Genomic DNA, 48,367 nt, shown 5'->3' with positions numbered 1-48,367 from the left:
CTTCACGACGCAGGCGGCGGCTCGCACCTTTCCCCTCGTCACTACGTGCTACTGCATTAACTACAAAGTTAGACATTTTTCATACCTTTAAATAAACAAACTGCAAAACCTTGCGACCAGGTTTTGCAGATTTTGTGCCCTTGTGGGCTATTCGCTCTACCGAGGTAGAGCACGTTATCAGTGGATGTTCTTAACGGAACATCGCGCTGATAGATTCTTCGTTGCATACTCGGCGAACAGCTTCAGCCAGTAGAGGCGCCAGAGTTAGCTGGCGAATCTTAGAGCATGCTTGTGCTGATTCAGACAGTGGGATGGTGTCAGTTACAACAAACTCATCCAGATCTGAATTAGTAATATTCGTAATTGCCGGGCCTGAAAGTACTGCGTGAGTTGCATACGCAACAACACGTTCAGCGCCTTGAGCTTTCAGTGCCTTAGCGGCTTTACATAGTGTGCCTGCTGTGTCGCACATATCGTCGACCAGGACACAAGTGCGACCTTCAACATCGCCGATGATGTTCATAACATCAGATTCGTTAGCGCGTTCGCGACGCTTATCGATAATCGCCAGATCGCAATCCAGCTGTTTCGCAACAGCACGAGCACGAACTACACCGCCAACATCAGGGGAAACGATCATGGTATTTTCGTATTCCTGATCAGCGATATCGTCCAGAAGTACTGGGGAACCATAAACGTTGTCTACAGGTACAGAGAAGAATCCCTGGATCTGGTCAGCGTGCAGGTCAACTGTCAGTACGCGGTCGATACCGATTGCAGTCATCATGTCTGCAACTACTTTTGCAGTGATAGGTACACGGGCTGAACGTGGGCGACGATCCTGACGTGCGTAACCGAAGTAAGGTACAACGGCTGTAATACGTGAAGCGGAAGCGCGACGAAGCGCATCTGCTAGTACAATCAGTTCCATCAGATTGTCGTTAGTTGGCGCGCAGGTAGACTGGATTATAAAAACGTCTTTACCACGAACGTTTTCCTGAATCTCAACGCTTACTTCACCATCGCTAAAACGACCAACATTTGCTTTACCCATAGGGATATCCAGGCGATCAACTACTTTACGCGCTAGATCAGGGTTAGCATTGCCAGTGAAGACCATCATCTTGGACACGGCGTGCACCTTTTCGATTGTAATTTGTTCGGAATCTGTAGATCGGGAACCGTTCATAGGCATTTGGCTGGGGTAGGAGGATTCGAACCTCCGCATACTGGAATCAGAATCCAGTGCCTTACCGCTTGGCGATACCCCAACATTATTCCTCTTGGAGGACCGGCCTCCCGTTGAAAGAGGCGCAGATTATCTAGGATTGATCAGGCAAAGTCAAACCTGTAAGGTGGTATGAGTGCTTATAATTTCACCAAATTATCGTGGTATCCAGCTGCTGAGTACGAGTGTGACTTTAAGTCCGTCACGGCTCATACGCATTTTCTTGGGCAGAGCTGGCAGATGGTTATTATAGCTAAGGTATTGTATATCCCAGCCGCTCTGATTGAGTTGTTTCAGGCGGTTATTATTGAGTGAGTGTTGATACGCTTTCTCAGGCGCTGGTAATCCTCTTATCCACCAGTAGATGTCGCTGATAGGTAGTTGCCAGCCGAGCCTTTCTTGCATAATGAATTCGGGGCTCGCACCATGGAATTTACCTTCCCCTGCAATATCAATTGTTACGTCGCCGGGTTTGCCAAAAATAGATGCGCCCCCATGCCCCCATGGGCCACGAATATCTATCTGGTATTCCTGTTCCTCCTGGAACCATTTCAAGCTGGCAGACTGACTATCTTGCTCCGTTATGATTCCGATCTTGCCACTGATCTCCCACTCAGTGAAACGGGCCAATTGGTCCTGTCTCTCTTGCCAGGAAAGGGTGTCTACAGGCTCTGGAATTTGGGTCGGCGTTAGGCTACAGCCGACCATGAATGAACCGAATAGGAAAAGTACTATGAGTCGGGAAACAGATTTAGTTAGCATCGATCAACTGTGCAGCTTCTTCAAGAAAAGGATTGTCCGGGCTTTCAGCGCGGCTCTTGTTTAATAGATCCAGTGCTCTGTCTTTCTGTCCGAGCGCCCAGTAGGTCTGAATCAGGTGGCTAGAAACCTCAGGATCTGAATACAGGGCATGGGCTTTCTCAAGATAGGGTAGCGCTTCGTTATAGCGTTCTAGTTTGAAAAGAGCCCAGCCCATAGAATCAAGAATCGCAGGGTCTTCCGGTTCACTATTTAACGCAGCTTGAATGAGCTCCAGGGCTTCCTCATATCTGCTTGTATGTAGAAGAAGCGTGTAACCTAAAGCATTTTGAGCTGTTGAATTATCAGGCTCCAGCTCTAAAACTCGTCGCAGGTCTTGTTCAGCTAAAGGAAAGTCAGTGGACTCAACCATCATTGCGCGTGTGTATAACAGGGTCGTGTTATCGGTAAAAAGCCCCAGCGCATCTTCTAATAATGTCAGTGCTTCTTCTTTGTAGTTATGCAGATTGAGCCACTCTGCCTCTAAGGTAAACAGCTGCGGAGCCTGATCAGGAAGTGAGCTTCGGGCTTCACTCAGAATGCTCTCAACTTTCTCCCGTTCCGCGCTGTCGTTTAATAAGCCGATAGCACGGGATAATGATTGAAGAACATTGTTGCCATTTGATACGGCCGAATAATGCTTGATTGCCGTTTCTTTATCGCCTTTTGCCTGAGCTATATGGCCCAGATAAAAGTTCGGAGAAGTATCTTCAGGCTTCAGCTCAAGAAGATGGTTAAAGGCTTTAAGGGCGCTCTCAGGTGCTTCATTTTCAAGCATTAGGAGTGCCAGATAATAGGTTAGTTGATGGTCTTTCAGATTGTTTTGAACCAGCGCTTCGGCTTGAGTAACCCCTTTCTTCGTTTGTTTAGTCTGGAAAAGTAGCTGGGTATACAAAATGTGAAGCTGGCGATTTTCCGGCTGCTGTTCGAATGCCGCTTCGATTAGCTGTAAAGCGCCCTTAATGTCTTCATCTTCACGTAAGAGCTCCGCCTTTTGGATCAGCGCTTCAGGGTTGTCTGGATCGATAGATAGAGCCCGGTTGAATGCGGATAGGGCTGATTGGGTAGCTCCTTCCGCTTTGTGCAGAAGCGCAAGGGTCAGTTCAAGGTCGGCCCTGGGTGTTTCTTCCGTACGGAATGCCTTGAGCATTGTTACATAGCTTGAAAGCACATCTTTATTGATACGGTTTGCCTGTCCGCGAATAAGAGCGAGGGTTCTAAGGGCATCAAACTCGAGGGCTTTTTTAACGAGAGGGAGCGCCTCCTGATAGAGCCCCTGATGGAGAAGCATATTCGCTTCTATCTGATAGGGTTCAGGGTTTTCGCTATCTATCTCTCTCCAGATACGAGCCGTTTCGATGATTTTATCGGTATCTCGCAAATATTGAGCAATTCTGGTCGCCCGCTCGGCGACGCCTGCGTCTTGGGTCTTCTTAGCTTGAGTGACATAGTTATCCAGGGCGACAGGGAAAAGACGATTCTGGCCGGCAATTTCAGCGAGCAAAAGATCGTAGAGAGATTCCTGATTAAACTCTCCGGCAACATATTCAGGGGAGGCGAGTTTTGGGGGTGACGGCTGTGTAGGTACAGATTTACAGCCTTGAAGCCCAAGTAGCACAACAACAGGTATTAATAACAATCTATTCATGAAAACTGTACTTTTGCCTCTGACATCCCTGAACTCATTTGCTCACTATAGTTGAACAGGTAGTGGCTTGTCAGCCACGGAAAAGGTTTTTGCCTAGTTATAAAGACCTGATTTAGCGCAGAAGTTCCCTTATTTGGTATATGGAGTTTTAACCTTTAGCCCAAAGCGTTGTATCATAGCGCGCTTATTTCTATTGGCTTTGGCCAATTTTGAGATCAGTTTAGGTAACGGCGTAGGTTTCTTGGCGGCGAAAATGGCATTACTTGCATTAGGCATCAATCACAAAACTGCTTCAGTTGAGGTTCGCGAACGTGTGGCGTTTGCGCCTGAATTATTGGCAGAAGCGATGCTGGCAGCTCGGGAGACCGCTGGCTTACAAGAGATCGCTATTCTGTCTACCTGTAATCGGACCGAGGTGTATTGCTCATCAGAGTTACAGGGGTCAAGGGCCTTACTGGAATGGCTTGGTGGCTACCACGGCCTTGATCCGGATGAGCTGCAGCAAAGCTCCTACGCTTTCTGGGACGAAGATGCTGCTAAGCACATGATGCGCGTGGCCAGTGGTCTTGATTCGCTGGTGTTGGGCGAACCTCAGATTCTTGGGCAGCTAAAATCAGCTTACAGCTTGTCTCAGGATAATGGCCTGGTTGGTGCTGAGCTGGGTCGGCTGTTTCAGCAGACCTTTTCAGTCGCCAAGCAGGTTAGAACAGATACTGCAATCGGTGAAAACCCAGTGTCAGTTGCCTATGCCGCTGTTAGTCTTGCTCAGCACATCTTTTCAGATATGAGCCGCAGTAAAGCTTTGTTAATCGGTGCTGGAGAAACTATCGAGCTGGTAGCCCGTCACTTAGGCAACGCGGGGGTTAAAGATATCACCGTTGCGAACCGAACGCTTAGCCGAGCTTTATCCCTGGCGGAGGAGTTTTCGGGTAAGGCTATACTGCTGGGTGACATTCCAGAAGCACTGGCGGATGCTGATATTGTTATTGCATCCACAGCGAGCCAGTTGCCTATTCTGGGTAAAGGCGCAGTTGAAACTGCGTTAAAAAAACGTAAGCATCGTCCGATTTTTATGGTTGATATCGCCGTGCCACGTGATATTGAGGCGCAGGTTGCCGAGCTGGATGATGTATACCTTTATACCGTCGATGACCTTAAAGAGGTAATCGAAGAAAATCAGCGTAGTCGTGAAAATGCTGCGCGCCAGGCTGAATCTATTATCGAAAATGGCGCGCATGAATTTATGCGTCAATTGAGGACGTTGGATGCTGTAGATCTCCTAACGGTCTTCAGGGGTAAAGCTGAAGCACTTCGCGATCAGGAGTTGGAAAAAGCGTTTAAACAGCTCAATGCCGGGAAGCCGGCTGAGGAAGTGCTCAATATGCTTGCCAAAAGCCTTACCAATAAAATGCTGCATCACCCAACCATTCAGATGCGTAAAGCAAGCGCAGAGGGTCGAACTGATATGCTGGATCTTGTTCAGGAGCTACATCAGTTGGGTGACTATTCAAAGAACGACGGAAAATAATGAAAGAATCTATCTTAAGTAAGCTGGAAAAGCTTAGCGATCGCTATGAAGAGCTGGCAGCATTGCTATCGGATCCAGAAGTCATTTCTGATCAGGAGAAGTTTCGTGAGTATTCGATGGAGTACTCAGAGCTTGAGCCTGTAGTTAAAGCCTTTGAAGCCTATACTCAGGCGCAGGAAGATCTGGAAGAAGCCGAAATGATGATGGCTGACAGTGATCCGGATATGCGCGAAATGGCTAAAGAAGAGTACCCGGAAGTTAAGGCGCGGATCGAGTCGTTAGAAGGTGAATTGCAGATTCTGCTATTACCAAAAGACCCTAATGATTCACGTAATGTCTTTCTGGAAGTCCGCGCGGGAACCGGCGGTGATGAAGCGGCTATTTTTGCGGGCGACCTGTTTCGTATGTATTCCCGCTATGCAGAAGTTCAGGGCTGGCGTGTTGAAGTGGTGAGTGCGAATGAAGGTGAGCATGGTGGCTACAAGGAAATAATCTCTCGTATCGTTGGTACTAATGTTTATTCGCAGCTGAAATTTGAATCAGGTGCCCACCGTGTACAGCGAGTCCCAGAGACGGAATCTCAGGGTCGTATCCATACATCAGCCTGCACTGTCGCTATTATGGCAGAGATGGATGAATCAGCAGAGATCGAAATAAACAAAGCGGATCTGCGAATCGATACGTTCCGTGCATCAGGTGCGGGCGGCCAGCACGTAAACAAGACAGATTCGGCGATTCGAATTACGCACATTCCTACCGGGGTTGTGGTTGAGTGTCAGGAAGAGCGCTCCCAGCATAAAAATCGCGCTAAAGCGATGTCCTTGCTAGCTTCGCGTTTGCAAGCAGCCGAAGAGGAACGCCAGGCGGCTGAACTGGCGAGTACACGTAAGAGCTTGGTGGGGAGTGGTGATCGCTCAGAGCGTATTCGTACCTACAATTATCCGCAAGGGCGAGTAACTGACCATCGAATCAATCTCACCCTGTATAAATTACAAGAAGTGATTAGTGGCGAGCTTCAGCATGTCGTTGAGCCATTAATGAACGAATATCAGGCAGAGCAACTAGGGGCTCTGTCCGAAGAAAGTTAAAGGGCCAATAGGGCCCTTTTTCATATCTGAAGAATTATTATGCAGATCAAACAGGCTTTACAGCTAAGTGAAAAATTAGCTGCGATCAGTGACTCTCCCCAACTGGATATGCAGTATTTGTTGTGCCATGTTCTGGATAAACCGGAAAGTTACCTCTTCACCTGGCCTGAACGAGAATTACAGCCTGGAGAGCAGGAAAGTCTGGAGCAGTTGCTGCAGAGGCGCCTAAAAGGTGAACCGGTCGCGCATATCATAGGGAAAAGAGGTTTCTGGAGCTTCGAGCTGGAAGTTTCCCCGCACACATTGATACCTCGTCCGGATACTGAAGTATTGGTCGAAAAGGCTTTAGAGCTATGTTCGCTGCCAGCGGCGAGGGTTGTTGATCTGGGCACGGGAACGGGTGCAGTTGCATTGGCACTAGCGAAAGAAAACCCGGGTTGGGAAGTGTTTGCTTCGGACTACGTTAAAGAGGCGGCGGAGCTTGCAGAGCGAAATCGCCAGCGTTTGCATATAACGAATATGCAGGTCCTTCAGGGAAGCTGGTATGAGCCTCATTCCGGGCGCTTTGACATGATTGTATCGAATCCCCCCTATATTGATCCTGAGGATCCTCATCTTGATCAGGGGGATGTCCGCTTTGAGCCGCTAAGTGCTTTAACCGCCGAAAACCAGGGGATGGCTGATATTGAACTCATTGCCAAGCAGGGGCGAAATTTCCTGAATAAAAATGGTGTTCTGGCTTTTGAACATGGCTTTGATCAGGGGCCGATCTGTCGTAATCTTTTACAAACATTAGGTTATCTGGAAGTTGGAACGCAGCGCGATTATGGTCAGAATGAAAGGGTTACCTACGGTGTATGGCCGCACGATGGCTATGCTGAGGAGAGTTGAATGCTGAGTGATGAACAGTTACTGAGGTATAGTCGTCAGATCATGCTGCCCGACGTGGATATCAATGGTCAGGAGATCTGGCTGAATTCCACTGTGTTAATAATCGGTTTGGGCGGTTTGGGTAGCCCTGTTGCAATGTACTTGGCTGCAGCGGGAGTGGGCGAGCTTATTCTGGTTGATGATGATGAGGTGGAGCTCTCTAATCTTCAGCGTCAGATTGCCCATAATACTAAGCGTATTGGCGCCCCAAAAGTTGATTCGGCTAGAAATACCATCGCCAGTCTGAACCCAGACACCCGGGTTAAGGCGCTTTACGAACGACTGGATGATGACGCCCTTGATCGACTGATTGCAACGGTCGACCTGGTTGTGGATTGTACCGATAATTTTACAACTCGCTTTGCCATCAATCGGGCTTGTTTCAACAATAAAAAGCCGCTTGTCTCGGGCGCTGCTATCAGAATGGAAGGGCAGGTCGCTGTATATGATCCGCTTAAGCCAGAATCGCCATGTTATCAATGCCTTTATAAAGAGGGGAGTGATGAGGCGCTGACTTGCTCAGAATCAGGTGTCTTGTCTCCTTTGGTTGGGATTATCGGTTCAGTTCAAGCGCTGGAAGCTTTAAAAGTATTGGCCTCTGTGGGCGAAAGTCTTGCAGGGCGATTGCTGCTTCTGGATGCAAAAACAATGGATTGGAGAAGTTTGAAGCTTCGCCGTGATCCTGAGTGCTCAGTCTGTGCCCATCTGCATAAGGAGGAGAGTGAGCATGACAAATGAACGATTGGCAGTTGAAATCCTTGAGAGCAGTCATGTTATTGCCATGGTCGGTGCGAGTAATAAACCTGAACGAGCAAGTTATCGAGTGATGGCTTTTCTACAGCTATGCGGGTATCACGTCATTCCTGTTAACCCGGCCCTGGCGGGTGAGGTATTACATGGCCAGGTTGTTAAAGGTTCGTTATCTGATATTGATCAGCCGGTAGATCTGGTTGATATTTTCCGTAATTCAGCGGCGGCTGGGGAAGCAGTCGATCAGGCCATTGCAATCGGTGCGAAAGCGGTATGGATGCAGCTGGGCGTTATTAATCCCGAAGCGGCGGACCGGGCCTCGGAGGCTGGGCTTAAGGTCGTTATGGATCGTTGCCCAAAGATCGATATCCCTGAGCAGGGAGTTAAAACCCCAGCGGCTTAATTGCGCTTGGCTATCACCATAAAGAACGGTGTTTCCAGTTCGAACTGCTGTACGCTGCAGTTTTTGAAACCCTGATCATGCAATATCTTCAGATACTGTTCTGCTGAACGGAAAGAACGGTTGAAGAGTAGCATTGGGAGTAATCCGTAAGGGACAGTTTTTTTTAAATTGAGTGGGCCCCTTTCGCAGATAATAATTTGTCCCTCTGGGGCGAGTGTTTCGGCCGCTCTGCTTATGAATCTTTCGCATGCGGGTATCGGCCAGTCATGCAGAATGGACTTGAAAGTGACCAGGTCTTGTTGCATTGGCAATGGGTCGGTCAATGCATCAGCAGCGAAAAAACGGATCCGGTTGGCTTCAGGTTCATCGCAAAGGTGCTGTTTGCCTACCTCGCAGACCACAGGCAGGTCCACCACGGTGGATCGGAGTTCCGGGTTGGCTTTGCATAGTTGTAGGGCAAATTCACCACTGTTGCCCCCTATATCCAAATGTTTCTGAGAGCCTTTCAAGTCGACTTGTTTTGCAATGACCCTGCCTTCATAGCGGGTGAGGCTAGTGGTGAAACGCATCCAGTTTCTCGTCGCCTGAATATTATCTTCTGTCACCTCAAAGCAGCGATCGTAAGCAAATAGCTCAAATACTTTAGCTTGTTGGATAAAGGCTGGCAGGTCTTTTAAGAATAGTTCGTAGTGCTGAAGAAGGTCGGGAGCTAGTAAATTGGCAAACTCAAGTTTTGCCAGAAGCAGGTCTTTATAAGGCAGGCATTTTTTGAATTCTTCGCTGAGTTTCCAGTAGCCTTCCTCTTTCGTTGTTACCCCAGCTGCCTGCAATTGCTCTAGGAGCATCGGGCAGGCTTCGTATTCTGGGTAGGCCTTATTTAGCATGGTCTCTGAATGAGGCTTGTAGCCAACTGCATCGATTAGGTCGATCTTCAGTGCGGTATATAGTGCTTGTGCTGTAACAAAGTCGGCAACGTACTGTTCAACGCGTAGGTAGTCGGTCGCGTTGTTATGAAGTGCGGAAGAGGAATCTGAACACAATGCTTTAGAGTGCATCTGTTTGCCTGCTTAAGTGGAAATTTGTTGTTTAATGTAATGGGCGGCTGTATCGAAGACCTCATTGGCGGGTAGGCTGCCATCAATGCATAAATCAGCGCTGCCGGATAGTCGCTGTTTTTGGACCAACAGCGTTTCTCTGACATCTTGAATGTAAATATGCAAATAGTTATCGAGCCAGCCCAACTGCTCATGGTAAGCCTGAGGGCTTTCGCCGAAATCAGCAATGAATGCTTTGATATTTCTAGCCAGAGCGACATCTAACGGGGTATCGACCCAAATGAGGTAATCGATAAACTGGCCGCTGGTAGAATGATGACGTCCTAAGGGGGTTTCAATTAACAGAGGCGTTTCAGTGTTAAGAGATTTCTGTTGAGCAATGGCTTCAGCAAAGCCGGGTACCTGTAATTGGTTATAATCCCCGCCTTGTTTCATCCAACTGATCATCTCTTCCATGGATTGCTCTGTGGCCTTTTGGTAATCATCATATTGCAATGTGTCGCAATTGAGAGCAGCGGCTAAAGACTCCAGAAGCAGGGTTTTACCGCTCCCTGGAGCGCCAGCAATCGCAATTACAGGGCGTGCATTAAGCGGCTTGTTCATAAAAACATCTCCCGGATCTTTAAATCATTCCAGCAGCGCTGTGCGTAAGCGATAACCTCCTCAGAATAACCTTGTTCCGCAAGCATTGAGGGTTGGTTTGCACCGGAATTAATAATGAAATGGATCAGCGGCAGATCTTCACTTATGAGTGCGAGGTGAACAATCTCGTCGTTTAGTTCCGCACCATTTTGTAGCAGTAATGAAAGATGCAACATCAAAGTGCTGTCCTGCTTTAGCTGAAAGCATTTAAGAAGTAGGTCGGAGTCAATAGTTTGGGGAATTGCTTTCAATAAAACCGTTAACAATGGCAGGCTTTGTTCCTGGAGCAGGGTGAGCTCAGCTAAGTGGTATTCGGGCTGGCTTAACGACTTTTTGTCAGGGTTGGCCCCTTTATCGATTACCGATTGCAGAGCCTTAGGGTTTTGCTCAAGAATGCAGCACTCTGCCAGAGAAGGGGTATTATCTGAAACCGGCAGGTCGATTTTGTCAGCGTCGATTTTTTGCAAGGACTTCGCAAATTTCTCCAGATCATTGGCGAGTAAAGCTTTGTAGGCTTTGGCATGTTGGTCGCTTTTGAATATATTCAGCACTATTTTGCCCTTTAGAAAAAATCTGATTGCTACTGACACGACGCTGTCAGTAGCCCTAGTTTAGCATCACTGTTGTCAGATTAATGAATAGTGAAAGGAGACGAATCATGACAACGACAGTGGTCGAAATGGTAACCTATCAGGTGAAATCGGAAACAAATCTTTCTCATTTGTCCGAGAGCCATGTAGCGGTAAATCAGTTTATCAGCCAGCAGCCAGGGTTTCTTTATCGTTCAGTGAGTAAAGATGTAAACGATCTTTGGCATGATATTGTTTATTGGCAGGATATGGATAGTGCTAAGGCAGCGGGTGAGGCTTTCATGGCGTCGAAGGAAGGCCAGTATCTTTGCAGTCTGGTTGATATGGACAGTTGTCATATGAAGCATATGCAGGTTGAAGCTGAAGCAATGATTTGTGAGACGGGCGCGTAAATTGATATGAGAAAAGCGGAGCGCCTTTTTCAATTGTTAACTCTGCTACGTGGCAGAAGGACTGTGCTGACAGCCCGGGCGATGGCTGAGGTGCTTGAAGTATCGGAGCGCACAGTCTACCGAGATATACAGGCGCTTTCGCTTTCTGGGGTTCCTATAGAGGGGGAGGCAGGCGTGGGCTATCGTTTGCGTCCTGACTTTGATCTTCCCCCCTTAATGTTTGATCTGGACGAGCTTGAAGCATTATTGCTTGGCGTGCGTTTGGTTCAGGGCTGCAGTGATGAGCAATTAGGTTCTGCTGCATCCCGGGTTTTAGATAAAGTGCGTGCGGCATTACCCCGGCACTTGCATGGGAGATTTCTAGAGAAACAAGAGAGTCTCATCGTGCCTGGTATGCATCGGCAGTGGGCAACACAGTTTAGCGATCAGATCCGTTCGGCGATTAAGGAACATCGTGTTGTAAACATTCGGTATCAGCGTGAGGATAAACAGTTATCCCAGCGAGAAGTATGGCCCTTAGGTTTGATTTATTGGGGGACCATCTGGACTCTGATTGGATGGTGTGAGCTTCGAAGTGACTATCGTATGTTTCGCCTGGATCGTATTAAAGCATTGGAGTCGACATGCCGCTGCTTTCAGACCACTGATGAGATTAATCTGCAGACATATATGAGCCGTGCCCGTCACGACGTTAGATAACGGCCAGCACTTTCATAAGGTAAATGCCTGAAGAAAGGCTCACGACTGATCCAAGTGTCGTCATCAATATGATGTTGGCAGCGAGTTCCGCGTTTCCTCCCATTCCTTTTGCCATCACAAAGCTTGCTGCTGCGGTAGGGCAGCCAAACAACACCATCAGCATTGTCAGATCCTGACCTCTGAAACCATATAGCCAGGCCATCATAGTCAGAGCGACAGGCAGGATTACCAGTTTGCTAAGGGTTGCCCAGGTGGCTTGAGCCGAGGTGTTTCTTAAACTCTGTAAATTTAGAGAGCCTCCGATAGCCAGCAGCGCAAGTGGTAGAGTCAGGTTGGCAAAGTATCGTCCGGTTTTTTGTGCCACCTCGGGTAGCTGGAAGCCAAAGTAGGAGAAGGGTAGGGCCAAGCATACTGCAATAATGAGTGGGTTCTTAAGCACTTCCATAGCGGTGCTAGTGAGACTTGAGGAGCCGCTTCGCTGAGCTGGAATGCTCAGCGCAAGGATTGATAATACGTTAAACAGAGGTATGACCAGCGCCAGGAGCAGGGATGCTTGTGCCAGCCCCGAATCTGAGAACAGGTTGTAGCTCACGGCTAAGCCGATGATGCCATAGTTACTTCGAAAAGCCCCCTGAATGAATACCCCCAGATCCTCGGGCTTTCTTATCCAGCGCTTTGCAATGACCCACAAGGCAATAAAGCTGAGGAGGGTACCGAAAAGCACAAAGCCTAGCTGTTCAGGATTAAAAACGGCATGGAAGTCGGTTCTGGAAATGGACATAAAAACCAGTGCCGGCAGGGTGATTACAAACACGAGCCTGGATGCCGTATTGATGAAGTTCTCATCTATGACGCGGACTCTTTTGAGTAAATAGCCGAGAAAAACGATAAAGAAGATGGGGGCGACAATATTCGCGGTGAAACTCAATGAGTTTAGATACAGATCCACAAAGGCAAGCCAATCAGAACAAAGATTGAGAGTCTAACATAATATAGGCTTAAGCCGTCTTTACATGCTGCTTTGGATAGTCAAAAAGTACTTCAGTGGCGCAGCCTTCTGCAAGTTCCTCCCATTGAGTGATGCTCAGGTGCATACTCAGAACTGCCGCAGTTGGGAACTTTGCTGTGAATGATTGAGTCAGGTGATAAGCGAGCATCTCAAGTCCTGGGTTATGACCGACGAGCATCACATGTGTTATTTCTTCGGGAAGATTCTGCAGTATAAGTTGCAAGGTTTCGGAGCAGGCTTCATAGAGTTCAGGAATAACCTGTAACTGGTCGTTATCTAATTCAAGGCGAGCCACGACTGCTTTGGCGGTTGTGATCGCCCGCTTTGCACCGCTGCTAAGAACCAGGTCAGGTTTAAGTTCAAAATGACGCACTCGATCTGCCATATGCGGAAGATCTCGTTTACCACGTTTGTTTAGTGGGCGGTCAAAGTCAGCCAGTTCGGGATCTTTCCAACTGGATTTTGCATGGCGGATCAAAGTGAGCTTTTTCATAGTGAGCTGCCTGCCATGAATATTGTTAGGCTGTGTTGGAATTAGTATTGGGGTTAATGTTAATAATTGCGAATCTTTGTGACAAAAAGAATACATCCTTGTAACGGAGGTTTAATCACGTGGCAGCAAGGTAGTTTCTGCCTATTACAATTCCGTTTTGAACGACCGGGACAAAATATTGCTGCTCTGAAATTATTTGAGCTGATTTTTTCTCTTCGAGGATGACGTTAACATCGATGAGTTCCAGCATTTTTTTAAATTGCTCCAGAGTCATTCCGCTATGAACCAGATCCATTGCGTCGTATTGCATGTCGTACATGGAAAATCCTAATTTTTTTTGAGTGTGTGAATGAAAAAAACATCCAGAGAACAGGTAGAAGGTGCGGTTAGCTCCCAGCCCGGGGGATGCAATTTAAAAGGCAGTAGCGGGATATCCAGTAGATGATGGAAGCGCCCCATACACCTTTACCTGTTCTCTTCTGCGAGCGGCAAAACAACGCTGCACAATAACACCGCACAGGCGATATTTGCGTTGCTGTAGCTACTGGCAGGTGGATGAAAAGTAGGTTTTCCTTAACCTACTGAGGTTGTTACCAGTCTCGACTGAGGTTCTGATAATTCGGGGTTTTGCAGAACTTTTCGCATAAGGTTGCGCATCTGCTGCATCGGGCGACTGCCAGGATGATCAAGTCTCATAGGGCCTTTGCGGAATAAGCGCTCATCCATAGGTGTCAGGTTGTCATCGATCAGAGGCGTAAACTCCATCTGGTCTAAGATATCTTTCTGAAGATCAACGCCTGGCGCTATCTCGGTTAGCTTGAGGCCCTGTGGCGTTAGCCGGAAAACTGCGCGCTCTGTAATAAAGGTAACGCGTTGCTGTTGGCGCATCGCGTAGCTGCCATTAAAGGTAATTTGTTGGACTGCGGTTTTGAATTTCTTTAGTGGGCCGTTTTCAATGATACGTAAACCTGTATCGGATACTTCTAATTGCTGTTTGCCAGAAGTAAAGGTGCCTAGAAAGTAAACATCTTGGGTATTTTGCGTGATATTGATGAAGCCGCCGGCACCGGCTAGCTTAGGGCCGAACTTGCTGACATTAACATGACCTTCAGGGCATGTTTCTGCAAGGCCCAGAAAGGCTTGGTCTAAGCCCCCTCCGTCGTAGAAGTCGAACTGCGCAGGTTGGTCAATGACGGCTTCGGCATTACTGATAGCTCCAAAGCTAAGTCCGCTAGCAGGCTGGCCTCCAATGCCACCGGGTTCAACTGTTAGCGTGAAATCATCAATTTTTCCCTCTTCAGCTGCGACCGCTGCAATGGTTTCTGGCATACCTATGCCCAGATTTACTACCGCATTTTTCTTGAGTTTCATGAGCGCTCGTCGGGCGATGATCTTCCTTGCATCCAGTGGTTTGTTGTCGGGGCTGTCTGCTGCGGTTTTGATTTCACCGGTGTATGCAGGATTGTAGTTTTCAGCAAACGTCTGTGGGTGGTCTTCTTCCGGGGCGACGATCACGTGATCAACCAAAATACCGGGAATTCTGATTCGATCTGGCGTTAAAGTGTGTTGTTCGGTTATGCGTGAAACCTGAACAAGCACTGTGCCTCCGCTGTTTTTGACTGCTTGGGCGATTGCCAGGGCATCAAGAGGGAGGGCTTCACGCTCCATTGAAATGTTACCTTTCCTGTCGGCAGTCGTGCCGCGTAAGATCGCAACATTTAGTTTTGGGTGTTTATATAGAAGAGACTCTTCACCATTAATATTAATCAGTTGAACCAGGTCTTCCTCTGATCGGGTATTGATTTTACCGCCGTCCTGTCGAGGATCGACAAAGGTATGCAAACCCACGCGTGATAATGTACCTGGGCGTTTTGCGGCAATATCGCGGAACATATGGCAGATAACGCCTTGAGGTAGGTTGTAGCCCTCGATTTTTCCTTCGATCGCCATCTTCCCAAGAATGGGTGCAAGCCCCCAGTGGCCGCCGATCACACGTTTAACCATGCCTGTGTGGCCAAAATGGTTTAGCCCGCGGGTTTGCGCATCGCCTTGCCCTGCTGCATAGAATAAGCTGAGGTTATTTGGCTTATTTGAGTCCAGAAAGCGTTGTTCAATGGCTTTGGCGAGGTGCTCAGCGAAACCAATGCCGATGAAGCCGCCGGTCACAAGCGTGTCATTGGATTGAATGAGGGTGGCAGCCTGTTCAGCGGTAATTTCTTTATTCTGGGACATAATCATGGCCTGTTGTTCTTATTTTGATTTGTATAAGAAAAGCAAACCAGATGCCACAAATGCTTAATTCTTTATTTATCAGTATGTTATGAGTTTTTGTGTAGGCAGTTGAATGGCTGGGTGTTTTCTTTTTCAGACATGTGTCTGTGTATGTGTCTATTTTTCAATACGGTCTACCAATCTCGTTACCGATTGAGTCGCTGGTAGAGACTTGCTCTGGATATGCCTAGTTTTTTGGCCGCCGCAGTTTTGTTTCCGTTGCATTGTTCAATGGCCTGCTCGATAAGTTCTAGCTCTGTTTGTTGGCGTTGAGACTTGAGTGAGCAGTCTTGTGTGGTTGGCTCTGCGAGGTCATCAAATGCACCAAGGTCCTCCGGTTCAATATAATCTCCTTCGGCCATAACGCAGCCTCGTTCTAGCCGGTTTCTTAGTTCTCTTATATTGCCTGGCCAACTATAGTTTTCGAGCCATTCGAGTGCGCTTTGAGACAGACTAAGTTCAGGAAGCTGGGCTTGGTGTTGTATCTGTCGTAACAGATGTGTTGAAAGCGCTGGGATATCTTCTGAACGCTTGCGCAGTGGTGGCAGGTTGATGGGGAGAACGTTAAGTCGGTAATAAAGGTCTTCTCTGAATTCGCCGTTTTCAACTTGCTGTTTAAGGTCTTTAGCTGTCGCGGCAATAACACGGACGTCAACTTTGATGAGCTGATTTGAGCCCAAAGCTTCAACTTCGCGCTCTTGAAGGACACGAAGTAATTTTGCCTGCATAGCGAGAGGCATCTCTGCGATTTCGTCAAGAAACAGGGTGCCACCATCGGCCAATTGGATCTTACCAATGCGTCCTTTGTTATTCGCTCCGGTATAAGCACCAGGGGCAGTACCAAAAAGTTCCGCTTCTGCAAGGGATTCAGGTAGTGCACCCATATTTATGCCAACAAACGGTCCATCTCGTCGAGGGGACGCTGTATGTATGCCTTGAGCAAGCAACTCTTTACCTGTACCTGTTTCTCCTAGCAGAAGTAAAGTTGTATCCAGTTGTGCTGCTCTGAGTGCCTGGCGCTTTAATTGTTGGGTGGAGTAAGCCTCCCCAATCATATCATCCAGGGCGTAGCGGCTTGGTCGAAGTATCTGTTCGTCTTCAAACTTACGTTGCAGGCGGGCAAACTTATCAAAAAGAGGTTGTAAGCTATCCAGGTCGTCATAAAAAATAAAACCTATAGCGCCTAGAATTTCATCTTGTGGGCTTTTTATGGGCAGGCGGGTAACAACACACCAGCGATTATTGATCTGCATAAGATCAACAAATGAAGGCTTTCCGCTCTTCACAACCCGGGGTAAGCGTGTGGTAGGTAGGAACTCTTCTACAGCATGGCCAACGGGATCGGTATCAGCGGGAAGCTCAATGAGTTGCCGATAAGCATCGCTCATCCATAAAATCTTGCCGGACTCATCTACTGCGATTGAGCCTTGGCAAAGGCTCGAGAGTAAGTCCAGCAGGCTCTGGTTTTTATCTTTTTCAATAAGTTGGCGAAGTGATTCCATCTTTAAAGCGTAGACCTTGGCTTGGGTAAAGATAAACTACGCTCTGATGGACTTGCTGCCAAGCTATTTTACAGATCGGTTAATCCTTACGCAGCATTCCGCTTATTGCGTTTATGATGTCTGGCGACTGAGCCCTTGATCACCATCTCCCATGTATCTGCTGTGCTCATTAACATGGCACCGCAGTTTCCGCATTTGCAGATCTGAGAGTTGCCCAGATCACTCACTGTCGTAAGCTGTGGGTGTTCCTTGCCCGTCTGGATAAGTTCAAAGCAATGTACGCAATCGGTATTCACAATCAATCTCCTTCCCTGAGTCAGGTTATGAGAGGCTACTTTCGGTTAAATATCGGACAGTAAAGAATTAACTTTAATAAAAATTAATAAAAAACAGGTGTTTTTTTAAATAATTTACTGTGCTTTGCCAAGCAGTTCCCATAACCTTTTGATTTTAAATGTTTTGTTGGTTTACTCTGCAGGGGCGTCCATTATGCTCCCGCCTGAGCCGTTTTTCGCAAGCTCACCAATCTCTTTGTCGATAAAGAATAGCCCTTTGCCATCTTCCCCGATAATTTTAATTTTGTCTAAAATGCCGTTGAAGAGTTTTTCCTCTTCATGTTGCTCCGCGACATACCACTGTAGAAAGCTAAAGGTTGAGTAATCCTGGTTACTGAATGCAGTGTGAGCTAAATCATTAATTTTTTTCGTAATAAAGCACTCATGTTCGTAGACTTTTTCGAACAGGTCACGGATAGACTCAAATTCCGCATCCGGTGCTTCAATGCTACCAATAGTAGCCATTGCGCCTGTTTCATTCACGTAAGTGAAAAGGCGTTTCATGTGCGACATCTCTTCGTCGGCATGCTTGTAAAGGAACTCGGCACAGCCTTCGTAGCCTTTGGATTCTGCCCATGCACCCATTTGTAGATACAGGTTTGAGGAGAAGAACTCCAAATTGATCTGTTCATTTAGTCTTTCAAGCATTGCTGAACTAAGCATTGAGTCATCCTTATTGATGTAGAAACTTTTTAAATGCTGGCGGGCTTGCATAGCCTTTTCTTACTTTCTGCGGATCGGGCGCATTTGAGACACAGATATTTACTAGAACGGACCTCTTTCGAGAGCTCTTTGAAATGATCTTCAATATCTGATCTCTTAAATTTGCAAAGCGATTTGGTTTTGCTCATGGCTCGCCATGTCTGAACTATACTTTTATGTTAATGATAATCAATCTTGAACGTCTTGTAATCTATATGAACGATTTATTGCGTCCGGTAGTGGCGGTTGGTTTTCTTATGAATAGAATTTCAGCTGCTTTAGTTATGCTCTGACGGATATTGTTAGTAATTGTGGGGAGTGATGTTATTGTTGTATTCAAGGTGTTGCTCCATGCTTTAGTGTTAAATATCCCCTGAGAAAAATAACAATTGGGTCCTTATGCTGATACGTGCTTTCTCTGCCAGGCTTTTTATCGCCTTGCTTTTTTCTGCTTCTGTTATTGCAACAGCTAATTCTGATCGCCTAGATACACCTGCTATAAGTCAGGTTTCTCCTGAAAGGATGCTTCTGATCTCTATCGATAGAGCGGGATCAAGATTGGTAACTGTCGGTGAACATGGGTTGATTATCTTCTCTGATGACGGTGGGCTTAGCTGGAATCAGGCCGATGTGCCGGTTAGTTCGATGTTAACCTCGGTGCACTTTTTTGATAATCAAAAAGGCTGGGCAGTCGGTCATGATGCAGTGATTCTTAAAACTGATGATGCGGGCAAAAGCTGGGTTAAGGTTACAGACGGAAATGCGTTGAATAAGATTCGAATGAATGCCATTGAAAACGCTTTGACTGAACTGGCAGCAAAAGAACCGGATAATCTTGATGCTCTTGAGGAGCTGGAATATAAATTTGACGATGCCGCTGTCGCGCTAGAAGAGGGGGCAGGAACCCCGTTACTTGATATTCATTTTCTTAATGGGCAGATAGGGTTTGCAATTGGAGCTTATGGTCAGCTCTATCGCTCAGATGATCAGGGGCTAACTTGGCAGTATATCGGGCATCAATTACCTAACCCGGATAGCTTGCACTTTAACGCTTTCTTTAAAGCAAAAAATGGTGATCTTTATCTACTGGGTGAGGCTGGGCTTCTGTTAAAAAGTTCCGATCAGGGTAGTCGTTGGCTCGAGGAAGATGTGCCATACGATGGTTCATTCTTTTCAGCAGTGGAGTCAGATGCAATCTACCTGATGGGTCTACGCGGTAATGTCTTTAAAAAGATGGCGGATGGAAGCTGGGAAAATCAGGCCTTTAATTCAACTTCGACCATCAATGATGCGGTGGTTGTCCAAGGCAAAGCGATTTTAGTGGGGCAAGGAGGCGCACTGATTCGTCAGGATAGAAACCAGTTTGTAGCGATGGGCGCTCAGGGGCTGCGTACATTTACTTCGGTTGCGCACCATGGAGGAAATCTGATTGTTGTGGGTGAGTCAGGTGTGAAGCGTATTGAGCTTGAGGGTGGTCGCTAATGAAAAAGATATCATCAATCCTGTTGTGGCCAATTCTAAGCAGCGAAAAATTTGCTGAAGGTGTGCTCTTTGGTTATCGCCGTATTGTGCTGCTTGCTTTCTTAGCTGCAACGGCTTTTTTAGCTTGGCAGGCTACACAGATCAGGCCAGACGCCAGCTTTGTTAAGATGATTCCTTCTGATCATCCCTATGTGGCGAACTATATAAAGTATAAAGATGACCTGGCGGGGTTAGGTAACAGTATCCGTGTCGTGGTGGCGGCTAAAGAGGGTGATATCTTTAGTGCAGAGTTTCAGGAGACGCTGAAGAAAGTTACCGATGAGCTTTTTTATATTCCCGGCGTTGATCGTTCCGCGCTTAAGTCCATCTGGACGCCTAATGTCCGCTGGACTGAGGTGACAGAAGAGGGCTTTGTTGGCGGCCCTGTGATACCCGCGAAGTATGATGGCTCGGAGGCCAGTCTAGAGCAGGTACGAATCAATATCCTGCGTTCAGGGCAGGTGGGAATCCTGGTCGGTAATGATTTTCGCTCTGCAATGGTTCAGGTCCCGCTGTTTGATAAGCATCCGGAGACCGGTGAGAAGCTGAATTACCAAGAGTTCTCTCAGCAGTTGGAGTCATTGGTACGCGACAAGTATTCAAATGATCGGATTGATATCCACATTACCGGGTTTGCCAAAATAGTCGGTGATCTGATTGAAGGGGCATCGGAAGTTGCACTGTTCTTTGCCGTGGCTTTTGTTGTGACGATGGTGCTGCTCTATATGTACTCAGGCAGTGTCATGGGTACGCTTGTGCCGTTGATGTGCTCCTTTATTGCCGTTATATGGCAATTGGGTCTGCTGAACCTGTTGGGGTATGGTCTTGATCCATACTCGATGCTGGTGCCATTCCTGGTATTCGCTATAGCCGTGAGTCATGGGGTTCAGATTGTTAATACCATCACGCTGGAATCCGCGACAACAGGGGCGGATAAAGTTGATGCGGCAAGGCATGCTTTCAAAACTATCTATATTCCTGGCCTGACTGCTTTGATATCAGATGGTATCGGATTTATTACGCTGATGGTGATCGAGATCCAGGTAATTCAGGATCTGGCTGTTGCAGCATCGGTAGGTGTGGCGGTCATTGTTCTGACAAACTTGATGATTCTTCCTTTATTAATGAGCTATGTAGGTGTTGGTCGCAATGCTATTGCGAAGGCGAAGCGCAGTATTGAGAAAACCAATTCACACTGGCATCTGTTTAGTTTCTTTTCCAAGCCATTCGGCGCTACGGTGGCAGTGACTACTGCATTAGGTTTGTTAGTTATCGGATTGTACGGAAGTCAGGGGTTGCAGATAGGTGACCTGGACAAAGGTGCGCCAGAGCTTCGTGCGGACTCTCGCTACAATCTGGACAATAATTTTGTTACTGAAAACTACTCTACCTCAAGCGATGTATTTGTTGTGATGGTGACCACGCCAGAGGAATATTGCAGTCGTTTTGAAACGCTCTCGCTGGTGGACCGTTTTCAGTTCTATTTGCAGAACGTACCGGGTGTGCAGTCCAGTATATCGTTGGTGGATGTTTCTGAACGTGTTACGGCGGGTTTGAATGAGGGTAACTTAAAGTGGCGTTCAGTCCTGCGTAATCAATATGTGATTAATGCTTCACTCTCCTATGTGCCAGCGGGTCTTATGAATAGCAGCTGTTCGCTATTACCGGTTATCATTTTCCTGGATGACCACAAAGCGGAAACGCTTAAGGCAGTAACAGCATCAGTTGAAGCGTTTGCGGCTGAAAATGTTTCTGATGAGATTCAGTTGCATATGGCTGCGGGTAAAGCCGGTTTTGAGGCCGCTACCAATGAAGTGATTGAGACTGCTCAATATGAGATGTTGATCTGGGTGTACACTGTAGTGAGTTTGCTTTGTTTGCTGACCTTCCGTTCAATCCGTACCGTTATCTGTATCATTGCGCCTTTAGCGCTAACTTCTATTCTCTGTCAGGCTCTAATGGCCCAGTTTGGAATTGGTGTTAAGGTAGCGACATTGCCCGTTATTGCATTGGGTGTGGGGATTGGTGTTGATTATGGCATCTATATCTATTCCAAGATGCAGACCTATTTGCAGCAGGGGCATTCGCTGTCGGTGGCCTATCTCGAAACTTTGCAGAGTACCGGTAAGTCGGTGGCCTTTACGGGGCTAACCTTGGCAATTGGTGTTGTGCTGTGGGCTCTTTCACCGATTAAATTCCAGGCGGATATGGGAATCCTGCTGACCTTTATGTTTATCTGGAATATGTTGGGGGCATTGATTTTACTGCCGGCGATTGCATGCTTGCTTCATCCGGAGAACCGGGAAGTGGAAAAGAAAGTTAAAGCATAATGATTAGATGGCAGGAGGTTCCCCTCCTGCCTTTTTATATGGGTGTTATTTAAAAGCGCCGAAAGCCTTCTTCATCTTGTCAGCTTTATCCTGCTGCTGTTTCTCTTTGACGATCTGTTCTTTACGTATTTGGGCGAGAGCTTCTGTTTGCTGATCTAGCTTCTGGATGTTTTCAATTGCTTTGCGGGCATCATGAATATCATTTTCTTCGAAATTTGCTGAAGCTAAATCTGTTATTAAAGTAGAGTGCTGCTTTTGTATCTCCTCGACCTTATCCCATTCTTCCTCTCTAGCCAGTTCTAGCATCTGCTCAGATTGCTGAATAGCCGTCGCTAATCTTTCTTTAACACTCTTCATAGGGGCCTCGAAAAAATTTTCTAATGTCCAGTGTGATTGTGCCGATAACAAAATGCAACGAGAGGTTAATGCCTTGGATAAGAAAGTTTCGGAAAAATATCATTTTTTTTCTAAAGGGTTTTTATCTCTGGTCGATAACTAACTCAAGCTTGGTTCTCCCACCCCTTCAACCGGGAGTTCCGAATAGCCAAAAAATTCTATTACGGCCGGTCAGACTCGGCTGATTGTGAGGAGAAAATCTCATGGCAATGGTAATTAACTCAAACATTATGTCGCTGAACGCTCAGCGTAACCTGATGATCTCTCAGGGCGATCAAAACCAGGCTATGGAGCGTCTGACCAGCGGTAAGCGTATCAACTCTGCAGCAGACGATGCGGCGGGTCTTGCGATCTCTAACCGTATGACTTCTCAGGTTCGTGGTCTTGACCAGGCGATCCGAAATGCAAACGATGGTATCTCTCTGATTCAGACGGCTGAAGGTGCATTGGATGAAACAACTAACATCCTGCAGCGTATGCGTGAGCTGTCTATTCAGTCTGCCAACGGTACTTACGATGAAGGTAACCGTGGCACTCTGAACGCTGAGGTTCAACAGTTGGTTGCTGAGATCGACCGTATCTCTGAGACAACTAAATTCAACGGCCTGAATATTCTGGACGGTACGCTGGGTAACGTTGATCTTCAGGCGGGTGCTGACGCGAACGAAACTATTGCCCTTGAGATTGGTGCACTGGACTCACGTTCTATCGGTGGTTCTGGCGGTACTATCATCGGTGAAGCTGTTACTGCTATTGGTGTGTTGGAAACAATCACTGGTGCAACTGGTACAGGTGCGCTAACTATTAACGATCAGGCAATCAGCTCGCTGACTGGTGAAGCGATTCTTCAAGATCAGCTAGACAGCATCAATGCAGACATTAATGACTACGGTGCTGAAGTATCTACATTGGTTGAGTGGGAATCAGCAGGTGTTGGTGATGGTGTTCTGGTTGCGGGTACTGATGAAGTAACTATTACTGTTACTAACAACTTTGAAGATGCTACATCTTTCGTTATCACTGATACTCAGAACATGGATGATCTTGTTAGTAAGATCAATGATGTTGCAGGCGGTACAGTACAAGCTTCTGTTAACCAGGATGGAAAACTGATTCTGCGTGCTGAAAACGCAGGTTCTATCGCTGTAGCAGATACAGCGGGTCGTGTAGACGAAGCGTTTGGTCTGTCTGCAGGTACTACTACAGATACTCAGTTCTTCTCTTTGGTAGTTAATGACACAAGTGCTGATCAGTCTGGTGTTAAAATTGAGCAGGCAGGTACAGGCGCATCAGCTGCATATGATATTGCTGACAACATCGGTATTGATCTGAGCGATGATAACGGTAACTTATTATCTCAATCTCTTTCTGGCACAGCAGACCTGAGTGGTACTACTGTTCAGGCTGGTGACTTGATCATCAACGGTGTTGAAATCGGTGAAATTACTGGTGGTACAACTGAAGCGCTGACTGTTGACGCTGCTGTTGAAGCGATCAATAAAATGTCTGATCAGACTGGTGTTGTTGCATTCGAAAGTGATACTTCTGGTGCCGGTGGTGTAAGCGGTATCGGTCTTCGTTCCGCAAGTGGTGACGAAATTGCCATCGAGTATGCAAGTGATCTGAACTCTACTCAGGAAACTGCAATTCTTAACCTGACAGGTCTTCAGGAGAGAAATGCTTCTGAAGGTGCGGGTAGTGTCGCGTCAATCGACATCTCTACTGCTGCGGGTGCGCAGAAAGCTATCGGTATCATTGACTCCGCTCTGGAAGAAATCAACGCTACTCGAGGTGATCTGGGTGCGATCAATAACCGTCTGGACTTCACAATCAATAACCTGTCAAACGTATCTGAGAACGTAGCGGCTGCCCGTTCACGAATCGAAGATGCTGACTTTGCTGCTGAATCTGCTGCACTGTCACGAGCACAGGTACTCCAGCAGGCGGGTACTGCAATGCTGGCACAGGCTAACGCTGCGCCACAGCAGGTACTGTCACTGCTTCAGTAAGATAGCGACTATACTTACTGAAAGAGTTCAAGTCCCCCTGAGCTAGACAGCGAAGGGGGATTACTCAAAGGTTAACTAAGAGGATATGAGTTATGGCTATTGAATCAATGAGCGCCGCAAATGCAGCTGCTAATGTTGTTCAGCCGTCTCAGCAGCCTCAGCAAGCGGATAAAGTTCAGCGTCAGCCTGTGGAGCCTCAAAATAATGAGCGTTACCAGCAGCAGGCGAAACAGACGCAGGAAGTATCTGCTGAGAAGCTGGAAGCTGCAATTGATCGCCTCAATGAGATGATGAAAAGCGGCCAGCGCTCTCTGAATTTTTCTGTAGATTCATCTTCGGAAAAAGTAGTAGTTCAGGTTCGCGATTTAAGTACCGACCAAGTCATTCGACAGATTCCAAATGAAGAAGCTCTTCGCTTTGCTGAATCACTGGATCGTATGATGGGCTTGATCTTCAACGAGGAAGCCTGAGACACTACAGGCTTCTTCCACTCACCTAAAATCCAGAGGCAATGGCAATGAGTGATAGTATCATTAGATCACTGGGTGCCGGTTCTGGTATCGACACCACCAGTCTAGTTTCCCAGTTAGTTGAAATTGAAAAAGCTCCTCAGGAGCAGCGTCTTAATACACGTCAAGAGACGCTGGAAGCTCAAATATCTGCATACGGTACGTTAAAAAGCAGTCTTTCCGAGTTTCAAAATGCCATGGCGTCCCTTGCGAGCAATGATACATTCAATGCTCGTTCAGTGGCTTTCCCTGATTCGACGGTGATAACACCGAATTCAGTAGATCCAGGTGCACAAACAGGTACTTATCAGATAGAAGTAGTTGATGTGGCACAAGCTCAATCCCTTGCTACAGGTTCCTATGCGGATAAAGATGCTGCTCTAGGTGAAACTGGTACGTTGACAGTAAGCTTTGGTACCTGGACTTATGATGAAGATGCTGCCCCAGGAGCGGATGCTGATGCGATAAATGAGCCATACTCCTTTGTCTCTAATGATGAGCGGGCTGCGTTAAATATCAGTGTCGAAGCCAGTGATTCCCTGGATGATATTGCAGATAAGATCAATGCTGCTGATGCAGATGTTCAAGCGTCGGTGTTATTGGTTGATGGTCAGTATCAGTTGCTACTGACCGCTCCGTCAGGAAAAAATAATGCGCTACGAATCTCAAGTGATGATGCAACAAAAGGTGATGCTACGGGTTTAAGTGTTTTCGAATTTAACGAAAATGAGCACTCTCAGGTCACAGAGACACAGCAGGGCAAAGATGCGGAACTGAAGGTCAATGGATTAACGGTCCTTCGTGAAACAAACGAAATAAATGATGTTATTCAGGGATTCAATTTTTCGCTGAATAAGGCAGACCCTGGTAATAGCCTCACCTTTACAGTTAGTGCAGACAAAAGCGGGGCTCAGCAGGCAGCCCGAGATCTTGTGGAAGCCTACAACCTATTCTATCAAACGTCGCAGAATCTGGTTGGCACTAGTACTGATGAAAACAATCAGACTGTTAAAGGCGATCTTTCAACAGATGGTACCGCTAAAACCCTAATCAATAGAATTCGTACGGCGGTGACTGCTGAGGTAACCGGTTTAAGTGGTGGTTTTACTGCACTCACCAATATTGGTATCAGGACTGAGTTAGATGGCACGCTTTCTATCAATGAAGATGATTTTTCAAATGCGTTTAATAATAACTATGATTTGATAGAGAACTTATTCGCACAAAATACGCAATCTAGCAGTAATCAGGTCACCGTTGGTGTAGGTAGCTATGCAAATGAAACCGTACCTGGTAGCTATGATGTTGTTGTAACCACCAATCCAGAGAAGGCAACTGTTTCAGCTAATGCTGAGACTCTGGATTTCAGTTCGCCCCCTGTCACTTTAGGGGCCGATTATGCTTTTAAGGTTACGGTCGATGGAACGAAATCCGAAGATATCGTTCTTAATGGTAGTTACTCTTCTGAAGAGGAGGTGCGTGCTGATTTGCAAGCTATGATTAATGGCGATACCAATCTTAAAGCGGCAAATGTAACCGTTGATGTTGCTTATACTGCTGGGCAGTTTGTTTTTACATCGCGAAGTTATGGCGCATCCTCAGAGGTTAAATTCGAGTCAGCTGACTTTGCGAACCCAGCAAAAGCGGCAGAGCTTGGTTTGGCTGCGCTTTCAGATATTGGCGTTAATGCAGAAGGTACTATTGCTGGGAAAGCAGCGTTTGGTTCAGGGAATGTTTTGCTTCCTCCAATTGGATCCGACTCATACGGATTGAACTTTACAGTTGGTGAAAATGCAGTTGCTGCAGGAACCGTTTCCACAACCTTTACACGTGGTATCGCTGGAGAGCTGACCGTATTGATCGATAGCCTGCTATCCAGTAGTGGCACAATAGAAAACCGTGAAGAGAATATTAATTCTGCACTAGAGGATGTAACAGAAGATCGCGCTGAGCTTGATAGGAGAATGGAGAAGGTTGAGGCAAGGCTCTATTCCCAGTTTCTGGCTATGGAAAGAATTATCAATAGTTTTCAGAGTACAGGTAATCAACTTGATGGTATTCTGGATCGTCTACCATTCACTGCGCAGTCTAGCTAAAGGTTATAGATGGGTTTTCAGGAAAAGTTTGAGCAAAATAAAGTAGTTGACGCCATCTTCACGAAGAATATGCAGTTCTTCGAACTTCTGTCACCAGATGTCTATGCTGAGTTCAAGAGTTATGAACCTCAGAATTTAACTCTTGCGTTTGATGAAAGTGAGCATATAAACATCATCAACCGTAAGACAGGCCGTTTTGTTTATCCGGAACGCCCTGAACAATACGCGGATAAGCAAGTAGATAAGTTTCTACGTGATACTAAAGCCAGTGTGATTCGGTTTTACAACCCGCATGTAGTTGATACCCAATATTTACATCATGAAATGATGGATAGCCTGGTTGAGCTCCGCGGTGATGCGTCAATGCCAGAATTTTTTGCGCAGGATGAACAGCTGATCCAGCAGCTTTTCATTGTGGGAATTGGTTCAGGGCTGCATATAAAAGCACTACTTGAACAGAAAGCCCTCAACAATGTCGTCATCATTGAAAACAATAAAGACTCATTCTACCTATCTATGTATTTCGTGGATTGGGAAAGTATTTTCAGAGCGGTAAAGGGTCAGTTAAAGATCATTATTGGGGATACAGAGAAAGAGATACTCGACAACCTACATCAGTATACCTACGAGGTAGGTAACTATGTATTTACTAAAATGTTTGTTTACCGACATTACGTAAACAGTACACTAGATACACTTCTCGAAAACTTTTTCAAAAAACTGCTGGCTCCGAGTGCTGCCGCGGGGTTTTATGATGATGAAAAAGTAGGTTTGGCACATACCGTAGAGAACTGTCAGAGAAATATACCGCCCTCAACTGTTGGATTGTTACAACGTAAAATTCATTGTCAGTTACCAGCAGTCGTCATTGGTAATGGCCCCTCTTTGGACGGGAGCGAACACTTTTTAAGGGCTAACAAGGATAAGATGATTCTTATTTCTTGTGGTTCAAGCTTAAGTGCTCTCGAGGGAATGGGAATTAAGCCTGACATTCATGTTGAGCAGGAGCGCCCATATGATACTTACCGCTGGTTGATTAAATCGACCACAGAAAGCTTCCGTCAAGGGATCTATTTCTACGGTTTAAATACGGTACATCCGGATTGTTTCAGTTTATTTGATGCGGATAAAACCGGTCAGTGTCTCAAGCCAAATGATTTAGGTTCTATTTATCTTTCAAGGTCCATTAAGAAGGGCCACACACTGTCTTTCGCTGACGGGTCTAACCCAACCGTAACTAATTTCGGCCTTTCCCTATGTGTGCTTCTGGGGATGAAGAATGTCTTCCTTGCTGGTGTTGATCTTGGTATGAAAGAGATCGATAAACACCATTCTGAGAAGAGTTACTATGCCAAAGCGAAGGATGAGTCACCAAACATCTTTAAATTCATTGAGGCGACCGATGATAAGTTTAAGATTAAAGGTCGGGATGGTAAGGAACTTTATACAAATGCTGCCTTTAACAGTTCTAAACTAAACATTGAAAGGCTTATTGATAAGTATGGTCTTAATGTTAAAAACCTTAGTGATGGTGCCGAAATTCGTGGTGCAGCCTTTGAAAGTAATGACTATATAGTTAAGGAAGTTGCTGGCAAGGACAAGATTAAAACTCTGCAGGCACTGCATGAAATGGTGTTTAGTTCTGAGGGAGTCCTACCTGAAAGCAAGGACAAGGTTAAAAGCAAGGTTATTATAGAAGCAGAGGGACTATTTTCTCAGTTGAGGGAAATCCTGAAATTGACTGTGGAAAATGAAGAGCAGCTGGTTAACAGGTTATCCGAGATAAGAAATTCATTCTGGCAAACAAAGCTAGATGGTTATACCGCGATGTTGTTTAAAGGCTCTATTGAAACAATGTTGTCAGCTGTTTACTCGGTTGTGCTTTACGGTGGAGTAGAAAATTATTCTGAGAATTTTGCTAAAAGCTGTCAAATTGTAAATCGTTTCCTTGATCAGGTAGAGGAAGATATGAAGCATAACCTCTACAACCTTGATACATATTGCAATTTGTAGAATTTTCCGAATTGTCGCACGTTAAATAGTTATATAACTCGCTGAAAATAAAAAACTATTTCTAGCTGTTATAATTACCTTAGTATACGTACTATTGCGCTATGTTAACGGCTGGAAAGAATCGGGTGAAATCCACTATGCTAAAAAATTCAAGTATATTGATAACCGGTGGAACAGGTTCGTTTGGACATAAATTTGTACAAATGACGCTTGAAAAATACGATCCCGAAAGGCTAGTTATCTATTCCCGAGATGAGATGAAGCAATGGGAGATGGCAAAGCTGTATGAGGGCGATGAAAGAGTTCGCTTTTTCATTGGTGATGTTCGAGATAAATCCCGTTTGGTCAGGGCGCTTTCTGGAATAGATTATGTCGTTCATGCAGCGGCGACTAAGATTGTTCCTACGGCTGAGTACAACCCCTTTGAATGTGTTAAAACAAATATCAATGGCGCGATGAACGTCATTGATGCTTGTTTGGACAAGGGGATTAAATCTGTTGTCGCGTTATCGACCGATAAGGCCAGCAGCCCGGCTAACCTCTACGGTGCAACCAAACTTACTTCTGACAAGCTTTTTATTGCTGGCAATTCATATGCGGGTAAAAGCGAAACTAAGTTTTCCGTTGTTCGTTACGGCAATGTCATGTGTTCTCGTGGTTCGGTCATACCCTTTTTCCATAGCTTGAAAGCTGAAGGGCGATTGCCAATTACTGATGACCGTATGACTCGTTTTATGATCTCTCTTGAACAGGGGGTGGGGCTCGTATGGCAAGCTTTTGAAGATATGGTCGGTGGTGAAATATACGTTCGAAAGTGCCCCTCAATGACAATCACGGATATTGCGCAGGCGGTTTGCCCTAATGCTGAGCATTATACAATTGGTATACGCCCCGGGGAAAAGTTGCATGAGCAGATGATAGGCTCTGAAGACGCTTTGCATACTTTTGAGTATCAGGATTATTTCAAAATACTTCCAGCGATTTATGGTTGGTGTGATGATCCTAAGCGAATTAAAGACGGCGTGAAAGTTGCTGAAAATTTCACATACTCGTCTGACAATAATGATGTTTGGATGAGTCAAGATCAATTGAAAAAATGGCTGTCAGAGAATGGCTATTGAACTTGAGCTATTGCTATAAGATGGGTAGGGCTGTTGACCGACTAATATTGGGGGCAGCTCAGTTTGGGCTCAGTTACGGTATCACAAACCCAAGTTCTGATCAGGTTCCTTTCGAAGAAACTGAAAATATCATCCGTTTTTGCAAAGCGAATGATATTGTCCAACTGGATACAGCAGCTGTCTATGGAGACAGTGAAACGGTTCTAGGTAAACTCCAGTTGAGTGAGATGCTGGTTGATACCAAACTACCCCCTAACAATCAATTTACTCGCTGCTGCTCTCTTCGCGATGCTGTAAATGCTTCCTTGGAAAGGCTTAACCTCTGCTCGTTAAATACGCTTTATTTCCATTCTTCTTCTGACCTCTTAGCGAGTGATGTGTCCGTCCTTGAAGATGACCTGGAAGGGCTTAAGTCTGAGGGCATTATTCGTAGGTTCGGGGTTTCAATTTATGACCCCGAGGAGCTTGGCCCCATTCTGGATGTCATTAAGCCCGATGTTATTCAAGTTCCTTATAATCTTTTCGACAACAGGATAGTCAGCAGCGGATGGGCAAAGCAATTGAGTGTTTTAGGGATCGACATTAATGCTCGGTCCGCTTTCTTACAAGGCGTTTTGCTAGACAATGAAGAGCAATATCATCGGTACGCCCCATCCTGGCAACCCTATCTGAAGTTATATCATGATTGGTGTGCTGAGCTGGATCTGTCAAAATTACAGATTGCTTTAGGCTATTTTTTTTCATGCCCCTATCTATCTAAAGTAATAATAGGTGTGCATTCATTAGATCATTTGCAGCAAATAGCGGGTGCTATTGAAACGGTCTCATCTATAGAGCTAGATTTCCCAGACTTTAACGCCCCCAGAAACTTATTTGACCCTCGAACATGGACAAAAAAATGAAAGTGCTGATGATTGTACAGGCTCGCCTTGGATCATCGCGATTAGCTGGAAAGGTCCTTAAAGAGGTTGTTGGCCAGCCTTTACTTAAAATTATGCTATCGCGCTTGAGCAAGAGTAAATGTGCGGATCAGATTGTAGTGGCTACTGGGGAGGAGCATGAAAATGCCTCCCTTATTGAGGCCGTTAAAAGTTGGGGGTACTCAATTTACGCGGGTAGCCAACATGATGTGCTAAAGCGCTTTTATGATTGCGCCGAGCAATATAATCCTGAATATGTTGTGCGCTTAACGGGTGATTGCCCTCTGATTGATGTCACTTTGGTGGATGAGGTTATTGAGTCTATTCTGAACAGTGATTTTGAATATGTTTGTAACAACTATCCCGCCACATATCCGGATGGTCTTGACGCAGAGGTTTTTACTTTTGACGCGCTGAAAAATGCCTATCTAAATGCGGTTGATTCCTATGATCGAGAGCATGTGACACCTTACCTGCGTAAACCGGGCTTTTTTAAAACTCATACTTTAAGTGCAGATAAAAATCACTCAGATAAACGTTGGACTCTTGACCAAATAGAAGACCTAGAGGTGATAAAGTTTGTTTTTGAGGCTTTGGCACCTGACGTGCATTTTGGTTGGAAAGAGGTGCTTGAATTACAGTGCGAACAGCCAGCTAAATTTGAAGCTAATTGTGAAATTCAGAGAAATGAAGGGTCTACAATGAGTTCTGGTACAAAATTATGGCGCAGAGCTAAGCAGCTTATTCCAGGTGGCAACATGTTGCTTTCAAAGCGCCCCGAGATGTTTTTGCCTGATGGATGGCCAACTTATTTTTCAGAAGCCTCGGGTATCGTTGTTAAAGATCTGGATGGGAATAGTTTTACCGATATGGCGCTTATGGGGGTTGGAACCAATACGCTTGGTTACGGCCATCCAAAAGTAGATGAGGCTGTGCAGAGAACCGTAAGACAAGGAAATATGTCCAGCTTGAATTGTCCAGAAGAGGTCATGCTGGCGGAAAGAATGGTTGCTCTACATCCTTGGGCTGATATGGTGCGATTCTCAAGAGCTGGTGGAGAAGCTAACTCGATTGCGATTCGCATTGCGCGGGCTGCTACAGGCCGGGATAAGATCGCTGTTTGTGGTTATCATGGCTGGCATGACTGGTACCTGTCAGTTAACTTAAGCTCCGATGATTCCCTGGATCAGCATCTACTCCCTGGATTGGACCCGAAAGGGGTTCCTAAAGATCTGGAGGGCTCCGTTATTACCTTTATGCCCAATGATATTGAACGTTTGCGTGGCATTATCGAAGGTGATGAAATCGCAGTCGTAAAAATGGAAGTAAAAAGAAATATTGAGCCTGAGGATGGTTACCTTCAGGCTGTTAGGGAATTGTGCGATAAGCATGGGGTCGTGCTTATTTTTGATGAGTGCACATCGGGCTTCAGAGAAACCTTTGGTGGTTTGCATTTGAAGTATGGGGTCAACCCGGATATGGCTGTGTTTGGTAAAGCGCTGGGCAATGGATATCCAATTACCGCAGTGATTGGTACCCGTGATGTTATGGATGCTGCTCAAAGTACCTTTATCAGCAGCACCTTTTGGACTGAGCGAATTGGCCCTAGTGCTGCTTTAGCAACCTTGGAGGTGATGGAACAGGAGCAATCTTGGCTTCAGATCACCGATTATGGTTGTAAGGTTCGTGATGCTTGGAAGCATTTGGCTGAGCGTTATAAACTGGATATAGAGTGCTTCGGTCTACCTGCATTAGGCGGTTTTTCATTGAAAGGTGAGCAGGCAGTCGTATTAAAAACCCTGATATCCCAAGAGTTATTAAAGCAGGGAATTCTGGCATCAAATGCACTTTATCCCTCGATAGCGCACACTGAGGATCATCTTCTCAGCTACTTAAAACATCTGGAAGCTGTTTTTTCGACATTCTCATCATGTATCAAGCAAGGGGATGATCCTATGGGTCTTCTGGATGGGGCTTTATGTCATAGTACTTTCAAGCGTCTTAATTAAGGACGACCATTATGAATGTTCTTGTATTGGGCGGGAGTGGGCTACTGGGTAGTGCATTAATGCAGAGCTTCAAAAAATTGAAATGGAACTGTTATACGGCAGGCAGATCCGAAACGCATGATCTTCAGTTGAAGGGGGTGTTTGTCCAAGAGCTGACTGAGTTTCTTAGTAAAAAACAGATTTCTCATGTTGTTAATTTAGTAGCGCTGACCAATGTAGATGCCTGTGAAGAAGATCCATATAAGGCCTACCAGATAAATACAGAGTTTGTCGATCAATGTATTTCTGCTGTCCAGGGCATTCTACCTAAGACAATAAAGTTTATTCACATATCAACGGATCAAGTGTATTCAGGAATCGGACCTCACCTAGAAGGGAATGCTTACCCGATCAATGTTTATGGCCTGACAAAATTACTGGCTGACAAGTCGGTTCTGCGCGCTGAAGGGTTGGTATTAAGGGTTAACTTTTTTGGTAAAAGTTTGATAGATGGAAGGTCTAGTTTTTCTGATTGGGTGATACAGGCTCTACGGGAAAAGAAACAGATCCCGGTCTTTGAAGATGTTTATATCAATGCGTTATCCATAGCTAGTTTATGTGAAGAAATTCAATGCAGGTTGGTGGATTTTAAGCCGGGTATATATAACTTGGGTACGTCAGATGGTTTTTCTAAAGCCGAATTGGCGTTTGCAATAGCGCGAAAATTTGGTTTTGATGAAGGGTATCTTAGCGAAGTAACAGTGGAGTCGGTTGCCTTGAAAGCAAGGCGCCCAAATGACATGCGAATGGATGTTAGCCACTACCAAAATAGTTTTAATACCAATCTGCCTTCGCTGGAGCAAGAATTGGACAGGATTATAGATGAATATCAGTAATACACACTCACCTTTGATCGTTAATTCACATTCTATTTCAGAGTCAGACCCTACCTATTTTATTGCCGATATTGCCGCAAATCATGATGGTGATCTTGAAAAGGCTAAAGAATTGATATGGCTTTCAGCAGAAGCGGGAGCCGATGCAGCTAAGTTTCAGCATTTTAAAGCCGATACCATCGTCAGCGACTTTGGTTTTAAGTCATTGGGAGGGCAGCAATCGCACCAGTCCACCTGGGAGAAATCTGTTTATGAGGTTTATGCTGATGCTGAAGTCGATTTAAACTGGACTGAAGAACTGGTTAATACCTGTAAGCAAGCTGAGATTGATTTCTTTACCAGCCCTTATGATTTCGACTTAGCTGATTATATTGATCAATTTGTTCCCGCACATAAGATAGGTTCGGGTGATATTACCTGGCATGCGATGCTTGAGCATATTGCTAAGAAAAATAAACCTTACTTTCTTGCCACGGGCGCGTCTGAACTGGCAGATGTTGTTGCCGCTGTGGAGGCTTGTCTTAAGATTAATCCAAAGCTAGTTTTGATGCAGTGTAATACCAACTACACGGCTAGTTTGGAAAACTTTGCTTACATTAATCTGAATGTCTTAAAAACCTACCGGACTCTGTTTCCAGAGTTAGTATTAGGGTTAAGTGATCATACTCCCGGTCATTCCACTGTTTTGGGGGCGGTTGCTTTAGGTGCTCGAGTTATAGAGAAACATTTTACAGATGACAATCAGAGAAATGGACCTGATCACAAATTTTCAATGAATCCGGTTACCTGGAAAGAGATGGTTGATCGCACAAGGGAGTTGGAAGCGGCGTTAGGCTCCCCCATAAAAAAAGTGGAAGCTAATGAAGCTGAGACAGTTGTTTTACAGCGAAGGTCTGTTCGTTTAACCAGAGACATGAAAGCAGGTGAAGTATTAGTCGAAGCCGATTTAGAATGTCTACGGCCCGCGCCAGTAGACGCTTTCTTGCCCTATCAGTTGCAGGATGTTATTGGGTTATCGTTAAAGCAGGATATGGTTAAAGGTGAGCACCTGAGGCCAGATCTTGTTGGTAAGCTATAAATGAAAACGGCTGTTGTGATTCCCGCGTTCAACGAAGAACAGACCATTTCCTCCGTTGTATCAGAGGTGTTAGCTTTTGCTTTGTTGGCTATTGTTGTGGATGACGGTTCCAGTGATAAAACAGCAGAAAAGGCAGAGCAGGCAGGTGCTACAGTGCTTTCTGCTCAGCATAATCTCGGCTACGATGGGGCAATTAATCGGGGATTTGAGTACGCAGCTGAGATGGGATTCGATTGTGTTATAACTATGGATGGTGATGGTCAGCACCCTGGGGATGTATTGCCAGAATTTTTAAAGCAAATGCAGGTGGCAGATTGTGTGGTTGGGTTTCGTTCGGAAACACAGCGCTGGTCAGAAAGGTTTTTTGCCTCAGTCACGAGTACGTTGTGGGGTATTAGAGATCCTTTGTGCGGAATGAAGGCTTATAATATCGATATCTGGCGCGAAAATGGTGCTTTTGATACCTATAAATCTTGTGGTACTGAGTTGTTGATCAGGGCTATTCGTACAAAACGTACCGTTAAGCAATACCCTGTCCCCATAGTGCCGCGTGAAGACGAATCACGATTTGGCGGTAGTCTGAAAGCAGATGTTTATATCCTGAAAGCCATGCTCAAAGGGCTTTTTAAACGATTTTGACCTTGTTTCTACACGAAGGTCTATCTCCTGATATGTATTTCCTCTTATGTTTAGGGCCTTTAGGCCGAAATATAAGCTATAGATTTTATCCGTTTACTAAGGAGTATTCATGACAAGCGTTGCGGTCATGGGAATGGGTTATGTTGGATTAACGTTAAGTGTTGCCCTTGCGAAGAAAGGCTTTAATGTTATTGGAGTCGAAAAAAACCTTGATGTGTTGACACAGTTAAAAGAGGGAATTCCGCACTTTACCGAGAAAGGTTTAGCACCTCTTCTCAGGCATTATGTCAAAGCTGGTAAGATTCGATTAAGTCAGAATCTGGTGGGTGTTGGTAAGGTCGATACATATATTATCTCGGTCGGTACACCATTACATAAGAGTAGTAAAAGGCCTAATACGGACTATATCGGTCAAGTTTTGGAAGAAGTGGGCGGGCATGTTCAGCAAGGTGCCTTAATTGCCCTCAGGTCAACAGTTGCTGTAGGCACCAGTCGCAAGATCGCCATTCCAGAAATTGAGAAGAGCTCTGGTTTGCAAGTGGGAGACGGTTTTTCTTTTGCTTTTGTGCCAGAGCGCACTATCGAGGGGAATGCGATACAGGAATTGGAAAAGAATCCACAGGTAATTGGTGGCTTTGATGAGGCTTCGATTCAGAAAGCTTCTCAGATGTTTGCAAAACTCACGCCTACGATTCTTTCTGTTTCCAGTCTTGAAGCTGCTGAGATGGTTAAATTGATGGATAATTCCTATCGTGATTTACGCTTCTCATATGCGAACCAAGTAGCGCAAATTTGTGAGTCTATGGGGTTGGACGCTAATGAATTAATTGATTGTGCCAATACTCATTATCCTAGAAACTCTATTCCGGTTCCCAGCCCAGGTGTCGGCGGTGCTTGTCTCTCGAAGGATCCATATATACTTGCGGATGCGGCAAAGAAGGCAGGAGCAGATGCAAGTCTGTTACTGGAGGGCCGACGTATCAATGAAGAGATTGTTGCGGATATTGTTAATCGGGTAGCCGCGCGACTTGATGTGATTAAAAAGCCAATGGATCAGGTGACCATAGGCATAGCCGGTTTGGCATTCAAAGGCCAGCCTGAGACATCGGATCTTCGAGAATCAACTTCTATATGGTTACTGGAGCAGTTTTCTGCCAATTATCCAGAGGCGCTTATCAAGGTCTATGACCCGGTTATTTCGGATACTGAACTGGAAACTCTGGGTTTTGAGGTCTCTTCCTCACTTGAGCAGTTAGCGTCTGGCGCTGATGTATTAATGTTGATGAACAATCATGCATCATACACTGAGATCGATCCTTATATGATTACTTCGAAAATGCGCCAACCCTGCCTGTTTTATGACGCGTGGCGAATGCTTGAGAAGAACATGTTTGATGAGTTAGATAATGTGGAATACTTGGGGGTGGGTGTATGAGTAAAGTACTCATAACCGGTGGAACAGGTTTTATCGGCCTCCATCTATCGCGAAAGATCGCCGAAGAGGGGCATGAGTTATATATTGTCGATAATTTTGCCAGAGAGTATTCAGGAGATGCTGAACTGAAGGAAGTTATCGAGAGAGAAAATGTTACCTTAGTCAGGGGGGATATCACTGACCCCGGGTTGTTTGTGGAGCTTGATAATGATTTTGATCAGGTGTATCACCTCGCCGCCATCAATGGCACAGGTAATTTTTACGAGATTCCTGATCAGGTTCTAAGGGTAGGCGTTTTAGGTACACTCAACCTATTGGAATGGCTAAAAACCAATCCACAAGCAAAAATTGTTTTCTCTTCGAGTTCGGAAGCCTATGCGGGCACTTTATCGTTGCTCGGAAATGATTTTCCTGTTCCGACCCCTGAGAATGTTCCGCTGGTGATTGATGATGTAGCCAACCCTCGTTGGAGTTACGCCGCAGGCAAAATGGTCAGTGAGGTCGCACTTAACTGTTATGCACAGGCTCACGGGCTTACAAACTTTTCTATTATCCGTTACCACAATGTTTATGGTCCAAGAATGGGATTCAAACACGTTGTCCCCCAGATGATAGAAAGAATCGTAAAAAAAGAGTTTCCTTTTAAGGTTTTTGGCGCGGATGAGTCCAGAGCTTTTTGTTATGTTGATGACGCTGTCAAGGCAACCCAGCTGGTGATGGAGTCCGCTAAAACATGTGGAGAAATTTATCACATAGGGAAACAAGAAGAGATTAGCATAGAGGCATTAGCTAAAAAATTGCTTTTAATTACCGGCTCTCCTACTGACACCCTCGCTGAAGCTTCCTTCCAGGGCAGTGTTAAACGAAGGTGCCCTGATGTAACGAAGCTTGAGGAGCTTGGTTATGAGGCCTCAGTAAGCTTGGACGAAGGTCTGAGGGCCTGTTACGACTGGTATAAAAATAAGTTTTAAGGCGTACTGATGAATAAATCTGAAATCCGAAACCAGATATTTGCGCTTGTCGAAGCGTATTTCTCTGCCGATATGCAACAAGAAACCTTCATTCCGGGTCAAAGTCGTATTGGTGTGGGTTACCCAGTGTTTGACCACAAAGAGATCAATAATGCGATTGGTTCATTGTTGGATGTGTGGCTCTCAATGGGACCAAAGGTTCGTCAGTTTGAAGCCGATTATGCTGAATATATTGGAACCGATTATGGCATTGCAGTTAACTCTGGCTCCTCTGCCAACTTGCTGGCGATCAATGCATTATTACAGGCCGGTTATGTCAAGCCAGGAGCTGAAGTTATCGTCCCGGCAGCCACTTTTACTACGGTTATCTCACCGCTTCTGCAAAATGGGCTTAAGCCCGTTTTTGTTGATATAGACGGTGATACTCACAACATATCAGTAGATGCGATCGCTGAAGCGATTAATGATAATACAGGGCTAATAATGCCGGTTCATTCTCTGGGTCTGGCAGCAGATATGCCTGCTATCAATAGACTGGCTCAGAAGCATGGCCTCCCGATTTTGGAAGACTGTTGTGAAGCTCATGCAGCGGCCATTGAAGGTCAGCGTGTAGGCTCCTTCGGACTTATCTCCACTTATAGTTTTTTCGTGGCTCATAACATGACCACGGGTGAGGGTGGAATGGTGATGACGTCGGATAGCCGATTAGAAAAGATTCTGCGTTCTACGCGAGAGTTTGGTCGTTTGACTGAATATGATTCATCTCAAGACCGATTCTATTACAGTGATGGCTTTCTGAATGAATATGACGAACGCTATGTCTTTGAGAAAGTCGGCTATAACGTACGAATGACTGACATATGCGCAGCTTTGGGAATTGAGCAGCTAAAGAAATTAGATGCACTGACACAAGATCGTATTAATAATGCCGAGTTTTATACCGAACAATTGAAAGAGTTTTCGTCGTTTTTACAACTGCCTTACGTGCCCGAGAGCTATCTGCACTCGTTTTATGGTTATCCTATTATTGTGCGTGACGATGCACCTTTTAAGCGTCAGGAGTTAGTACGTTTCCTGGAAAGCAGGAATATAGAAACAAGGGCATTTATGGGAGGGAACCTTGCGCTTCAGCCGGCCTATCGTGATGACCCAGCTATCAGAATAGCGGGAGACCTGAAACATACTGAGCTAATGACAAGAAGTGGCTTTTTTATCGGTTGTCATAGCATGATTAAGGCTGAGCAACGTGATTACATAATCGATGCTTTCAGATCATTCGTTAGCTCGGTAGCGTAAAAATGCGTTTTCAGGGTAAGCGTGTATTGGTGACAGGAGGTGGTGGCTTTATTGGTAAGCATCTCTGTGCAGCCCTGATGCAGGAAGGCGCAGAGGTGAAAGCTCTGCGCTCGAGTGAATGTGATCTATTATGTTATGAGCAAATTGAAGTAAGTTTGCAAAGCGAGTCATTTGACCTGATTTTCCATCTGGCTGCAGATGTGGGAGGGATAGGTTATATGCAGGCTCATGGAGCCGAGGTATTTGAAAATAACCTATTGATGAATACTCAACTGTTACATGCGGCTCGACGTAATGGGGTAGGCAAGCTTGTTAATATTGCTAGTATCAATTGTTATCCAGCCGAAGCTGAAGCGCCTTATTTGGAGTCTTCGCTGTTTGACGGCCAGCCGGCGCTTCCTGTGCTGGGATATGCTTATGCTAAACGAGCCATGCTTGTCCATTCTGAATTAGCCCGGCAGCAGTTTGGCTTCAACAGCATTAATCTTATTCTCGACAGCGTCTATGGGCCGGGGGAGAGTTTTTCCCTGGATACTGCTAGAGTTCTTCCTGCGAATGTGGCGCGATTTGTCGATGCAGCTCATTCAGGGGTGGAAGAAGTTACTTGTTGGGGGACAGGGGAACCTGTAAGGGATTTTCTACATGTTGATGATGCTGTCTCCGCAATAATACAAAGCGCCTCCTCAATAGAATCAAGCGCTCCTGTCAATATAGGTTCCGGAAATCCACTCAGTTTACGTAAGTTGATTGTCAAAATAGCGGACCAAGCAGGTTACCGAGGCAGTATTAACTGGGATCACAATAAACCAGACGGTCAGGCCGTCCGCTATATGACGGTGGATAGGCTTAAAAGTTATATTGATTGGCGTCCGCGGATCGATCTTGATGACGGGATAAAAGCGATGATTCATCACTACCGCCATAAAGTTCTTAGTCGCTAATTGCCAAAATCTTCAGCAGAACACAGCGGTAGTTTGTCGTAATTCTTTTTAAAAAGAACGAGTTTGCGGGCGTAATAGCTTATCGGGTTATCGTAAAATGGGTTCAACTGATCTGAAGTAATCTCTATGATTTCTCCTGGGGTTTGATTTGATTCATACCAGCGTTTTTCAAGTATCGGTTCCATAATCCCAGAGCAGCTAACTGCTTCAGCGAAATCCTGTTTATAGGTGAAAAATCGTGGGTCGTGATTGTATGAAGTTCGATAATCCTCTGCCGCGACAAAGTCCATGATGAGTAGATATTTTTTGCTACAGCGAAGAAGTTCACCTATCGCTTGAAGGTACTCATTTCGGCCAACCCAGTGTAACACTGACCATGCAGTTACCAGATCGAACTGTTCAGTCTCAAATGGAAGTGCGTGGGCACTGGCTTGAGTAAAACTTAGTTGAGCGTTGTGTTGGTGCTTCTTTTTAAGAAGTGATACCGCATCCTCTGATAATTCGACACCGACACCATTAGCACCCAGTTGTTTTGATAGGTGGTCTAGATTCGCTCCATTACCACAGCCAACATCAAGCACGCTATCGGCTTCCAAGTTTTCTAGAATCTGGTATTCATTCAAAACACTTAAACCATGTGGCAAGTCCAGATAGGATGAAGTGTAACGTGTTGATTCATTTGAAAATTCAGCTGTTTGATTCTTGCTCATAGGTTACCTGCTACTGCGCAAAGCGCATTTGGCCCAGCCGATGTATCGGCTTGATGTAATGTAAATAAGAAAAGGTAAAGTGGTGAATCGCTGCAGCCCTTTTATTTTGATAAATGGCTTGATGAGTTCCTCTCTGAAGGGGTAAAGAAGGCTCTGAATTTTCCGCCCTATCGACCAATCGGGGCCGTTCTTAGTGTAAATTTCAAAGTCGCTCCGGCCATAATTCTTCCATCGAGCGCTGATTTCGCTGAGGGATGAAGGGTTGCTTTCATAAATAACAGAATCTGATATGGCGAATTTGGCGTTATAAACTACTCGCCACCGGTCACATAATTCAGAGTCATCTGACCAGGAGCATGCGGGGTCGAATGGGTGGCTTTTCAGCTTTGTTGCGGGGAATAGACTCGGTGTTCCTATATAGTTCCTGACACCCGGGAAAAAACGGGTTTTTTTATACTCATTTAGTGAACGACTCAGATAGCCTTTCGGTTGTAGATGGGTGACCGCAGATACACCGTTCACGGCAGTTTCGCTCATGTAATCGAGCATAGACTGAACGCTACCTGGCGGCATGATATTGTCACAACCGCAATTTAGGATGAACCTGCCTGACGCAACTTCTATACCGAGGTTTCTAGCCGCTCCCAAGCCTTGGCGTTGATCTTGCAGAATACAGTCTACATAAGGTTTGGCCAATTCTTGAGTACCGTCTTCAGAGTCAGCATCGACCAAAATAATCTCATAGACGCCGTTTTCTCGGAGGCTTTTCAGGCAGGAAACGATCGAGTCAGCCGCATTCCAGCTACACACAACTGCTGATACTGAATTACTCGTTTGTGAGTCATCTTGATATTGGGGTGAATTCATCGGTTTAAATCTTGTGTGAGGTTTATTCGATATATCGGCCAAAACCGATATTAGTTAACTTCTACCGTAACGGTCATCAAAGCGGATGATGTCATCTTCACCAAGATAAGGGCCTGCTTGTACTTCAATTAACTCGAGAGGAATTAAACCCGGATTTTCAAGGGCATGAATGGTGCCGATGGGAATATAAGTGGATTCATTTTCGGCAAGAAGAAAACTTTGTTCGCCTTTAGTCACTTGTGCTGCGCCACTGACAATAATCCAGTGCTCGGAGCGATGGTGGTGCATTTGAGTAGACAGCTTAGCACCGGGTTTTACGGTGATATGTTTGACCTGATACCGATCCTGCTTAAATATTGAATAATAATGGCCCCAAGGACGGTGAACTAAAGGGTGGCTAATATGCTCATGCCGATTGTTTGTTTGTAGTTGGGTAACAATATCCTTGATCCTTTCAGATGCGGATTTAGGTGCAACCAGAACGGAGTCCTGTGATTCAATCACAATTAAATCATTGACACCGATTGTAGTTACCAAACGGTTTTCGGCTCTGATATAGCTGTTTTGTGTATCAGTCGTAAGTACGTCGCCTAAGATAACATTATTATCGGAGTCTTTATCAGACGAATCCCAGAGCGTTTTCCAAGAGCCTACGTCGCTCCAGCCAACGTCAATCGGTATTACACTGCTGAGCTTGGTGTGCTCCATGATGGCATAGTCGATTGAATTGGATGGGCAATTTATAAACTCACTTGCACCGACACGAACAAAATCAAGGTCATGAGCTTTCTTTTGGTATGCTTGTTCGCATGCTTTATGAATGTCACCAGCATATTTTTGCAGTTCAGAGAGGTATGTGCTGGCTTTAAACATAAACATGCCTGTGTTCCAGAGATAACCACCCGTATTGAGGAATTCGGTGGCTCTCTTCAGATCAGGTTTTTCTTCAAAGGCTACGACTTCAAAACCCTCATCCTCGGCAGCTCCGCTCTTTATATATCCGTAGCCGGTTTCCGGTCGTGAAGGAATAGTGCCAAATGTTACTAATTTCCCTTTCTTAGCCAGTGTTATCGCTTTGCTCACGGCTTTTTCGAAACCGCAAATATCATTTATTTCATGATCTGCAGACAAGACAAGTAATATAGGCTCACCGTCTGCAGATCCAACATTGCTTTGAGCATGATGTGCCGCTAATGCAACGGTGGGGGCTGTATTTTTACCCTCAGGTTCAAGAATGATATCAGTCCCGGAGGCCATCTCTAGTTTTCTGATTTGTTCCGCTGCAAGAAAGCGATGCTCTTCATTACAAACCAGTATTGACTTATTCCACTTCAGGCCCGAAATGCGCTGATATGTTGTCTGGAGCATGCTGTAATCGGGTGAAAGTAAATTCAGGAATTGTTTTGGCTTCTGTTTTCTCGAAAGAGGCCATAAGCGTGTGCCTGCACCGCCTGCCATGATGACGGGAATAATCATATCTATACCTGAGTTTGGATCTCGGCGGATCATTTAGAGGATCGTTATTATTTCCTTATTTTAACGGCATGACTATTTTTTTCTTAAAGGATGTATCTATTAGGCCGATCTATTGTTTATTATATTTCTAGTAATTAAACGTAAAGAAGCAGGTTATTTATGAGCGTTAATCTTAATGCTTTGAAGCAGTACCAAAGTGTAGATCTTAGAGCAACAGTTGAGACGGCAAGTCCACATAAACTGATCTCAATGCTTTTGGACGGCGCGCTTGGAGCTTTAGCCAAAGCAAAGGGCTCTATCGAAAGGGAAAGCATTGAGGAAAGGACGCAGCACTTAAACAAAGCCTCTGAAATTGTAGTGGGGCTGCGTGGTAGTTTGGATTTGGAGCAAGGTGGGGAGGTTGCGACCAACTTGGATGCTCTTTATGACTATATGTTGCGAGCTATTATGCAGGCTAACCGTGATAGTGATGCAGAAAAAGTTCAGGAAGTGATGAACTTGATGCTAGAAATCAAACAGGGCTGGTCGGAGATGCCTAACGATATTCAGATTGGCGAAAAGTAAGTACTTTTCGTTAGCTTGAAAAGCCGCCTAGAGCGGCTTTTTTTGTGCTTGTTTATAGGGGTGTCAAAAAAACAGCATATTTTTTGTTTGCCTGATTTTGTGTCGAAATATTGACAATTTGGTTTATGGGGGTAACTATTACCCATAGAATTATTGTTAATGGTTGGAATGCTTGGCATGTCTTCTTTGTTGGTAATCGACGATGATCTTAGTCGGCAGGACTTCTTAAAGTCTGCGCTGTCTTTTTTTGATCAGAATTATCAGTTTTTCGGTTTGGTTGACTGGCTCCAGTCAACGGATGAAGTGCGTGATCCCTCTGAGGCAAAACTGGTACTGCTTGGCCAGAGTGAATTGCCAATATCGCTGGAAAAGCTCCTGCGAGACTTGCAGGTTAAAATGCCTCACTGCGCGGTTGTTACCTTGGGTAAATGGGATGAGCTATCCGAATTGCCCGATGATCTGGGGGCCAGTTGTATTGGTGAGCTTCCTACGCCCTTCGACTATCAGCAGCTCCTGGATATGTTGCACAAAGCTCAGTTGTTTAATCAGCAACGCCTAGCGGGTGAGCAGTCTGGTGTCGATGGGCTCTTTTCGAGCCTCGTCGGTGCGAGTAAGCCGATGGCTAAAGTTCGCAGGGCGATGGCGCAAGTAGCAAGCCGCGATGTTAATGTTCTGATTACTGGCGAATCGGGTACAGGTAAAGAGGTGGTTGCTCGAAATCTTCACGAGCACTCTATCCGCAAAGATGGGCCGTTTGTGCCCATTAATTGCGGAGCTATTCCCGCTGACCTTTTGGAAAGTGAACTTTTTGGGCATGAAAAGGGCGCGTTTACAGGCGCTGTATCCAGCCGGCCAGGTCGTTTTGAAATGGCTGAAGGGGGTACACTGTTTCTTGATGAAATAGGTGATATGCCTCTACCTATGCAAGTTAAATTGCTGCGAGTTCTGCAAGAGCGAAAGTTTGAAAGAATAGGCGGAACTAAAACGCTTGAGGCGGACATCCGAGTTATTGCAGCGACCCATAAAGATCTGGAATCGATGATTGAAACGGGTGAGTTTCGTGAGGATCTTTATTATCGCTTAAACGTTTTTCCTATTGAGATGCCTCCACTGCGGGAGCGCGTTGAAGATCTTTCTGCACTGATGGATGAGCTGTTAGGCCGTCTTGCCGTTCAGGGTTTTGAAAGGGTTCGTTTGCAGCCTAGTGCTATCCAATCTTTACTTGCTCACCCCTGGCCAGGGAATGTTCGTGAATTATCTAACCTGATAGAACGCTTAGCGATTATGTATCCGAACGGGGTTGTTGGCGTTTCAGAATTACCTCCCCGTTTTCAACATGTGGAAGAGCCTAATCCGGAACGTTATCAGGAAAGCGTTGTCGAGGAAGACGAGGGTGTTTCTGTCATGCCACATGCAGGTCTCGCTCAAGTCGCGCTTGATCTTTTGCCCGATGACGGGATTGACCTTAAATCTCATTTAGAAACGATTGAAAAAGCGCTGATTGAGCAGGCGCTAAGTCGGTGTGAAGGCGTTGTCGCAAGGGCAGCGGATATTCTGCAGATCCGCCGAACTACTTTGGTTGAAAAAATGCGTAAATACGGGATACAAAGAAAATAATGGCAAGTGAAAAGGAATATCTCGAGCGTATTGCTCAACTTGAGAGTGAGCTGGCATTCCAGAAACAGCAGTTAGCACAGATCAGTACTAGCGATGGGAAAAACGCTCAAGAGGCCACCGTCAGCGATCGCTATCGGCATCTGTTAGCCGTATTGCCGGCAGGGGTTGTTTTGATCGATGGCAAAGGTTTGGTGGCTGAAGCCAATCCTGCAGCGCGAAACCTTCTGGGCGAACCTCTTATTGGAGAGCCCTGGCATCGGATTATCAGTCGTAGCTTTGCGCCACAGCGTGATGATGGGCATGAAGTCTCTCTAAAAGATGGGCGCAAAGTGAGTCTGATGACCCGGGCTATGGAAAATGAGCCTGGGCAGTTGTTGTTGCTCACCGATCAGACTGAAACCCGATTGCTACAAGGCCGGCTATCGCATTATCAGCGTCTTTCCGAAATGGGGCGCATGATGGCCTCGCTTGCTCATCAAATCAGAACGCCATTATCAGCAGCGCTTTTATATGTTGACCATCTGACTCGGTCCGATTTACAGCCAGAGCAGCGTCTGAAATTTGCTACAAAGGCCAAATCAAGGCTAACCAATCTTGAGCAGCAGGTGCGGGATATGCTGATCTTTGCCCGCGGCGAGATGCGTTTAGATGATCAGATAAGTGTTAAAGATCTTGTGGCTGAGTTTGAAGATCTTCTGGATCTGCCCTTAGTGAATCATGATGCCGACTGCGACTGCCAGAATGAGGTGCCAGAGCTTCAACTGCATTGTAATAAAGAGGCGCTGCTGGGGGTCTGCATGAACCTAGTCGAAAATGCGTTGCAGGCTTGTGGTAAAGGAGCAGAGCTTATTGCCAGGTTCTATCAAGTTGATAACCGTCTGCGTATTGATATCGTAGATAGAGGTCCGGGGATGAATGCTGATTCATTGAATCGAGCCCTGGAGCCTTTTTATACCACTAAATCCCATGGTACGGGTTTAGGTCTGGCTGTGGCTCAGGTGGTAGCGCATGCGCATCATGGCAGTTTTATGCTGGATTCAAAAGAGGGGCAGGGTACTGTGGCTAGCCTTGTTTTGCCAATAAGCGACGTTGAATAAGAGTAGCGGATAGATTATGTCGAATCGTATTTTGATCGTTGAGGATGACAATGAGTTGCGTGAGGCTCTTTGCGATACGCTTGAGTTGGCTGGTTTTGACTATATAGAAGCTGAGGATGCTGAAAAAGCGTTAGCGCTGTTGACTGAGCATCAGGTCGATATGGTCGTCACTGATGTGAATATGCCGGGGATGGATGGGCATGAGCTTTTAAGTCAGATTCGGCAGAGTTATCCCGGATTGCCGGTTATGTTGATTACCGCTTTCGGGCAGGTCAGTAAAGCCGTTGAAGCGATTAAAGCGGGCGCTGTAGATTATCTGATGAAGCCTTTTGATTCAGATGCGCTGATCTCATCGGTAAGACGTTTCGCGGTTGGGCAAGCGGTGACAGAAGAGCAGGAGCAGCCGATAGCTGAAGAGGGGAGTAGTAAGCAATTACTTCAGTTGGCCCGACGTGTTGCCGCTTCCGATTCAACTGTCTTAATTTCAGGTGAATCTGGAACAGGTAAAGAGGTTTTGGCTCAGTATATTCACTGCAATTCGCCTCGTGCCAAAGAGCCTTTTATTGCGATTAACTGTGCTGCTATTCCTGAAAATATGCTCGAAGCTACGCTGTTTGGTCACGAGAAGGGTGCGTTCACAGGCGCCTATAACAGTTCACCGGGTAAGTTTGAGCAGGCCAACGGCGGAACGATTCTCCTGGATGAAATATCTGAAATGGATCTTGGGCTTCAGGCGAAGCTTTTAAGGGTCTTGCAGGAGCAAGAAGTTGAGCGTATCGGTGGTCGAAAGGTCATCAAGCTTGATGTGCGGGTGTTGGCGACAACGAACCGTAAGCTGGAGTCCTACGTTCAGGAAGGCAAATTCCGTGAGGATCTTTATTATCGGCTAAATGTCTTTCCGTTGCAGTGGAAGCCATTAAGGGAACGTCCCGCGGATATTGTGCCTCTGGCAGAGCGACTGTTCCTCAAGTATTGCCAGAAAATGCATAGAACACCTGTGAGTTTGTCTGAGCAGGTTAAATCAGATCTGCAAAGGTACTCGTGGCCGGGCAACGTGAGGGAGTTGGATAATGTCGTTCAGCGAGCTTTGATCCTTCAGACCGGACCTGAAATTGGTGTGTCTGATTTGATGCTTAATCCGGATGAATTAAGCGAAGCCAAAGTTGAAGATGTGGCTGTCGAAGATGATGATCTGGCGGGGCAATTGGGCGAAGGGATGCGTCAGCACGAGTTCCAATTGATCATCGATGCGCTTAAAGCGACCCATGGCAGTCGAAAAGATGCGGCTGAAAACTTAGGAATCAGTCCCAGAACCTTGCGCTACAAATTGGCCAAAATGAGGGAAATGGGATTGGATCTGGACAAGTTACTAGGTCGATAGTCTATAGCTACTCCCGCTTTTAGGGGTTTGAATAGCCTGCTAGAGACTAAGGTCTTAGCCCGGATATACCAATGTCTAATTCAGAGGTTGGTTGCCCCTTCTGTATAAATCTAAGTCCTGATTTAAAAGACTCGAACGTGCCTGATAATAACAAGAGCAAGTGGGCGCGACTGAGGAAGAAAAGAATATAACAATCAAGCTAAGGGCATCACGATGAGTGAAAAGGTATATCCAGTAAGTCCGGAGATCGCGGCTAACGCGCACATCGATAACGAAAAATATCTGGCGATGTATGAGCAGTCTGTAAACGATCCAGAGGCATTCTGGGGTGAAGCAGGTAAGCGCATCGATTGGTTTAAACCGTACACAAAAGTTAAAAACACTTCTTTTGATCCGCACAATGTAGACATCCGTTGGTATGAAGATGGTACGT

The 48,367-nt window shown here is 45.8% G+C and carries 45 protein-coding genes and 1 tRNA gene; 28 read left to right on the top strand and 18 right to left on the bottom strand.

What is annotated here, in order from left to right; all coding sequences use genetic code 11:
* Positions 1–190 precede the first annotated feature (190 nt).
* The 4 genes from MED92_RS08460 to MED92_RS08445 form a co-directional block, all read right to left on the bottom strand.
* Positions 191–1,132 (bottom strand): ribose-phosphate pyrophosphokinase, encoded by a 942-nt coding sequence (locus MED92_RS08460; protein ID WP_050764184.1) that lies wholly within the window; start codon positions 1,130–1,132, stop codon positions 191–193.
* Between the two features lie 64 nt (positions 1,133–1,196).
* Positions 1,197–1,271, bottom strand: a tRNA-Gln gene (locus MED92_RS08455).
* A 113-nt stretch (positions 1,272–1,384) separates the two neighbouring features.
* On the bottom strand, positions 1,385–1,990 hold the full coding sequence (gene lolB / locus MED92_RS08450) for a lipoprotein insertase outer membrane protein LolB (protein WP_007021114.1): 606 nt from the start codon (positions 1,988–1,990) through the stop codon (positions 1,385–1,387).
* Complete coding sequence (locus tag MED92_RS08445; protein WP_007021113.1) at positions 1,980–3,674, bottom strand: tetratricopeptide repeat protein; 1,695 nt, start codon at positions 3,672–3,674, stop codon at positions 1,980–1,982. The genes lolB and MED92_RS08445 overlap by 11 nt, the downstream gene beginning before the upstream one ends.
* A gap of 253 nt (positions 3,675–3,927) precedes the next feature.
* Between MED92_RS08445 and hemA the strand changes: the two genes are divergently transcribed.
* The 5 genes from hemA to MED92_RS08420 are packed head-to-tail and all read left to right on the top strand — an operon-like array spanning position 3,928 to position 8,373.
* Positions 3,928–5,202, top strand: coding sequence for a glutamyl-tRNA reductase (gene hemA, locus MED92_RS08440; RefSeq protein ID WP_040662459.1), 1,275 nt, complete (start codon positions 3,928–3,930; stop codon positions 5,200–5,202).
* Positions 5,202–6,290, top strand: a complete 1,089-nt coding sequence (prfA, locus tag MED92_RS08435) for a peptide chain release factor 1 (RefSeq protein WP_007021111.1) — start codon at positions 5,202–5,204, stop codon at positions 6,288–6,290. Before hemA ends, prfA begins: the two co-directional genes overlap by 1 nt.
* A gap of 39 nt (positions 6,291–6,329) precedes the next feature.
* Positions 6,330–7,181 carry a peptide chain release factor N(5)-glutamine methyltransferase gene (gene prmC, locus MED92_RS08430; protein ID WP_007021110.1) on the top strand — a complete coding sequence of 284 codons (852 nt, stop codon included), beginning with the start codon at positions 6,330–6,332 and terminating at the stop codon, positions 7,179–7,181.
* Positions 7,182–7,958: a HesA/MoeB/ThiF family protein gene (locus MED92_RS08425; protein WP_007021109.1), complete on the top strand. Its 777-nt coding sequence runs from the start codon at positions 7,182–7,184 to the stop codon at positions 7,956–7,958.
* The gene (locus tag MED92_RS08420; RefSeq protein WP_007021108.1) at positions 7,948–8,373 is read left to right on the top strand and encodes a CoA-binding protein; all 426 of its coding nucleotides are present in this window, start codon (positions 7,948–7,950) and stop codon (positions 8,371–8,373) included. The genes MED92_RS08425 and MED92_RS08420 overlap by 11 nt, the downstream gene beginning before the upstream one ends.
* On the opposite strand, the gene MED92_RS08415 is transcribed toward MED92_RS08420, so the two are convergent.
* The 3 genes from MED92_RS08415 to MED92_RS08405 are packed head-to-tail and all read right to left on the bottom strand — an operon-like array spanning position 8,370 to position 10,621.
* Positions 8,370–9,428: a methyltransferase gene (locus MED92_RS08415; protein ID WP_007021107.1), complete on the bottom strand. Its 1,059-nt coding sequence runs from the start codon at positions 9,426–9,428 to the stop codon at positions 8,370–8,372. The two genes, MED92_RS08420 and MED92_RS08415, sit on opposite strands and share 4 nt — an antisense overlap.
* Before the next feature lie 12 nt (positions 9,429–9,440).
* Positions 9,441–10,031 (bottom strand): nucleoside/nucleotide kinase family protein, encoded by a 591-nt coding sequence (locus MED92_RS08410; protein WP_007021106.1) that lies wholly within the window; start codon positions 10,029–10,031, stop codon positions 9,441–9,443.
* Complete coding sequence (locus MED92_RS08405) at positions 10,028–10,621, bottom strand: hypothetical protein (protein ID WP_007021105.1); 594 nt, start codon at positions 10,619–10,621, stop codon at positions 10,028–10,030. The genes MED92_RS08410 and MED92_RS08405 overlap by 4 nt, the downstream gene beginning before the upstream one ends.
* Before the next feature lie 107 nt (positions 10,622–10,728).
* Here MED92_RS08405 and MED92_RS08400 point away from each other — a divergent pair, with 107 nt between their 5' ends.
* Together MED92_RS08400 and MED92_RS08395 are read left to right on the top strand one after the other, a co-directional pair.
* A complete protein-coding gene (locus MED92_RS08400; RefSeq protein ID WP_007021104.1) occupies positions 10,729–11,052 on the top strand; it encodes a hypothetical protein in 324 nt (107 codons plus the stop codon).
* A gap of 6 nt (positions 11,053–11,058) precedes the next feature.
* A complete protein-coding gene (locus MED92_RS08395) occupies positions 11,059–11,751 on the top strand; it encodes a helix-turn-helix transcriptional regulator (RefSeq protein ID WP_007021103.1) in 693 nt (230 codons plus the stop codon).
* Here MED92_RS08395 and MED92_RS08390 read toward each other — a convergent pair.
* The 7 genes from MED92_RS08390 to ftnA all read right to left on the bottom strand — a co-directional run bounded on the left by MED92_RS08390 (position 11,744) and on the right by ftnA (position 18,024).
* The gene (locus MED92_RS08390) at positions 11,744–12,700 is read right to left on the bottom strand and encodes an AEC family transporter (protein ID WP_040661685.1); all 957 of its coding nucleotides are present in this window, start codon (positions 12,698–12,700) and stop codon (positions 11,744–11,746) included. The genes MED92_RS08395 and MED92_RS08390 overlap by 8 nt on opposite strands.
* 49 nt (positions 12,701–12,749) lie before the next feature.
* A complete protein-coding gene (locus MED92_RS08385) occupies positions 12,750–13,253 on the bottom strand; it encodes a SixA phosphatase family protein (protein WP_007021101.1) in 504 nt (167 codons plus the stop codon).
* A gap of 115 nt (positions 13,254–13,368) precedes the next feature.
* Positions 13,369–13,572 carry a hypothetical protein gene (locus MED92_RS08380; protein WP_007021100.1) on the bottom strand — a complete coding sequence of 68 codons (204 nt, stop codon included), beginning with the start codon at positions 13,570–13,572 and terminating at the stop codon, positions 13,369–13,371.
* A 254-nt stretch (positions 13,573–13,826) separates the two neighbouring features.
* Positions 13,827–15,485, bottom strand: coding sequence for an acyl CoA:acetate/3-ketoacid CoA transferase (locus tag MED92_RS08375; RefSeq protein WP_040661682.1), 1,659 nt, complete (start codon positions 15,483–15,485; stop codon positions 13,827–13,829).
* Positions 15,486–15,670: 185 nt separating this feature from the next.
* Complete coding sequence (locus MED92_RS08370) at positions 15,671–17,026, bottom strand: sigma-54 interaction domain-containing protein (RefSeq protein WP_007021098.1); 1,356 nt, start codon at positions 17,024–17,026, stop codon at positions 15,671–15,673.
* An 86-nt stretch (positions 17,027–17,112) separates the two neighbouring features.
* Positions 17,113–17,322, bottom strand: coding sequence for a hypothetical protein (locus MED92_RS18970; RefSeq protein ID WP_007021097.1), 210 nt, complete (start codon positions 17,320–17,322; stop codon positions 17,113–17,115).
* 171 nt (positions 17,323–17,493) lie between these two features.
* The gene (ftnA, locus tag MED92_RS08365) at positions 17,494–18,024 is read right to left on the bottom strand and encodes a non-heme ferritin (protein ID WP_007021096.1); all 531 of its coding nucleotides are present in this window, start codon (positions 18,022–18,024) and stop codon (positions 17,494–17,496) included.
* A gap of 438 nt (positions 18,025–18,462) precedes the next feature.
* Here ftnA and MED92_RS08360 point away from each other — a divergent pair, with 438 nt between their 5' ends.
* Entirely contained in the window at positions 18,463–19,545 is a 1,083-nt protein-coding gene (locus MED92_RS08360; protein ID WP_007021095.1) for a WD40/YVTN/BNR-like repeat-containing protein, read from the top strand.
* Positions 19,545–21,914 (top strand): efflux RND transporter permease subunit, encoded by a 2,370-nt coding sequence (locus MED92_RS08355; RefSeq protein WP_007021094.1) that lies wholly within the window; start codon positions 19,545–19,547, stop codon positions 21,912–21,914. Before MED92_RS08360 ends, MED92_RS08355 begins: the two co-directional genes overlap by 1 nt.
* 45 nt (positions 21,915–21,959) lie before the next feature.
* Here the strand turns inward: MED92_RS08355 and fliT are convergent, their stop codons facing one another.
* A complete protein-coding gene (gene fliT, locus MED92_RS08350) occupies positions 21,960–22,271 on the bottom strand; it encodes a flagellar protein FliT (RefSeq protein ID WP_007021093.1) in 312 nt (103 codons plus the stop codon).
* A 242-nt stretch (positions 22,272–22,513) separates the two neighbouring features.
* Here fliT and MED92_RS08345 point away from each other — a divergent pair, with 242 nt between their 5' ends.
* The 14 genes from MED92_RS08345 to MED92_RS08280 all read left to right on the top strand — a co-directional run bounded on the left by MED92_RS08345 (position 22,514) and on the right by MED92_RS08280 (position 40,222).
* Positions 22,514–24,319 (top strand): flagellin N-terminal helical domain-containing protein, encoded by a 1,806-nt coding sequence (locus MED92_RS08345; protein WP_007021092.1) that lies wholly within the window; start codon positions 22,514–22,516, stop codon positions 24,317–24,319.
* Positions 24,320–24,411: 92 nt separating this feature from the next.
* Positions 24,412–24,789, top strand: a complete 378-nt coding sequence (locus MED92_RS18505) for a flagellar protein FlaG (protein WP_007021091.1) — start codon at positions 24,412–24,414, stop codon at positions 24,787–24,789.
* Positions 24,790–24,836: 47 nt separating this feature from the next.
* Positions 24,837–26,924 carry a flagellar filament capping protein FliD gene (gene fliD / locus MED92_RS08335; protein WP_007021090.1) on the top strand — a complete coding sequence of 696 codons (2,088 nt, stop codon included), beginning with the start codon at positions 24,837–24,839 and terminating at the stop codon, positions 26,922–26,924.
* Positions 26,925–26,933: 9 nt separating this feature from the next.
* Positions 26,934–28,937 (top strand): motility associated factor glycosyltransferase family protein, encoded by a 2,004-nt coding sequence (locus MED92_RS08330; RefSeq protein WP_007021089.1) that lies wholly within the window; start codon positions 26,934–26,936, stop codon positions 28,935–28,937.
* Between the two features lie 137 nt (positions 28,938–29,074).
* The gene (gene pseB / locus MED92_RS08325) at positions 29,075–30,058 is read left to right on the top strand and encodes a UDP-N-acetylglucosamine 4,6-dehydratase (inverting) (RefSeq protein WP_007021088.1); all 984 of its coding nucleotides are present in this window, start codon (positions 29,075–29,077) and stop codon (positions 30,056–30,058) included.
* Complete coding sequence (locus tag MED92_RS08320) at positions 30,007–30,960, top strand: aldo/keto reductase (RefSeq protein ID WP_154715154.1); 954 nt, start codon at positions 30,007–30,009, stop codon at positions 30,958–30,960. The genes pseB and MED92_RS08320 overlap by 52 nt, the downstream gene beginning before the upstream one ends.
* Complete coding sequence (locus tag MED92_RS08315) at positions 30,957–32,987, top strand: aminotransferase class III-fold pyridoxal phosphate-dependent enzyme (protein WP_007021086.1); 2,031 nt, start codon at positions 30,957–30,959, stop codon at positions 32,985–32,987. The genes MED92_RS08320 and MED92_RS08315 overlap by 4 nt, the downstream gene beginning before the upstream one ends.
* An 11-nt stretch (positions 32,988–32,998) precedes the next feature.
* Positions 32,999–33,862: an SDR family oxidoreductase gene (locus tag MED92_RS08310; RefSeq protein ID WP_007021085.1), complete on the top strand. Its 864-nt coding sequence runs from the start codon at positions 32,999–33,001 to the stop codon at positions 33,860–33,862.
* Complete coding sequence (locus tag MED92_RS08305) at positions 33,849–34,940, top strand: N-acetylneuraminate synthase family protein (protein ID WP_007021084.1); 1,092 nt, start codon at positions 33,849–33,851, stop codon at positions 34,938–34,940. The genes MED92_RS08310 and MED92_RS08305 overlap by 14 nt, the downstream gene beginning before the upstream one ends.
* Positions 34,941–35,579: a glycosyltransferase family 2 protein gene (locus MED92_RS18500; protein WP_007021083.1), complete on the top strand. Its 639-nt coding sequence runs from the start codon at positions 34,941–34,943 to the stop codon at positions 35,577–35,579. It abuts the gene before it with no gap.
* A 109-nt stretch (positions 35,580–35,688) separates the two neighbouring features.
* Positions 35,689–37,014, top strand: coding sequence for a nucleotide sugar dehydrogenase (locus tag MED92_RS08295; protein WP_007021082.1), 1,326 nt, complete (start codon positions 35,689–35,691; stop codon positions 37,012–37,014).
* Positions 37,011–37,985 carry an NAD-dependent epimerase/dehydratase family protein gene (locus MED92_RS08290; protein WP_007021081.1) on the top strand — a complete coding sequence of 325 codons (975 nt, stop codon included), beginning with the start codon at positions 37,011–37,013 and terminating at the stop codon, positions 37,983–37,985. The genes MED92_RS08295 and MED92_RS08290 overlap by 4 nt, the downstream gene beginning before the upstream one ends.
* 9 nt (positions 37,986–37,994) lie before the next feature.
* A complete protein-coding gene (locus tag MED92_RS08285) occupies positions 37,995–39,281 on the top strand; it encodes an aminotransferase class I/II-fold pyridoxal phosphate-dependent enzyme (protein ID WP_007021080.1) in 1,287 nt (428 codons plus the stop codon).
* A 2-nt stretch (positions 39,282–39,283) separates the two neighbouring features.
* Positions 39,284–40,222, top strand: coding sequence for an NAD-dependent epimerase/dehydratase family protein (locus MED92_RS08280; RefSeq protein WP_007021079.1), 939 nt, complete (start codon positions 39,284–39,286; stop codon positions 40,220–40,222).
* Here MED92_RS08280 and MED92_RS08275 read toward each other — a convergent pair.
* The 3 genes from MED92_RS08275 to MED92_RS08265 are packed head-to-tail and all read right to left on the bottom strand — an operon-like array spanning position 40,219 to position 43,275.
* Positions 40,219–40,932: a class I SAM-dependent methyltransferase gene (locus MED92_RS08275; RefSeq protein WP_007021078.1), complete on the bottom strand. Its 714-nt coding sequence runs from the start codon at positions 40,930–40,932 to the stop codon at positions 40,219–40,221. The two genes, MED92_RS08280 and MED92_RS08275, sit on opposite strands and share 4 nt — an antisense overlap.
* A 3-nt stretch (positions 40,933–40,935) precedes the next feature.
* Positions 40,936–41,799, bottom strand: coding sequence for a glycosyltransferase family 2 protein (locus MED92_RS08270; RefSeq protein WP_007021077.1), 864 nt, complete (start codon positions 41,797–41,799; stop codon positions 40,936–40,938).
* Positions 41,800–41,853: 54 nt separating this feature from the next.
* Entirely contained in the window at positions 41,854–43,275 is a 1,422-nt protein-coding gene (locus tag MED92_RS08265) for a mannose-1-phosphate guanylyltransferase/mannose-6-phosphate isomerase (protein ID WP_040662437.1), read from the bottom strand.
* Positions 43,276–43,434: 159 nt separating this feature from the next.
* Here MED92_RS08265 and fliS point away from each other — a divergent pair, with 159 nt between their 5' ends.
* The 5 genes from fliS to MED92_RS08240 all read left to right on the top strand — a co-directional run.
* Positions 43,435–43,839 (top strand): flagellar export chaperone FliS, encoded by a 405-nt coding sequence (fliS, locus tag MED92_RS08260; RefSeq protein WP_007021075.1) that lies wholly within the window; start codon positions 43,435–43,437, stop codon positions 43,837–43,839.
* A gap of 168 nt (positions 43,840–44,007) precedes the next feature.
* Positions 44,008–45,456, top strand: coding sequence for a sigma 54-interacting transcriptional regulator (locus MED92_RS08255; RefSeq protein ID WP_040662434.1), 1,449 nt, complete (start codon positions 44,008–44,010; stop codon positions 45,454–45,456).
* Complete coding sequence (locus tag MED92_RS08250; RefSeq protein ID WP_007021073.1) at positions 45,456–46,553, top strand: sensor histidine kinase; 1,098 nt, start codon at positions 45,456–45,458, stop codon at positions 46,551–46,553. The genes MED92_RS08255 and MED92_RS08250 overlap by 1 nt, the downstream gene beginning before the upstream one ends.
* Positions 46,554–46,569: 16 nt before the next feature.
* The gene (locus MED92_RS08245; protein WP_007021072.1) at positions 46,570–47,934 is read left to right on the top strand and encodes a sigma-54-dependent transcriptional regulator; all 1,365 of its coding nucleotides are present in this window, start codon (positions 46,570–46,572) and stop codon (positions 47,932–47,934) included.
* 213 nt (positions 47,935–48,147) lie between these two features.
* On the top strand, positions 48,148–48,367 hold a 220-nt coding region (locus MED92_RS08240; protein ID WP_007021071.1), incomplete at its 3' end, for an acetyl-coenzyme A synthetase N-terminal domain-containing protein.

Source organism: Neptuniibacter caesariensis, from assembly GCF_000153345.1.
Taxonomy (GTDB): Bacteria; Pseudomonadota; Gammaproteobacteria; order Pseudomonadales; family Balneatricaceae; genus Neptuniibacter; species Neptuniibacter caesariensis.
Note: the sequence above shows the minus strand (reverse complement) of the source record. Positions and strands in the feature narration are given on the sequence as shown.

What these genes read in the sequence shown, in the direction of transcription:
- MED92_RS08290 (WP_007021081.1), top strand. Translation starts at nt 37,011, where the DNA reads ATGAGTAAAGTACTCATAACCGGTGGAACAGGTTTTATCGGCCTCCAT.
- MED92_RS18500 (WP_007021083.1), top strand. Translation starts at nt 34,941, where the DNA reads ATGAAAACGGCTGTTGTGATTCCCGCGTTCAACGAAGAACAGACCATT.
- MED92_RS08420 (WP_007021108.1), top strand. Translation starts at nt 7,948, where the DNA reads ATGACAAATGAACGATTGGCAGTTGAAATCCTTGAGAGCAGTCATGTT.
- pseB (WP_007021088.1), top strand. Translation starts at nt 29,075, where the DNA reads ATGCTAAAAAATTCAAGTATATTGATAACCGGTGGAACAGGTTCGTTT.
- MED92_RS08445 (WP_007021113.1), bottom strand. Translation starts at nt 3,674, where the DNA reads ATGAATAGATTGTTATTAATACCTGTTGTTGTGCTACTTGGGCTTCAA.
- MED92_RS08310 (WP_007021085.1), top strand. Translation starts at nt 32,999, where the DNA reads ATGAATGTTCTTGTATTGGGCGGGAGTGGGCTACTGGGTAGTGCATTA.
- MED92_RS08275 (WP_007021078.1), bottom strand. Translation starts at nt 40,932, where the DNA reads ATGAGCAAGAATCAAACAGCTGAATTTTCAAATGAATCAACACGTTAC.
- MED92_RS08245 (WP_007021072.1), top strand. Translation starts at nt 46,570, where the DNA reads ATGTCGAATCGTATTTTGATCGTTGAGGATGACAATGAGTTGCGTGAG.
- prfA (WP_007021111.1), top strand. Translation starts at nt 5,202, where the DNA reads ATGAAAGAATCTATCTTAAGTAAGCTGGAAAAGCTTAGCGATCGCTAT.
- MED92_RS08400 (WP_007021104.1), top strand. Translation starts at nt 10,729, where the DNA reads ATGACAACGACAGTGGTCGAAATGGTAACCTATCAGGTGAAATCGGAA.
- MED92_RS08385 (WP_007021101.1), bottom strand. Translation starts at nt 13,253, where the DNA reads ATGAAAAAGCTCACTTTGATCCGCCATGCAAAATCCAGTTGGAAAGAT.
- MED92_RS18505 (WP_007021091.1), top strand. Translation starts at nt 24,412, where the DNA reads ATGGCTATTGAATCAATGAGCGCCGCAAATGCAGCTGCTAATGTTGTT.
- fliD (WP_007021090.1), top strand. Translation starts at nt 24,837, where the DNA reads ATGAGTGATAGTATCATTAGATCACTGGGTGCCGGTTCTGGTATCGAC.
- MED92_RS08425 (WP_007021109.1), top strand. Translation starts at nt 7,182, where the DNA reads ATGCTGAGTGATGAACAGTTACTGAGGTATAGTCGTCAGATCATGCTG.
- hemA (WP_040662459.1), top strand. Translation starts at nt 3,928, where the DNA reads ATGGCATTACTTGCATTAGGCATCAATCACAAAACTGCTTCAGTTGAG.
- MED92_RS08250 (WP_007021073.1), top strand. Translation starts at nt 45,456, where the DNA reads ATGGCAAGTGAAAAGGAATATCTCGAGCGTATTGCTCAACTTGAGAGT.
- MED92_RS08395 (WP_007021103.1), top strand. Translation starts at nt 11,059, where the DNA reads ATGAGAAAAGCGGAGCGCCTTTTTCAATTGTTAACTCTGCTACGTGGC.
- MED92_RS08255 (WP_040662434.1), top strand. Translation starts at nt 44,008, where the DNA reads ATGCTTGGCATGTCTTCTTTGTTGGTAATCGACGATGATCTTAGTCGG.
- ftnA (WP_007021096.1), bottom strand. Translation starts at nt 18,024, where the DNA reads ATGCTTAGTTCAGCAATGCTTGAAAGACTAAATGAACAGATCAATTTG.
- MED92_RS08265 (WP_040662437.1), bottom strand. Translation starts at nt 43,275, where the DNA reads ATGATTATTCCCGTCATCATGGCAGGCGGTGCAGGCACACGCTTATGG.
- MED92_RS08380 (WP_007021100.1), bottom strand. Translation starts at nt 13,572, where the DNA reads ATGTACGACATGCAATACGACGCAATGGATCTGGTTCATAGCGGAATG.
- MED92_RS08375 (WP_040661682.1), bottom strand. Translation starts at nt 15,485, where the DNA reads ATGTCCCAGAATAAAGAAATTACCGCTGAACAGGCTGCCACCCTCATT.
- MED92_RS08280 (WP_007021079.1), top strand. Translation starts at nt 39,284, where the DNA reads ATGCGTTTTCAGGGTAAGCGTGTATTGGTGACAGGAGGTGGTGGCTTT.
- fliT (WP_007021093.1), bottom strand. Translation starts at nt 22,271, where the DNA reads ATGAAGAGTGTTAAAGAAAGATTAGCGACGGCTATTCAGCAATCTGAG.
- MED92_RS08315 (WP_007021086.1), top strand. Translation starts at nt 30,957, where the DNA reads ATGAAAGTGCTGATGATTGTACAGGCTCGCCTTGGATCATCGCGATTA.
- MED92_RS08345 (WP_007021092.1), top strand. Translation starts at nt 22,514, where the DNA reads ATGGCAATGGTAATTAACTCAAACATTATGTCGCTGAACGCTCAGCGT.
- MED92_RS08355 (WP_007021094.1), top strand. Translation starts at nt 19,545, where the DNA reads ATGAAAAAGATATCATCAATCCTGTTGTGGCCAATTCTAAGCAGCGAA.
- lolB (WP_007021114.1), bottom strand. Translation starts at nt 1,990, where the DNA reads ATGCTAACTAAATCTGTTTCCCGACTCATAGTACTTTTCCTATTCGGT.
- MED92_RS08370 (WP_007021098.1), bottom strand. Translation starts at nt 17,026, where the DNA reads ATGGAATCACTTCGCCAACTTATTGAAAAAGATAAAAACCAGAGCCTG.
- MED92_RS08360 (WP_007021095.1), top strand. Translation starts at nt 18,463, where the DNA reads ATGCTGATACGTGCTTTCTCTGCCAGGCTTTTTATCGCCTTGCTTTTT.
- MED92_RS08410 (WP_007021106.1), bottom strand. Translation starts at nt 10,031, where the DNA reads ATGAACAAGCCGCTTAATGCACGCCCTGTAATTGCGATTGCTGGCGCT.
- MED92_RS08305 (WP_007021084.1), top strand. Translation starts at nt 33,849, where the DNA reads ATGAATATCAGTAATACACACTCACCTTTGATCGTTAATTCACATTCT.
- MED92_RS08295 (WP_007021082.1), top strand. Translation starts at nt 35,689, where the DNA reads ATGACAAGCGTTGCGGTCATGGGAATGGGTTATGTTGGATTAACGTTA.
- MED92_RS08270 (WP_007021077.1), bottom strand. Translation starts at nt 41,799, where the DNA reads ATGAATTCACCCCAATATCAAGATGACTCACAAACGAGTAATTCAGTA.
- MED92_RS08415 (WP_007021107.1), bottom strand. Translation starts at nt 9,428, where the DNA reads ATGCACTCTAAAGCATTGTGTTCAGATTCCTCTTCCGCACTTCATAAC.
- MED92_RS08330 (WP_007021089.1), top strand. Translation starts at nt 26,934, where the DNA reads ATGGGTTTTCAGGAAAAGTTTGAGCAAAATAAAGTAGTTGACGCCATC.
- fliS (WP_007021075.1), top strand. Translation starts at nt 43,435, where the DNA reads ATGAGCGTTAATCTTAATGCTTTGAAGCAGTACCAAAGTGTAGATCTT.
- prmC (WP_007021110.1), top strand. Translation starts at nt 6,330, where the DNA reads ATGCAGATCAAACAGGCTTTACAGCTAAGTGAAAAATTAGCTGCGATC.
- MED92_RS08285 (WP_007021080.1), top strand. Translation starts at nt 37,995, where the DNA reads ATGAATAAATCTGAAATCCGAAACCAGATATTTGCGCTTGTCGAAGCG.